Source organism: Pseudomonas machongensis (assembly GCF_034961125.1).
Classification (GTDB): Bacteria; Pseudomonadota; Gammaproteobacteria; order Pseudomonadales; family Pseudomonadaceae; genus Aquipseudomonas; species Aquipseudomonas machongensis.
The window spans coordinates 1-44008 of sequence record NZ_JAYFUI010000185.1 but is presented as its reverse complement, the minus strand read 5'-3'; the positions used below and the strand labels follow the sequence as shown (position 1 = coordinate 44008).

The following is a 44008-nucleotide window of genomic DNA, read 5'->3' as shown; positions in this document are numbered from 1 at the left end:
CAAATATGATGATCGAAATATTACGCATGTAATATTTTCTGGCAAGCGAAATCGCGTACCGCTGATCGGGCACCTGGAAGATTAAGGAGGTAGAAAAACAAAAGGCCCATTCAATAATCGAATGAGCCTTTGAAGTCCCGTAAAACACGGGTAAAAATGGCGTCCCCTAGGGGACTCGAACCCCTGTTACCGCCGTGAAAGGGCGGTGTCCTAGGCCACTAGACGAAGGGGACGTAACCTTCGTGCCGATTCATTTTCACGAACCGTGGCAGATTGGTGGAGCTAAGCGGGATCGAACCGCTGACCTCCTGCATGCCATGCAGGCGCTCTCCCAGCTGAGCTATAGCCCCGAAACAAAACAAAAAGCTCACTCAACAGTCGAATGAGCCTTTCAACCCCGCAAAACGCGGGAAGAAATGGCGTCCCCTAGGGGACTCGAACCCCTGTTACCGCCGTGAAAGGGCGGTGTCCTAGGCCACTAGACGAAGGGGACGTAACCTTCGTGCCGATTCATTTTCACGAACCGTGGCAGATTGGTGGAGCTAAGCGGGATCGAACCGCTGACCTCCTGCATGCCATGCAGGCGCTCTCCCAGCTGAGCTATAGCCCCGAAACAAAACAAAAAGCTCACTCAACAGTCGAATGAGCCTTTCAACCCCGCAAAACGCGGGAAGAAATGGCGTCCCCTAGGGGACTCGAACCCCTGTTACCGCCGTGAAAGGGCGGTGTCCTAGGCCACTAGACGAAGGGGACGTAACCTTCGTGCCGATCCGTTTTCACGAACCGCGGCAAAATTGGTGGAGCTAAGCGGGATCGAACCGCTGACCTCCTGCATGCCATGCAGGCGCTCTCCCAGCTGAGCTATAGCCCCGGATTTCTAGCCTCTCGGCCCAGCGACATCATGAAATATCGCTTGTGCAATACTGGCGTCCCCTAGGGGACTCGAACCCCTGTTACCGCCGTGAAAGGGCGGTGTCCTAGGCCACTAGACGAAGGGGACGAACCTTCTTACCTTCAAGACCTGGTTGCTGGACCAGTCTTGCTTCACGACCTTGATCACGAAGCGGAATTTGGTGGAGCTAAGCGGGATCGAACCGCTGACCTCCTGCATGCCATGCAGGCGCTCTCCCAGCTGAGCTATAGCCCCACAATGTCGCTTTGAACTGAATCACCGGCTGGGTGCCTGGTGCTTCATTTTCGTTCATCGCTGTGGACGGGGCGCATATTAAGATCGGATTGCAGCACTGTCAAACGAATTCGTGAAAATATCAAAAATTTTTTTCACAGATAACAATCACTTACCGCCCTGCCCTGCTCTCGGCGATTGCCAGGTCCTGTGGCAGCGGGCAAGCCCACTGCCACAGGGGCGTGAGATAAGCCAATCAGGCGATATTCGCCAGCAGCTTTTCCCACTCCTTGTTCTCTTTCTTCGACACGCCGCCCAGCAGTTCCAGCGCCTGGCGCAGACGGTAGCGGGTCAGGTCGGGGCCGAGAATCTCCATGGCATCGAGCACCGACACCGAGCTGGCCTGCCCCGAAATTGCGGCGAACATCAGCGGCATGGCGTCACGCAGCTTCAGCTCCAGGGCCTCGACCACCGCCTGGATGCAGCCGGTAATACGCTCCTTTTCCCACTGCCGCAGGCTTTCGAGCTTCCACAAGATCAACTGCATGACCTGACGCACCTGATCGGGCGACAGTTTCTTGTGCTCGAACAGCTTGGCATCGAGCTTGAGTGCGCCCTCGAAGAAGAACCCGCCCAGTGGCGCGATCTGGCTGAAGGTTTCGACACGACCCTGTACATGCGGTGCGATCTTCATCATGTAGTCGCTGTTGAACGCCCACTTCTGCACGCGCGCAGCGAACTCCTCGACCGGCAGGTCGCGCAGCCACTGGCCATTGAGCCAGGACAGCTTCTCGATGTCGAAGATCGGCCCGCCAAGGGAAATACGCGACAGGTCAAAATGCTCGACCATTTCTGCCAGGGAGAACTTCTCGCGCTCGTCCGGCATCGACCAGCCCATGCGCCCCAGGTAGTTGAGCATGGCTTCAGGCATGAAGCCCATACGCTCGTAGAACGTGACCGAGGTCGGATTCTTGCGCTTGGACAGCTTGGATTTGTCCGGGTTACGCAGCAGCGGCATGTAGCACAGCTTGGGTTGCTCCCAGCCAAAATACTCGTAGAGCTTGATCAGCTTCGGCGCCGACGGCAGCCACTCCTCGCCTCGCAAGACGTGGGTGATGCCCATCAGGTGGTCATCGACCACGTTGGCGAGGAAGTACGTCGGCAGGCCATCGTTCTTCATCAGAACCTGCATGTCCATGCGGTCCCACGGAATCTCGACGTCGCCACGCAGCATGTCCGGCACCACACAGATACCTTCGCTCGGCACTTTCATGCGAATCACGTGGGGCTCGCCAGCGGCCAGTCGACGCTGCACTTCCTCGGCGCTCATTTTCAATGCGCGGCCGTCATAGCGCGGTGTTTCGCCACGGGCCATCTGTTCGGCACGCATCTGATCCAGCTCTTCGGCGGTGCAGAAGCAATAGAACGCATGGCCGGCATCGACCAGTTGCTTGGCGTACTTGGCGTAGATCTCGCCGCGCTCGCTCTGGCGGTACGGGCCGTGCGGGCCGCCAACGTCCGGACCTTCATTCCATTCGATACCGAGCCAGCGCAGGGCATCGAAAATCTGCTGTTCCGACTCGCGGGTCGAACGCAACTGATCGGTGTCTTCGATGCGCAGGATGAACTCGCCGCCGTGCTGCTTGGCAAAGCAGTAGTTGAACAGGGCGATGTAAGCAGTGCCGACGTGGGGGTCGCCAGTGGGCGATGGCGCGATACGCGTGCGAACGGTGGTCATGGACAGTCTCGGACGAAAGATGAAACAAAGGCGGGATGTTAGCAGGGTGCGGGCATCGGGCTCCAGCAATGGCGCTATCGTCACTTGTGACGGTGCATTGCCGAGCTGTTAAATTTGCTTACATTTCTGGAACGATAGTCCCTATGCCTGCTCAACTCAAACGCCGCCTGCTGATCTTTCTCACCTTGGTGGTGCTGGTCGCCCTCGCCTTTCTCGCCCACTGGTATTTCAAGGGGCGTTTCTACGAAAGCACCGACAATGCCTATGTGCAGGGTGAGATCACTCGCATTTCCAGCCAGCTGGGTGCGCGGGTCGACGAGGTGCTGGTAGAGGACAATCAACACGTCACGCAAGGCGATCTGCTGGTCCGCCTGGAGGTCGCCGACTTCCAGCTGGCGGTCGAGCGTGCCCGCGCGGCACTGGCTACGCGTGAAGCCGAACGCGTCCAGGCGCAAAGCCGACTGACCCAGCAAGACAGCTTGATCGCCGCCGGCCGAGCCCAGGTGGCCGCCAACCAGGCCACCCTTGATCGCTCGCGCCTGGACCTCAATCGTGCCGAAGCCCTGCGCAAACCTGGGTTCGTCTCGGAGGAACGAGTCACCACCCTGTCTGCGGAAAACCACGTCGCCCGCTCCCAAGTCGACAAAGCCCAGGCCGACCTGCAGAGCCAGCGCCAGCAGATCGACGCATTGACGGCCGAACTCAAGCGCCTTGATGCGCAAATTGCCAACGCCCGCGCAGACCTGGCACAGGCAGAACTCAACCTTACCCGCTGTGAAATCCACGCCCCCATCAGTGGCACCATCGGCCAGCGCAGCGCACGCAATGGCCAGGTGGTGCAGGCCGGCGCCTATCTGCTATCGATCGTCCCGGACGAAGACATCTGGGTGCAGGCCAACTTCAAGGAAACCCAGATCGGCTACATGCATCGGGGCCTGCGTGCCGAACTGATCTTCGACAGCTATCCCGACACCCCGATCGAAGGCCGTGTCGACAGCCTGTTCGCTGCATCCGGGGCGCAATTCAGCCTGCTGCCACCAGACAATGCCACCGGCAACTTCACCAAGGTGGTGCAACGCATTCCGGTCAAGCTGACCTTTGCAGCCAATAACCCCTTGCACGGTCGCATTCGCCCAGGCATGTCGGTAACCGCCACCGTCGACCTGCGCAACAGCGCCGATCAGGCAGAGCGCGGCGAAACTCACGATGGCCGGTGACCAACTGCTGCGACCGACTGCGGAGCCTAGCCAGCGCGACTGGATTGCGGTGATGAGCGTGATGCTCGGTGCATTCATGGCCGTGCTGGACATTCAGATCACCAACTCCTCGCTCAAGGATATCCAGGGGGCGCTGTCTGCCACCTTGGAAGAGGGCTCGTGGATCTCGACCTCCTATCTCGTGGCGGAAATCATCATGATTCCGCTGACCGCCTGGCTTGTGCAGTTACTATCCGCGAGGCGCCTGGCGGTGTGGGTCTCGCTTGGTTTTCTGGCGTCCTCGCTGTTGTGCTCGATGGCCTGGAACCTCGAAAGCATGATCGTGTTTCGCGCTCTCCAGGGCTTTACCGGCGGCGCACTGATTCCGCTGGCCTTCACCCTGACCCTGATCAAGCTGCCCGAACACCATCGAGCCAAGGGCATGGCGATGTTCGCCATGACCGCGACCTTCGCCCCCTCCATCGGTCCGACCCTGGGCGGTTGGCTCACCGAAAACTGGGGGTGGGAATACATCTTCTACATCAACATCCCGCCGGGGCTGGTGATGATCGCAGGGCTGCTCTACGGGCTGGAGAAGAAAGAAGCGCACTGGGAGCTGCTCAAAAGCACCGACTACGCCGGCATCGTCACCCTGGGGGTCGGCCTGGGCTGCCTGCAAGTCTTTCTGGAAGAAGGCCATCGCAAGGACTGGCTGGAGTCGAGCCTTATTGTCGGCCTGGGTACCGTGGCCCTGCTCTGCCTGATCACCTTCGTCATCCTCCAGCTTTCGCGGGCCAACCCCCTGATCAACCTGCGCATCCTCGGCAACCGCAACTTCGGCCTGTCGAGCATCGCCAGCCTGGGGATGGGTGTTGGGCTTTATGGTTCGATCTATCTGCTGCCGCTGTACCTTGCGCAGATCCAGGGCTACAACGCCCTGCAGATCGGCGAGGTGATCATGTGGATGGGAATTCCACAGCTGTTCCTGATTCCGCTGGTGCCGCAACTGATGAAGGTGATTGCGCCCAAGTTGCTCTGTGCACTGGGCTTTTGCCTGTTCGGGGCTGCCAGCTTCGGCTCGGGAGTGCTCAACCCGGACTTCGCAGGGCCACAGTTCAACCATATCCAGATCATTCGCGCACTCGGGCAGCCCATGATCATGGTCACCATCTCGCTGATCGCCACGGCTTACATTCAGCCCCAGGATGCGGGCTCGGCTTCGAGCCTGTTCAACATCCTGCGCAACCTGGGCGGCGCCATTGGTATTGCCTTGCTGGCCACCTTGCTGGATGCAAGGACCAAGGTGTATTTCGACTACCTGCGCGAATCAGTGGTGCCAAGCAACCCGCAAGTGGCGGAGCGGCTGGCCCAGTTGGCCGAGCGACTGGGCAGTGACAGCGCGGCACTGGGGCGCTTGAGCGAAATCACCCACCAGCAGGCATTGATCATGGCCTACAACGATGCCTTCCATCTGGTAGGGATCGGTTTGGCGGTCAGCATGGTGGCGGTCTTGCTGACACGCAAACTGCCGCAGGGGCTGAAGGCCGGCGAGGCACACTGACCCTGTAACCCGGCCATTTCTGCGCCGACGAGTGCACTCAGCTGGCGATCAGGCGCTCACGCAGTTGCCCGATCTCGTCGCGCAACTGGGCGGCGGCCTCGAACTCCAGGTCGCGCGCCAGCTGGAACATCTTCTCTTCCAGCACCTTGATGCGCTTGGTGATCTCGCCAGGAGTGGCGAGCTCTGCCTCGTAGCGCGCAGCCTCCTCCGCAGCCTTGGCCATGCCCTTGCGCTTCTTGCTGCGCGCACCGGGCACCGTGGCGCCTTCCAGGATATCGGTGATGTCCTTGACCACCCCCTTGGGCACGATGCCATTCGCCTCGTTGAACGCCACCTGCTTGGCCCGACGCCGCTCGGTCTCGTCGATCGCCCGCTGCATGGAGCCTGTCACCTGGTCAGCATAGAGAATCGCCTTGCCGTTGAGGTTGCGCGCAGCGCGACCAATGGTCTGGATCAGCGAACGCTCCGAACGCAGGAAGCCTTCCTTGTCGGCATCGAGAATGGCCACCAGCGACACCTCCGGCATGTCCAACCCCTCACGCAACAGGTTGATGCCCACCAGTACATCAAAGGTACCCAGACGCAGGTCTCGGATGATCTCCACCCGCTCCACGGTGTCAATGTCCGAGTGCAGGTAACGCACACGCACATCATGGTCTGCGAGGTAGTCGGTAAGGTCCTCGGCCATGCGCTTGGTCAGGGTCGTCGCCAGCACCCGTTCCCCCACCGCCACGCGCTTGCCGATTTCCGACAGCAGGTCATCCACCTGAGTGAGGGCTGGACGCACCTCTACCTGAGGATCGACCAGGCCGGTTGGCCGCACCACTTGCTCGACCACACGCCCGGCATGCTCTGCCTCGTAAGGGCCAGGCGTCGCCGAGACGAAGATGGTCTGCGGGCTGACTGACTCCCACTCGTCGAAGCGCATCGGCCGGTTATCCAGCGCCGATGGCAGGCGGAAGCCATACTCCACCAGTGTCTCTTTGCGAGAACGGTCGCCCTTGTACATGGCGCCGACCTGAGGAACGCTGACGTGTGACTCATCGATCACCAGCAACGCGTCGGCAGGAAGATAATCGTAGAGCGTCGGCGGCGGGGCGCCAGCCGGGCGACCGGACAGATAGCGCGAGTAGTTTTCGATACCGTTGCAATAACCCAGCTCGAGAATCATCTCCAGGTCGAAGCGCGTACGCTGCTCCAGACGCTGGGCCTCTACCAGCTTGTTGGCCTTGTTGAGGTACTCCAGCCGCTCGCCGAGCTCCTCCTTGATGCCGTCCACCGCCTCGAGCAGGGTCTCGCGCGGGGTCACATAGTGGCTCTTGGGGTAGAAAGTGAAACGCGGCAGCTTGCGGATCACTTCGCCGGTCAAGGGGTCGAAGGCGGCGATGTTCTCCACCTCGTCGTCGAACAGCTCGATACGGATGGCCTCAAGGTCCGATTCGGCCGGAAAGATGTCGATCACATCACCACGCACCCGGAAGGTGGCACGGGCGAAGTCCATCTCGTTGCGGGTGTACTGCAGGTCGGCCAGCCGGCGCAGCAGTGCGCGCTGGTCGAGCTTGTCGCCGCGATCGACGTGCAGCACCATCTTCAGGTAGGTTTCCGGGCTGCCCAGGCCATAGATACACGACACCGTGGTGACGATGATCGCGTCGCGCCGCTCCAGCAATGCCTTGGTCGCCGACAGGCGCATCTGCTCGATGTGGTCGTTGATCGAGGCATCCTTCTCGATGAAGGTGTCCGACGACGGGACGTAGGCTTCCGGCTGGTAGTAGTCGTAGTAGGAGACGAAGTACTCCACCGCGTTGTGCGGGAAGAAGGCCTTGAACTCGCCATACAGCTGGGCAGCCAGCGTCTTGTTCGGCGCCAGCACCATGGTCGGGCGCTGGACCTGTTGAATGACATTGGCGATGCTGAAGGTCTTGCCGGAGCCGGTCACCCCGAGCAGGGTCTGGTGCGACAGGCCCGCTTCGATACCCTCGACCATCAGGCGAATGGCTTCAGGCTGGTCGCCGGCCGGCTGGAATCGGGTGACGAGCTGGAACTCGGACATGACGGACCTCTTGGATGTCGCAGCAACTGTAAATTTAGCCAGTAGTCTATACGCAAAAAGACGCGCCGGGGTGGCCTTTGCCGCCGCAGATGTGAACGCTCATTGCGGTGGACAAGGCAATTCGACCAATGGTCGAAAAATATTTGCGCAAAGCGCCTGAAAACCTGTGCCAGAGTGTCGCAGTGACCGATCGGTATCACTATACTGACTCCCCGTTTGCACCGCTTCAGTGCACTGGGCTGGAGGGTGCATTTCCTATCACTCTCCTATTCAGAGCCAAGGTAACAATGAGCCTGTTTTCCGCTGTCGAGCTGGCACCCCGCGACCCCATCCTGGGCCTCAACGAAGCATTCAACGCTGACCCACGTACCGACAAGGTCAATCTGGGCGTTGGCGTCTATTGCAATGAGGAAGGCCGCATCCCGCTGCTGCGCGCGGTGATCGAAGCCGAAACCCAGCGTGTCGCCCAACATGCCTCCCGCGGCTACCTGCCGATCGACGGTATCGCTGCCTACGACCAGGCCGTACAAAAACTGCTGTTCGGCGCTGAATCAGCACTGCTGGCTGAAGGCCGCGTAGTGACCGTGCAGGCTGTCGGCGGTACCGGCGCCCTCAAGATCGGTGCCGACTTCCTCAAGCGCCTTTCGCCGAACGCGGTAGTCGCCATCAGCGATCCGAGCTGGGAAAACCATCGCGCCCTGTTCGAGACTGCAGGCTTCCCAGTACAGAACTACCGCTATTACGACGCACCGAGCAACGACGTCAACCGTGCCGGCATGCTCGAAGACCTGAACACGCTGCCCTCGGGCTCGATCGTCGTCCTGCACGCCTGCTGCCATAACCCGACCGGTGTCGATCTGTCGCTCGACGACTGGAAGAACGTACTGGAAGTGGTCAAGGCAAAAGGCCACGTGCCATTCCTCGACATGGCCTACCAGGGCTTCGGCGAAGGCATCGGCGAAGATGCCTTCGCCGTACGCCTGTTCGCCGAGTCGGGCCTGGAGTTCTTTGTCTCCAGCTCGTTCTCCAAATCGTTCTCGCTGTATGGCGAGCGCGTCGGCGCGCTGTCGATCGTCACCGCTTCGAAAGACGAGAGCACGCGCGTGCTGTCGCAGGTCAAGCGCGTGATTCGCACCACCTACTCCAACCCGCCGACTCACGGTGCAACCATCGTCGCCACCGTGCTCAACAGCCCGGAACTGCGTCAGATGTGGGAAGCCGAACTGGGCGAAATGCGTGAACGCATCCACGGCATGCGCAAACAGATGGTCTCGCTCCTGGCCGAGTACGGTGCCAACCGCGACTTCAGCTTCGTCGGTCGCCAAGTCGGCATGTTCTCCTACTCGGGCCTGACTGTGGAACAGGTCGCGCGCCTGAAGAGCGAATTCGGCATCTACGCGCTGGACACCGGTCGCATCGCTGTGGCGGCACTGAACCAAAGCAACATCCACGTGGTCACCAAGGCCATCGTCGAAGTGCTGTAACTGCTTGATTTGCCAGGGGGCAGCTTGACTTCCCCTTGGCATTCAGTAAGATACGCGCAGATTCCGCGATAGCTCAGTCGGTAGAGCAAATGACTGTTAATCATTGGGTCCCTGGTTCGAGTCCAGGTCGCGGAGCCAGACAATGAAAAACCTCCAGATGCGCAAGCACTGGAGGTTTTTTGTTTTCCGGGATCAGAAAGATCGTCGCAAGATGCGCTCAGTGGTCGCGCCCGATGGGGTAGAACACCCCGCCACTCCAAACTCCCAACCACTCCTCGCCATCGATCACGCGTGGCACCGCAAGCTCCACCATCTGGTAGAACACATTGCGGTGGATGAGCGCTTCGAGGTTGCTGCGCATCAGCAGGTAAGGCGATGGCTCATGCGTTGTCGGATCGGTCTCTACCCGAATGGGGTGATCAGGACCGGCTTCGACCTGATCTTCGACATTGCTGGTGAATCGCAGGACCTGCTGCTTACCACTGCCCTCCACTTCCAGGCTGACCGCCACGAACGGCGCATCATCGACACGAATGCCGACCTTCTCCACAGGCGTTACCAGGAAATAGTCATCACCGTCGCGACGAATGATGGTAGAGAACAAGCGCACCATCGGCTTGCGCCCGATCGGCGTCCCCAGGTAGTACCAGGTGCCGTCGCGGGCGATGCGCATGTCGATGTCGCCGCAGAAATCGGGATTCCACAGATGCACGGGAGGCAGCCCCTTCTCCTTGGGTATCTGCGCCAGAAGATCGTTGGCCTTGCCCGTACCTGTCATCACCCGTTCCTTACCGACTCATTCCCAGGAGGCTACGAGCGTACTCGCGCATGGGTGCCGCGAGCAAATCCTGCGGCGTGTTGTCGTGGAACGTCAACAAACCGCCACGGCTCTTGATGCGTGCGGTATCGATCAAATAGCGCGTGCTGGTTTCGATCAGCATCATCTGCACCACACCCGTGTCCCAACCGAGGCGATCCACTGCCTGCTCGTCGTACCATTCGTCGCCATTACCAATGCGGTCATCGGTGCGAGCGAAACGGGTATAGAGCACGTAATGGGCTCCGACCGAACGCGCCTCGGCCATCGCGTCCTCCAACCCCAACGGCGCCTTGGCGCGACGCACCAGCGGGAAGTACTCGACGAAGCTCTTGAATGCTTCTTCGGCAACGGCATTCTGCTGCGGCACCGGCCCTTTCCCAGGCGGCACGAAGGCGCCTTGACCAATGAAGATGAACGAATCAGGCTGCAGCCGAACCGACAGGGTTCGGGCGGTATCGCTGTGATCGAGCAGACCGGCGTCGCTCATCTGATAGCGAACACCTTCGCCCATGTCGCTGACTTTCATGCAGCCGCTCAACGCCATCAGCGCCAGCAGCAAGACCAGGCTACGCATCTTTCCTCCAGTGACCGGTGACGAAAAACCGGCGAATAGCCGCCAGATGCAGCTTTTGCGCCAGCTCAGCCGCCGATCACCTTCATCACTGTCACACCCCCCGAGAACGCCAGCTCCTGCTTGTCCGCCAGAGCCTTGACCAGCAGCCGCTGAATCACTGGAAGTGCCTGGTGACGCGGCTTGTCGAGCAGATCGCCGATAAAGTGGCGATTGCTCGAAGACAGGCAGCCATGCAGCCAGCCAGTAGAGGACAGACGCAAGCGCGAGCAGGCCCGGCAAAACGGCACGCTCTCGTTGGCAATCACACCAAAGTAACCTTGGCCGGGAATCTGGTAGCGCAGGGCCGTTGCATCCAAAGCCGCTGGCGCCTGCTGGAAGTGATGATGATCGCCGATCAATGCCAGCAATTGCTCGAGACTGACGAACTGACGCAGGAATGCATTCGAATCAAGTGCCAGGTGACCCATGCGCATCAACTCGATGAAACGCAGTTCATAGCCTCTTGCCAGGCAGTAGTCGAGCAGCGGCACCACCTGATCGAGATTGTGCCCGCGCATCGGCACCATGTTGACCTTGATGCGCATACCCGCCGCACTCGCCTCCTCCATGCCCCTCAGCACGCTGGCCAGGTCGCCGCCCCGAGCGATGCTGCGAAATGCGGTTGGGTCGAGGGTATCGAGCGAGACATTGAGCCGGTCGATACCCGCTGCACGCAACATCGCAAGCTTGCGACTGAGCAACTGACCGTTGGTGGTCAAGGCGATATCCTTGAGCCCCAAGCCACCGATAACCTTCAGGAACGGCTCCAGGCGGGGGCTGATCAATGGTTCGCCACCGGTGATGCGCAGACGCTCGATACCTGCGGCATCGACCAGAAGAGCCACCCCGCGCGCCAGTGCATCGGCGGAAAGCTCATCCTGCGCCGCCACCAGGCGCTTGCCATCGGGCACACAGTAACTGCACGCATAGTTGCAGGCAGCTGTCAGGCTGACGCGCAGGTTGCGAAAACGCCTGCCTTGACGATCGACGATCATGGGTGACTCCGGCATGAGAAAAGCGAGCCGGCAAAACTTGACTCAAAGATCAGGTTTTTGCAAGCCCTGTCGCCGAAGCAGAAGTGACTGGCGGAGCCTGTCCGTCATGGACAACGCTCCGCAGGGGTCTTCAGGTGGCCGGTTCCGGGTCGCGCTTGCGCTTGTTGCCCATGCGCACGCCGATGTCCATCAGGAACTGGAAGAAACCTTCCTGATCCTCGAGAACGTTGCTCCAGAACGGCGAGTGATACAGCGCTACGGCGCCATGCACCAACGCCCAGGCAGCACAGTAGTGGAAGTATGGCGGCACATCCTCGAGCTTGCCTTCACTGATACGGCCCTTGATCAGCTGGGTCAGGCGCTCGAAATTGGAGGCGCGAATACGGTGCAGTTCCTCGACCATCTCCGGCACCTGATTACCCTTGACCACCTTCTCCTCGAGACGGTCGAACAAGCGGTAGCGCTGGGGATCGCGCATGCGGAACTCGAAGTAGGCTCGCGACAGGGCTTCTTTGTCGCGATCGACGTCGTCCGAATGCAACAGCGCGTTCAAATCACGCTCGTAGTCGAGCATCAGGCGCAGGTAGATCTCCGCCTTGGACTTGAAGTGCTTGTAGATCGTGCCTTTGCCGATACCGACCGCGTCGGCGATCATCTCGACGGTGACACTGTCTTCACCCTGTTCGAGAAACAGCTTGAGCGCCGTGTCGAGGATTTCTTGCTCGCGGCGACGAAACTCACGGACCTTACGAGGTTCTTTCTGCATAAGAAGGACTGGATGACAATCGAAGCGGATTATTATGCCTAACTTGCAGCAAATTGCACGGATCATCCAACCATATCTGTGTTTCATGATGAGTTCGAGTGCAAACCGGGTCTGTCCGGCCTGAATCCCATGGATGCGTCCGTTACCCCACGCACGGCTGCCGCTCGTCTACAGCCGAAGCGGCGGAGCTCGCCAGACTCACCAGGCTCATCGAACGCTGTACGCAGTCGAGAAGCCGCGCACGATCTACACACTCTCCAGACTTTTCACCGCAGATCTATACAAATAGGTACGTAATAGCAGCAAACTCATCTGATTTCTGCTGGCTGCCATACCCTGATGGCCCATTGATTGTCAGGTGTATTCCAAATCTGTTTAAAAAACGACCAACTGACGCTGGCAGTGCGAGGATACTCGCCAATACTTGAAGTGTTGGCGCGGCGCATCCCCCCAAGTGGCGCGCCGATAAAGGTGCCCAGGGACCGCGTACCTTTGTTTTACTCCTAATGGTCTTAACCCGGATTCCTCCCCCAGAATCCGGGTTTTTTTTGCCCGCCTTGCTTTAGCTTCAGGCGACGCGTGCCAAGGGGAACAGGCGCTTGAAGTTGGCGGTCGTCTGCTCGGCCAACTGCGCGTAGCTCACCCCTCGCAACGATGCGACGTACTCGGCGACTTCACGCACGTACTGCGGCAGGTTCGGCTTGCCGCGATACGGGATGGGCGCCAGGTATGGCGAGTCGGTCTCTACCAGCAGCCGGTCGACAGGCACCTGGCGTGCGACCTCGCGCAGGGCTTCGGCATTGCGGAAGGTGACGATTCCGGAGAGCGAGATGTAGTACCCCAGATCGAGTGCAGCCTTGGCCATGTCCCAGTCTTCTGTAAAGCAGTGCAACACGCCCGCCTGCGGCAGACTGGCCTCGCGCAGCAGCGCCAGGGTGTCGGCCCGCGCCGCACGGGTGTGAACGATCACCGGCTTGCCTGTCTGCCGAGACGCCTCCAGGTGCAGGCGGAAAGACGCCTGCTGCAACTCGGCGGCCTCAGGCTCGTAGTGATAGTCCAATCCGGTTTCGCCAATGGCCACCACGTGCGGGTGAGCCAGCTCGCGCAACAACCATTCCAGCGCAGGCGTCTCCCCCGGAGCCAGGTCAAGCGGGTGCACGCCTACCGAACAGTCGACGTCGGCGTACTGCTCGCTCAGGGCCTTGACCGCCCCGGCGTTCTCGGCGCTTACGCCGATGCACAGAAAATGCCCGACCCCACGCTCGCGGGCCGCCTGCAGGGCGGCGTCGAGCGAGCCCGCATGGGCGCTCAGGTCAAGTCGGTCGAGGTGGCAATGGGAATCTACGAGCATGGAATGAGAGCACACATGAAAATGAACGATGGGGAATCAGCGCGTGGCCAGCATCTGCAGCCAATGGGCCAACAGGGCTTCGAGCAGCAGCACGCGATTGAGGTTGGCCTTGCCCTGCACTTTCTGGCGCTGCTCGAGAATCCAGGCCTGGACCTCGAGCACCCTGCCCTGCCGGCTCTTCTGCGCAAGGTATTGTATGACCTTGCGCATGTCGGCCAAGCCTAGCCCGTCTTCGTCCTGGGTCAACTGGTAGCGCAGGATCAGGTGCGACCAGTCGCAGAACCAGTCGAACAGCAACAGCAGCGGCACGTTGTTCCAGGCCTCGGCCAACTGGCTGGGCGATTGCTGCTGCTTGATCAACTTCTTCACCCCCTCGGTGACCAGTGCCCGTTGCTCGCGCACACCCTGGGACTGCAAGTTGACAGCCATCAGTGGAGACCCTGCCGCCAGGGTCAGCAGTTCGTCACGCTCGACCTGATCGAGCTCCGGTAGCGCCGTCGCCAGCCAGGCCTGACTCTGCGCAAGCGTCGGCTGCGCACAGGCGACTTGCTGGCAACGGCTCTTGATCGTTGGCAACAAACGGCTGGGCTGATGGCTCACCAGCAGCAGCACGGTATCGCCCGAAGGCTCTTCGAGACTCTTGAGCAAAGCGTTGGAGGCGTTGACGTTCATCGCTTCGACCGGCTCGATCAGTACCACCTTGCGCCCGCCCAGCTGCGCAGTCTGCACCACGAACGAAACCAGATCCCGCACCTGGTCGACCTTGATAGGCTTGTCGGCCTCTTCGGGTTCCAGCACGAAGTTATCGGGGTGGCTGCCAGCCTTGAGCAACAAGCACGACTTGCATTGCCCGCAGGCATCCACCCCTTGCGGCTGCTGGCACAACAGGCGAGCCATCAGGCGCTCGGCCATGGCGCGCTTGCCGATACCCTGCGGCCCGTGCAACAGGTAGGCATGGGCATGCTGGCTGCGCCCGGCCAACTGCTGCCAGAGCGCTTGCTGCCAGGGGTAGGCCTCAGCCACGGCAACGCTCCAGGATACCTGGCAGCAATGCGTCGATGGCGCGCTGCACCGCCTCAAGCGGCTGCCCGGCATCCAGCAGGCTGTAGCGCTGTGGCGCCTGGGCTGCGCGCTGCAGGTAAGCCTGACGCACCGCCTCGAAGAATGCCTGGCCCTCCTGCTCGAAGCGGTCCAGACGACCGCGGGCGGCAGCACGGGCAAGACCGACTTCCACGGGCAGATCGAAGACCAGGGTCAGGTCCGGGCGCAGCTTGCCCTGAACGAAGTCTTCCAGCACCGCGATGCGCTCCACGGGCAGGCCACGCCCCCCGCCCTGATAGGCGTAGGTGGCATCGGTGAAACGGTCGCAGAGCACCACGGCGCCCCGCGCCAGTGCTGGGCGGATGACCTCGGCCAGGTGCTGGGCTCGCGCAGCGAACATCAACAGGAGCTCGGTGTCGACTGCCATGGTTTCGTCGCTGGGAGCGAGCAGCAACTCGCGGATACGCTCGGCCAGCGGCGTACCGCCAGGCTCGCGGGTCATGACCACATCCACGCCGTGTTCACGCAGGCGCGCGGCCAGGTACTCGCGATTGGTGCTCTTGCCCGCGCCTTCGGGGCCTTCCAGAGTGATGAACAAACCGCTCACGGGCATTCCTTACTGTTTTTCGGTGGGCGCCGGCGCTTGTGCGGGCGCGGGCTCTTCGGCGGACTGGGTTGGCGCGCCTTCAAGGGCTTCGCCGGACCGAGGCGCGGCTTCAGTTGGCGGCTCGGCGTCCGGTGCCTGATCGGCCGTGCCCTGCGGGGCTTGTGGCGCCGGGCTGGAACGGTAGTCGGCACGGCGCTTGAGCTGGTATTCGCGCACAGCCGTATTGTGGTCGTCCAGGTCATCGGAGAAGACGTGGCTGCCATCGCCACGCGCGACGAAATACAGGCTGGTACCGTCTGACGGATTCAGCGCGGCGTGAATCGCTTCGCGCCCGACCATGGCAATCGGTGTCGGCGGCAGGCCGGTCATGGTGTATGTGTTGTAGGGTGTCGGTGCACGCAGGTCGGCACGCGTGATCTTGCCGTTATAGCGCTCCCCCATGCCGTAGATAACCGTAGGATCGGTCTGCAACATCATGCCCAAGCGAAGGCGACGCACAAATACGCCTGCGATCTGCCCTCGCTCCTGAGGAATACCGGTTTCCTTCTCCACCAGCGAGGCCATGATCAGCGCCTGGTAGGGATCACGGTATGGCAAATCGGTCATCCGATCCGCCCACTCCTTGGCCAGCACCTCCTCAAGGCGCATGTAGGCTTGCTGCAACAGTTCGACATCGGTCATGCCGCGCACGAAGCGATAGGTGTCCGGGAAGAAACGCCCCTCAGGGAAAACACCGGTATGCCCAAGCTTGTCCATCACCTCAGTGTCGGAGAGCCCGTCGAGGGTGTGCTTGATCTTTTCATGCCTGGCCACGGCCGTGCGCACCTGGCGGAAGGTCCACCCCTCGACCAGGGTGAGGTTGTACTGCACCACATCGCCACGGCGCCAGGCGTCGAACAGGGCTTCGACGGTCATTCCGGGCGTCAGGCGGTACTCACCCGTATGCAGTGCGGTGCCAGCCATATTGAAACGCCAGTAAAGACGCAACCAGAAGGCATCGTCGAGCAGCCCCTCGCTCTGCATGCGGTAGAACATGCGGTTGGGGTTGGTGCCATTGGGCACATCAAGCAGGCGCTCTTCGGTGACATGCAGCGGCTGCTCCAGGACCGAGTTAACCTTCCAGGCCGACCAGCCTACGGCCAGGCCGGCAAGGATCAGGCCCATTTCCAGCAGCAGCAGGATTTTGCGTCTCACGAATCAGGTATCCAGTAACGTACGGGCAACGGCCTGCAGTTTACGGGTGAGCGGCCCGGCCGGCCAGTCGAGGTTGAGCGCAGCGACAGTACGCACGGGCCAAATTCCATACACGCTGTTGCAGACGAACACCTCGTCGGCCGCCTCCAGATCGGCTTGCACAAGGTCGCCGGTCCGGACTTCGATACCCAGCGCCGGGGCTTCGTCCAGCAGCGCAGCGCGCATGACGCCTGCCACGCCGCAGCGGCTCAGGTCGGCAGTCAGCAGCACGCCGTCGCGGACCAGGAACAGATTACTGTAGACCCCTTCGATCAGGTGCCCCTGCACGTCACGCATCAGACCCTCGGCACAGGCAGAGTCTTGCCATTCGGCGCGAGCCATTACCTGCTCCAGGCGATTGAGGTGCTTGAGCCCGGCCAGCAGCGGTTGCTGCGCAAGACGGGTCTGGCAGTCGAACAGTCCGATGCCTTGCTCGGCGTTGCCCGCAGGATAAGCTGGCCTTGGACCGCCCTGGAGAATGCGTCGGGTCAAGGCTTCGGAAGCGGGCGCATAGCCGCGCTGGCTATCACCACGAGTGACGATCAGTTTGGCTACGCCTTCACCGAGCTGGCTGGCGTAGCGCAGCAACTCGTCGCGAACAAGCGCAAGATCGATATCGATCGCCAGCCGCTGGCAACCCAGCGCGAGACGTTCGAGATGTCGCGACAGCAGGCTGGGCCTGCCGCCGCGCACGGCGATAGTCTCGAACAGACCATCGCCATAGGCCAGGCCGCGGTTCTGCAGGTTGACTGCAGTCGCCGGCTGGCCGTCGATCCAGCTGTGCATCAATCGGCGAACCGGCGGAATACCAGCGAACCGTTGGTACCGCCAAAGCCGAAGGAGTTGGACAGCACGACATCGATCGGCATGCTGCGCGCCTGGTGCGGCACGAAGTCCAGATCGCAACCTTCGTCGGGCTCGTCCAGGTTGATGGTCGGCGGCGCCATCTGGCTGTTGATCGCCAACACACTGAAGATCGCCTCTACCGCACCGGCAGCCCCCAGCAGATGGCCGGTCATCGACTTGGTCGAGCTGACGGCCAGCTTGTAGGCGTGCTCGCCGAAGACACGCTTGATGGCCGCCACTTCGGCGATATCGCCAGCAGGAGTCGAGGTGCCGTGGGCGTTGATGTAGCTGACCTCTTCAGGCTTCACACCCGCATCACGCAGGGCGTTGACCATGCAGCGTGCAGCGCCGTCGCCGGTATCCGGTGGCGATGTCATGTGGAACGCGTCGCCGCTCATGCCGAAACCGACCAGCTCGGCATAGATGGTCGCACCACGTGCCTTGGCATGCTCGAGCTCCTCCAGCACCAGGGCGCCGGCACCATCGGACAACACAAAGCCATCACGCCCCTTGTCCCACGGACGGCTGGCACGGGACGGCTCGTCATTGCGAGTCGAAAGCGCCCGCGAGGCGCCGAAACCGCCCATGCCCAAGCCGCACGCCGCCATTTCCGCACCGCCGGCGATCATCACGTCGGCCTCGCCATAGGCGATATTGCGCGCAGCCATGCCGATACAGTGGGTACCGGTGGTGCACGCAGTGGAAATAGCGTAGTTGGGCCCCTGCAGCCCGAGGTGGATCGACAGGAAGCCGGAGATCATGTTGATGATCGAGCCGGGGACGAAGAATGGCGAAATCCGGCGCGGCCCTTGCTCGTGCAGGGTTCGGCTGGTGTCTTCGATATTGGTCAAGCCACCGATGCCCGACCCCATGGCCACGCCGATACGCTCGCGGTTGGCGTCGGTCACTTCCAGGCCAGCATTGCGCACCGCCTGGAAACCGGCCGCCAGGCCGTACTGGATGAACAGGTCAAGCTTGCGAGCTTCCTTGGCCGACAGGTACTGCTCGACCTCAAAGCCCTTCACCGAGCCGCCAAAACGGGTGGAGTAGGCACTCAGGTCCGTGTGTTCGATCGGACCGATGCCACTGCGGCCAGCCAGAATGCCCTGCCAGGTGCTTGGTACATCAGTACCCAGTGGCGACAGCATACCCATACCGGTGACCACGACGCGTCTACGCGACACAGCACTCTCCTTTTCTAATAACAGAGTCTCTTGCGATTGCATTCAGCATGGCCGAATGAAATGGCAACAGGCTCTCGATTGCCCGGTGAATGACGCCAATGGCTCGCAAAGAAAAAACCGCACGCCGGCAAAGGCAGTGCGGTTTTTCCCGACAAGAAGCGTCGACTGAAACGTCTTAGGCCTTGTGGCTGTTGACGTAGTCGATTGCAGCTTGAACGGTAGTGATCTTCTCGGCTTCTTCGTCAGGGATTTCGGTCTCGAATTCCTCTTCCAGAGCCATCACCAGCTCAACGGTGTCAAGCGAATCGGCACCCAGGTCATCAACGAAGGAAGATTCGTTCTTGACTTCCTCTTCCTTGACGCCCAGTTGCTCGGCGACGATTTTCTTGACGCGTTCTTCGATGGTGCTCATACCTAGTTTTCACTCCTAATGGACATATGTCATGCAGCTGGCCGGTGACCAAGTTTATAGGAAGACGCCTGCTTTTCAAGCGTAACGCGCCTTCACGAGAGACACCCGGCCTGCCACCTGGAATCTGGTTGCAGCTTTATAACGGATTTTAGGCTTGCAGTATGACTGTTTTTTTAAGCAATCCGTCACATTGAGTTGCTGATGTTACATGTACATCCCGCCGTTCACCGGCACGGTAGCGCCTGTGACATAGGCTGCGCCGTCGGATGCCAGGAAGGAAACCACTTTCGCGATCTCCTCGGCCTGACCCAGGCGGCCCAGCGGAATCTGGGTCTGCAGCGCTTCACGCTGCGCTTCGGGCAGCTCGCGGGTCATGTCGGTATCGATGAAGCCCGGGGTGACCGAGTTTACAGTGATACCGCGCGAGCCCACCTCACGCGCCAGGGCACGGCTGAAACCTTCGAGGCCCGCCTTGGCAGCGGCGTAGTTGGCCTGGCCGGCGTTACCCATGGCCCCGACGACCGAACCGATGCTGATGATACGACCCCAGCGCGCCTTGGTCATGCCGCGCAGCACGCCCTTGGACAGACGGTAGAGGCTGTTGAGGTTGGTGTCGATGACATCGAACCATTCTTCATCTTTCATGCGCAGCATCAGGTTGTCGCGGGTGATGCCGGCATTGTTGACCAGGATCGCCGGAGCACCGAACTGCTCGGTGATCGCGGCCAGCACGGCACTCACGGACTCTTCGCTGGTGACATTGAGCTCAAGACCGGTACCGGTGATACCGTGCTCCTTGAGGGTCTCGGCGATACGCTGGGCACCCGAAGCGGAAGTGGCGGTACCGATTACGGTAGCGCCCTGGCGGCCCAGTTCCAGGGCGATGGCCTGGCCGATACCACGGCTGGCGCCGGTGACCAGTGCAACTTTACCTTGCAGGCTCATGCAAGTTTCTCCAGATATCAGGCCAGCGCCGCGCGGGTGGCGGCGACGGCGTCAGGGGTATTGAGGTTGTAGGTGGTAACGCCATCGGCGCAACGCTTGTTCAGGCCAGCCAGGACCTTGCCCGGGCCGCACTCGACCAGATTGACCGCACCGCTGGCCGCCAGGGTCTGCACACACTCCACCCAACGTACCGGCTGGTACAGCTGCGCCAACAGGTCGCGCTTGAGTGCGTCGAGATCGGCGGCGATGGCGGCGGTGACGTTCTGCACTACCGGAATCTGCGGCGCCTTCCACTCGATGGCGTTGACCGCTTCAGCGAAACGCTCGGCAGCCGGCTTCATCAGCGCACAATGCGACGGCACGCTGACCGCCAGTGGCAGCGCACGCTTGGCGCCCTTGGCCTTGCACAGCTCGATCGCACGATCGACCGCCGCCTTGTTACCGGCGATGACGACCTGGCCCGGGGAGTTGAAGTTGACCGCACTGACCACTTCATCCTCGGCAGCCTCGGCGCAGATGGCTACCACATCAGCATCATCCAGGCCGAGAATCGCAGCCATGGCACCGTGACCTGCAGGCACGGCTTCCTGCATCAGCTGGCCACGGCGCTCGACCAGGCGAACGGCGTCCTTGAGCGACAGGCTACCGGCAGCGACCAGGGCACTGTACTCACCCAGGCTGTGACCAGAGACCAGAGCAGGTTGCGCACCACCCTCCTCCAGCCACAGACGCCAAAGGGCAATCGAGGCCGTCAGGATCGCCGGCTGGGTCTTGTCGGTTTGATTGAGTTGTTCTTCCGGACCTTCCTGGACCAGCTTCCACAGGTCGTAGCCCAGAGCCTCGGAAGCCTCCTTGAAGGTCTCGACGATTACCGGCTTTTCAGCGCCGAGCTCGGCGAGCATGCCCAGCGACTGGGAGCCTTGACCAGGAAAGACGAATGCGAGGGATGCAGACATTGAACAAGCCCTTATGATCTTGTCGTCGGATAGGGTGCGCCCCACCAATGGCGAGGCGCGGAATCTGAAAACTTGGATGGAAACGCAGACCAAGCGGTCACATTTAACCACTTCATCGCCAATATGCCTAAAGCAACAGGTCTTCGAGACGACCGTGCAGCCGCTGCGGCAGGTTTTCCTGGATTTCGATCAGCGCACGCTGGATCGCACTCTGCAGGCCTTGCACGCCCGCCGAGCCATGACTCTTGATGACGATACCCTGCAAACCGAGAAAGCTTGCGCCATTATGTCGCGCCGGCGCCAGGTCGGCCTGCAGGCGTCTGAGCAACGGCATTGCCAGCGCCCCGGCCGTACGGGAAAACAGTCCACCCTTGAACAGTGCTTCTATGCGCGCCCCGATCATGCTCGCCAGCCCTTCGCTGGACTTGAGCAGGATGTTGCCGACAAAGCCGTCACACACCACCACGTCGGCCTCGCCGCGATACAGGCCATCGCCTTCGACAAAACCGATGTAGTTCAACCCACGGGCATTGTGCAACAGACTGGCCGCCAGTTTGACCTGCTGGTTGCCCTTGATGTCTTCGGTACCGACGTTGAGCAGCGCCACGCGCGGTCGCTGGATCCCCAGCGCCTGAGCCGCCACCGACCCCATCACGGCGAACTGGTAGAGGTTCTCGGCACTGCAATCGACATTGGCCCCCAGGTCGAGCAACTGACAATAGCCAGCCTGGGTCGGAATCGCCGCCACCATGGCGGGGCGATCGATGCCCGGCAGCGTCTTGAGGACAAAGCGCGACAGCGCCATCAGCGCCCCGGTGTTCCCGGCGCTCACACAGGCCTGCGCCTTGCCGTCACGCACCAGCTCGAGGGCGACGCGCATCGACGAATCAGGCTTGCCGCGCAACGCCTGCGAAGGCCGCTCGTCCATGCCCACCACCTCGCTCGCCGCGACGATTTGCAGGCGCGCACGATCGGCAGCTGCAAGGCCACTGACAAGTTCTTCAAGGAGAGAGGGTTGACCGACGAGGGTCAAGTGCAGCGAGGGGGTAGCCGAAAGGCAGGCAATGCTAGCCTGGACAATGCTGCGGGGACCGAAGTCCCCGCCCATTGCGTCGATCGCGATGATCTGAGCGGACAAGGATTACTCGTCAGCGCCCTTGTCGATCACTTTGCGACCACGGTATACGCCTTCTGGCGAAACGTGGTGGCGCAGGTGTACTTCACCGGTGCTCTTCTCTACGGACAGCGCGTTTTCCGACAGGGCGTCGTGCGAACGGCGCATGTCACGGGCAGAGCGGGATTTTTTGTTCTGCTGAACAGCCATAATTGATTAACTCCTAAACGTTTGGGTCACGCTTTAACTGCGCCAAGACACTGAACGGGTTGGACCGCGATACCTCGTCCTTGCTCGATTCGGGCTCGTCTGCGCCCGCCGGCTGCTGGCATTCTTCCGGATGATGAGCAGGCACGATGGGGAGGGCGAGCAAAAGCTCCTCCTCGATCAGCGCCTGCAGATCCAAAGGATCTTCGCCCAGTTCCAGCACGTCATAGCCTTTCGGCAACGACTGGGTATTCGCACCCTCCTTCACCACGGCATAAGTACATTCGCTGTGGATCGGCAGGGTGACCAGCTCAAGACAACGCTGGCAAACCATTTTGACTTCGACATTCAGATCGCTGTGGATAACCACAACGTGCTGCTCGTCTCGCTCAAAATCGAACTTCGCCTGCACCGTACCGACATTATCGGAAAGCGGGTCGCAGAGTCTTTCCAAATCAGCGAGTTGCAGCGAACCTTGGAGGGTTACGCCACGATCGGCTAATTTGCGCGGGTCAACGTGAGGTGGAATCGGGTCATTCAACATAGGCGCAGCATTCTAGGGATGCCCCCCGCCCCTGTCAAAGGAAATTAGGCGGCATCACGCATGTTAGAATCGGTTCAATTGCGAAGGAGTCTACCATGCTTCCCCTGCTGCTTGCTTCAAGCTCCCCCTACCGGCGCGAATTGCTCCAGCGCCTGCGCCTGCCTTTCACCTGGGCAAGCCCCGATATAGACGAAGGGCGCAATGCCGAGGAGCCGGCCACCGAACTGGTTCGCCGCCTGGCCCGACAAAAAGCCGAAGCCCTGGCGAACAGCCATTCGCAACACCTGATCATCGGCTCGGACCAGGTCGCCGTGCTGGGCGAGCAGATCCTTGGCAAGCCACACACCTTCGAACGCGCGTGCGAGCAATTGCTGGCTGCCAGCGGCCAGCAAGTCACTTTCCTGACCGGCCTCGCCCTGCTCAACAGCAGCACAGGGCAATGCCAGGTCGACTGCATACCGTTCACCGTAACCCTGCGCGAACTGGACCGCGAACGAGTCGAGCGCTACGTGCAGGCAGAGCAACCATTGGACTGCGCAGGGAGCTTCAAGGCGGAGGGATTGGGGGTGACACTGTTCCAGAGCACCCACGGCTGCGATGCGACGAGCCTGATCGGGCTTCCGCTGATTCGCCTGGTAGACATGCTGCACGCAGAAGGTGTGCAGCTACCCTGAAAGACGGGGCTGCCCGGCAGCCCCACTCATGAATCAACGCAGGGATGGCCCCTGGAAGCCCATGTACATGGCCAGACGCTCGGCGACGCTGGCACCGATACGCTTGGAGAAGCGATCGAACGGCGATTCCTGCACCGTGAAGTCCACCAACTCCTTCTCGCCGACAATGTCACGCGCCACATAGCTGGCACTGCCCAGGCCATCGATCAAGCCTAGCGCCTTGGCCTGCTCGCCCGACCAGATCAAACCACTGAACAGCTCGGGATGCTCCTTGTCCTTCAGACGCTCACCTCGCCCCTGCTTCACCATGGCGATGAACTGATTGTGCGTGGTATCCAGCACACCCTGCCAGAACGCTGTCTCTTCAGGTTTTTGCGGCGAGAACGGGTCAAGGAAGGCCTTGTGCTCACCAGAGGTATAGGCACGACGCTCGACCCCAAGCTTCTCCATGGCGCCGACGAAGCCGTAGCCGGCGGCAGTCACACCAATGGATCCGACCAGGCTGGCCTTGTCAGCGTAGATCTCGTCCGCCGCACTGGCGATGTAGTAGGCGCCCGAAGCACCAAGATCAGTGATTACCGCATACAGCTTGATTGCCGGATATTCAGCACGCAGCCGACGAATCTCGTCATATACGTAACCCGCCTGCACCGGGCTGCCGCCCGGACTGTTGATGCGCATCACCACAGCCTTGGTCTTGGCGTCCTTGAACGCCTCGCGCAGGCTCTTGATGATGTTGTCGGCGCTGGCAGCTTCCTGATCGGCGATCACCCCGCGCACTTCCACCAAGGCGGTATGATTGGCACTGCGCGAAGCCGTGCTCTCCATATCCATCAGCGGAGAGAACAGGAACAAGAGACCGAACAGGTAGAGAAAGGTCAGCAGCTTGAAGAAGATCCCCCAGCGCCGCGCACGACGCTGCTCCTGAACACCCGCCAGGAGCGTCTTTTCGAGCAGCTTCCAGCTCTTGCGCTCTTCCTTGTCCTGCGCCGCACCCTCGGACTCAGGGGCTTTCCACTCGTCAGCCATGCTCACCTACCTTGGAGTTGAAGCTGCGCGGGACCAGCCAGCCACTCACGCAACTGTGAAAAATGCTCGACGCACACCTGCGGCCCGAATTCGCTCAGCGCCTGCAGCGACATTGCGCCATACCCCACCGCAACCGAGTGCATGCCTGCATTACTGGCCATCTGCAGATCGAATGCCGAATCTCCGACCATCAGCGCCCTGCCAGGTTCGACCCGGCAATGGGCGAGAATTTCCTCAAGCATCAACGGATGGGGTTTACCGCGGGTTTCATCAGCGGCCCGAGTGATATCGAAATACCCTTCCCAGCCATTGGCCTTGAGCACCCGGTCGAGCCCACGACGCGCCTTGCCGGTGGCCACCGCCAGACGATAGCCCTCGCTACGGAAGGCTTCCAGCGATTCCACCACCCCTTCGAACAGCGGTGAGGGCTGCTGATCCAGCGCCGTGTAGATATCTGCATAGTGCTGGCGAAAAATCTCGAGCTGCCGGGCATCCAGATGCGGATAAAGCACCGAGATCGCCTCGCTCAAGGCCAGGCCGATGATGCCCTTGACCGCAGCGTCGGCAGTGGGAGCCTCGCCGGCACGCTCGGCAGCGGCATTCATCGCTTCGACGATGCGCCCGATGGAGTCGGCAAGGGTGCCATCCCAATCGAAGATCAGCAGCTCGTAGGGTTTGCTCATGACAGGTCAGGTCGCACTCAGGCGCTCCACGGTCTTGGCCCACATCTCGTCCACCGGCGCCTCGAGCTTCAATTCGCCACCGTCCGGCAGGGGCACGGTCAACGCATAAGCGTGGAGGAACAGGCGCTTGCCGCCCAGATCACGAATTTCGCGGGTGAAGTCTTCATCGCCGTACTTGCCGTCACCGGCGATCATGTGCCCGGCATGGAGCGTGTGCACACGGATCTGGTGGGTGCGACCGGTAATCGGACGCGCCTCGACCATCGTGGCGAACTCACCGAAGCGACGCAGCACGCGGAACAGCGTCAACGCTTCCTTGCCCTCTTCGTCTACTTCGACCATGCGCTCGCCAGAGCGCAGGTTGCTTTTCTGCAAGGGCGCATTGACCTGTTTCTTCGACGTTGGCCAGTGCCCACGCACCAACGCCATGTAACGCTTGTCGACGCCATCGCCGCGCAGCGCTGCGTGGAGGTGACGAAGCATGCTGCGTTTCTTGGCGATCATCAGCAGGCCCGAAGTATCGCGGTCCAGCCGGTGCACCAATTCGAGTTCCTTGGCATCCGGACGCAACTGGCGCAGCGCCTCGATCACCCCGAAACTCAGGCCACTGCCACCATGCACGGCAATACCGGCGGGCTTGTTCATCACGATCAGCGCCTTGTCTTCGTAGACGATCGCCGCCTCCAGCCGCTGTAACAACCCCTGCGCCACGGGAGCCGGCTCGTCGCGCTCGGGCAATCGGACAGGCGGCACGCGCACGATGTCACCCGCCTGCAGCTTGTATTCGGGTTTGATGCGCCCCTTGTTCACCCGTACCTCACCCTTGCGCAGGATGCGATAGACCAGGGTCTTGGGCACGCCCTTGAGGGCCGTGATGAGGAAGTTGTCGATGCGTTGGCCGGCAAGTTCCGGCGCGACTTCGATCAGCTGAACGCCGGAAGTCGGGGGATTATTGGTCGTCATTGCTGGATCATAACAATTTTTTATGGAATTGAAGCACTTAATGATTACTGCTATAGTCGCGAACGCCGCCAAAAGCGGTAGGTCAGTACCGCACGGTTTCGAACCGGCCCTGACCAACGCAATTCTCGAGGACGCGAGGCCGTCCGACGGGGTTTTCGCCAGTTTACCGAAATGCCTGGAATCGCCACCAGCGCCGAGCAGAGAAGAACGAAAAAAAACGACAAGTGCGGTGTTTCACCTCCCTCCTGTTCTTTTTCGCATGCCCCTGCCCCGCCTCGTCGCTTCCGTGCAGCGCCTGGCGAATGCTTCGGAAATACCTGCCTTGGACATGAATGGCGCCAGCCCAGAATCTGCGCTGGCGAAAAATGCAACCCGTTGCGGATTCAGCGCGCGGCAGCACCCGAATTATCAGGGATACGTGCAGGGTGGAGATGTACAGCCCGGACCGTACAGCACGGCCGGCCACCGGCCCACTGTAATGGCCCGGCGAGCGGAACCGGTGTTTGCAGATGCCCCAGAGGCGTCCACGGCCCTCGGCTGATTCCTCCTCCTGACTGAGTGCGATAGGCACCGCAGCAAACAGGACGCGTCGTCGCGACAACGGCAGGCTGGGCAACCGGCTGGTGCCGAACGTCGTTGGACACGGGGGTGGCACGCCACCCTTTGCGCACCTTGGCACCGACCATGAGAAGTCGTGTGTGCCGAACGCCGTTTCCGGCAGCCCGGAAACCGACGGTACAACATGAAAAGAATGCTGATTAACGCGACTCAACCCGAAGAGTTGCGTGTAGCCCTGGTGGATGGCCAACGCCTCTACGACCTGGATATCGAGTCCGGCGCGCGTGAGCAGAAAAAGGCCAACATCTACAAAGGCAAGATCACCCGCATCGAACCCAGCCTCGAAGCCGCCTTCGTCGACTTCGGTTCCGAACGTCACGGCTTCCTGCCGCTGAAGGAAATCTCCCGCGAGTATTTCAAGAAGTCGCCTGAAGGTCGGGTGAACATCAAGGAAGTGCTGAGCGAAGGCCAGGAAGTCATCGTCCAGGTCGAGAAAGAAGAACGTGGCAACAAGGGCGCGGCCCTGACCACCTTCATCAGCCTCGCCGGCCGCTACCTGGTCCTGATGCCGAACAACCCACGCGCTGGCGGCATTTCCCGCCGCATCGAAGGCGAAGAGCGCAACGAGCTGCGCGAAGCCCTCAACGGCCTGACCGTTCCCGGCGACATGGGCCTGATCGTGCGCACGGCCGGCCTGGGCCGCAGCAGCGAAGAGATGCAGTGGGACCTCGACTACCTGCTGCAACTGTGGACCGCCATCAAGGAAGCCTCCCAGGATCGCGTCGCGCCCTTCCTGATCTACCAGGAAAGCAACGTCATCATCCGCGCCATTCGCGACTACCTGCGCCAGGACATCGGTGAAGTACTGATCGACAGCATCGATGCTCAGGAAGAAGCCCTGACCTTCATCCGCCAGGTGATGCCGCAGTACGCCAGCAAGGTCAAGCTGTACGAAGACAGCGTCCCGCTGTTCAACCGCTTCCAGATCGAAAGCCAGATCGAGACCGCCTTCCAGCGTGTGGTCGACCTGCCGTCGGGCGGTTCGATCGTCATCGATCCGACCGAAGCCCTGGTCTCCATCGACATCAACTCGGCGCGCGCCACCAAAGGCAGCGACATCGAGGAAACCGCCCTGCAGACCAACCTGGAAGCGGCTGAGGAAATCGCCCGCCAGCTGCGCCTGCGTGACATCGGTGGCCTGATCGTCATCGACTTCATCGACATGACCCCGGCCAAGAACCAGCGCGCCGTCGAGGAACGCGTTCGCGAATGCCTTGAAGCCGACCGCGCCCGCGTCCAGGTCGGCCGCATCTCACGCTTCGGCCTGCTGGAGATGTCTCGCCAGCGCCTGCGTCCGTCGCTGGGCGAAAGCAGCGGCATCGTCTGCCCGCGCTGCTCGGGCACCGGCATCATCCGTGACGTCGAGTCCCTGTCGCTGGCGATCCTGCGCCTGATCGAGGAAGAAGCACTGAAAGACCGTACCGCCGAGGTACGCGCACAGGTGCCGATCCCGGTAGCCGCCTTCCTGCTCAACGAGAAGCGCAACTCGATCACCAAGATCGAACTGCGCACCCGTGCACGCATCATCATCCTGCCGAACGACCACCTGGAAACCCCGCACTTCGAAGTCCAGCGCCTGCGCGACGACAATCCGGACGTGCTGAACAACCAGTCGAGCTACGAAATCGCCACCAGCGAAGCCGAGGAAGCGCCGCAACCAACCGCTACCCGCACCCTGGTTCGCCAGGAAGCTGCAGTGAAGACCGCTCCGGCTCGCACCAACGCCCCTGAGCCTAGCCCGAGCGAAGAAAAACCTGCTGCAACCGCTCCAGCGCCTGTCGCCGCGCCAGAGCCAAGCCTGTTCAAGGGCCTGGTCAAGTCGCTGGTCAGCCTGTTCGCCGGCAAGGAAGAACCCGTCGTCGCTCCCGCCGCCACCCCCGAGAAGCCGACCACCGAGCGCAGCCAGCGCAACGAGGAACGCCGCAACGGCCGTCAGCAGAGCCGCAACCGCAATGGCCGTCGCGATGAAGACCGCAAACCGCGTGAAGAGCGCAGTGAGCGCACCCCACGCGAAGAGCGCCAGCCACGCGAGGAGCGCGCACCTCGTGAAGAACGTGCACCACGCGAAGAACGTGCACCTCGTCAACCACGCGAAGACCGCCGTGGTAATCGTGAAGAACGCGTCCGCGAATTGCGCGAGCCACTGGATACTGCCCCGGCGGCCCGCGAGGAGCGTGCTCCACGCGAAGAGCGCGCACCTCGCGAGGAACGCGTAGCCCGCGAAGAGCGCGCACCCCGTGAGGAACGCGCACCACGCGAAGAACGTGCCCCACGCGAAGAACGTGCCCCACGCGAAGAACGTGCCCCACGCGAAGAACGCGCACCTCGTGAAGAGCGTCCGGCCCGTGAGGAACGCGCACCACGCGAGGAGCGTGAAGAGCGCGCACCACGCGAAGAACGCCAACCACGCCAGCCGCGCGAAGAGCGCCAGCCACGTGCCGCCGAACAGGCTGCCGAGGCGAGCGAGGAGCAACTGCCTAACGAAGAACTGCTGCAGGATGAGCAGGAGGGTGCCGATGGCGAACGCCCTCGCCGCCGCTCCCGTGGCCAGCGTCGCCGCAGCAACCGTCGTGAGCGCCAGCGCAATGCCAATGGTGAACTGATCGACGGCGATGATGAAACCGGCGAAGAGCAGCAGCCACAGCAGCACAAGGCCACTGAGCTGGGTGCCGAACTGGCCGCAGGCCTGGCAGTCACCGCTGCCGTTGCCAGCAGCAATATCAGTGCCGACGCCGAGGCCCAGGCCAACGAGCAGGCCGAGCGCGCCACCGCCACTGTCGTGGAGGCTGACGACCGTGAAGTGGTTCAGCCCGCCGAGCCGGCCGAGGTTGTCGCCAAAGCTGAGGAAGTCGCGATCGCGCCTGTCGTCGAGCAGCCGGTCAATGCGCCTGTGACCGTGGTCGAACCAGGCATCGAGCCTGTCGTCGAAGCGCCTGCACAACCACAGGCCGAAGTGGCCACCAGCGAGCCTGCGCCTGCAGTCGAAGCGCCAGCCACCGAAGCACCGGCCGTGGAAGCGAGCGAAGCGGAGAAGGCACCGGTTGCTGAAACTGCCGTAGAGCAAGCACCCGCTGTCGAAGCCGAAGTGATCGAGCCTGTCGTGGTCGAGCCAGTGGCTGTCGAGGCAGCACCGGTCGTCGCTGAAGCAGCCCCTGCCGAAGAGCCTGCCCCTGCCGTAGCTGAAACTGCTCCGGCCCAAGAGCCGGCTGTAGAAGAAGCGGCCACCATCATGCTGCCGAACGGCCGTGCGCCGAACGACCCACGTGAAGTGCGTCGCCGCAAGCGTGAGGCTGAAGCCGCTGCCGCTGCTGCTGCTGCTGCCCAGGCTGCCGCCGAAGCTGCCCCGGCATTGGAAACCACCGAGGATGAGCACAAACCTCACCACGGTTGATTCCAGCAGCTGAATGAAAAACCCCCGCCAGTGCGAACTGGCGGGGGTTTTTCTTTATCGCTCAAAACCCAGGAAAGCCGGGCCAGCCTGGTGGTGGCGATCAGTACAGATTTGGCTCCATCTCCAACTCGACGCCAAACCGTTCAAAGATATCCGCCTGGATTCGCTGCGCCAGGGCGTGCAACTGTGCGCCACTTGCCTGGCCGTAATTGACCAGCACCAGCGACTGCAAGCGATGCACACCAGCATCACCCTCACGGTAGCCCTTCCAGCCCGCCTGCTCGATCAGCCAGCCTGCCGCCAGCTTGACCTGCCCCTCAGACTGGGGATAGGCGACCAGACTCGGATAACGCGCGCGAATACTCTCAGCCAACTGCACCGAGACCACCGGGTTCTTGAAGAAGCTGCCAGCATTGCCCAGCTCAGCCGGATCCGGAAGCTTTTCGCGACGAATACTGCAGATGGCATCGCTGATGGCCTGTGCAGTCACTTCCTGCACGCCCTGCTCTTGCAAGCGCTGTCGAACCGGCCCGTAGTCCAGGTGCGCACGCAATGTACGGCTCAGCACGAAACGCACACGCAGGATCAACCAACGGCCCTGGTTGCGCTTGAACACACTGTCGCGATAGGCGAATGCACACTCGTTCAACGTGAAGTCGCGCAGCTGGCCGGTCTCACGGTCCAGAGCGGTCAAGCCTGCGAACACATCCTTGATCTCGACCCCGTACGCACCGACGTTCTGCATCGGTGCCGCCCCGACCGTGCCGGGAATCAGGCTGAGGTTCTCCAGCCCGCACAGGCCCTGCGCCAGGCTCCATTGCACGAACGGATGCCAGGGCTCGCCTGCCTCGGCCTCGATCACGACACGCTCGCCATCGTCACTGAGGATGCGTCGGCCACGACTGGCCACGTGCAGTACCAAGGCATCGACGTCGCGGGTCAGCAGCAGGTTGCTGCCGCCGCCGACCACCAGCACCGGCAACTGCCGTTGCGCAGCCAGTGCCAGAGCCTGGCGGACCTCATCGTCGTCATGGGCCAAAGCGAGGTAGCGCGCCTTGACGTCGATACCGAAGGTGTTGAACGGCTTGAGCGATACACGCTCCTGCCACTGCGCTGTCATAACCGCCCCTTGATTTCCACGACCAGCTCGCGACAGGCCGCTTCGATCAGGTCCAGCACCTGCTCGAAACCTTCGGCACCGCCATAGTAAGGGTCCGGCACCTCATCCAGCATCGCGCCATACCTGCGCAGGAACAGGTCGAGCTCGCCGCGCGCATCGTGCGGGCGTAGCGCCTGCAGGTTACCCAGATTGCTCTTGTCCATGGCCAGGATCAGGTCGTACTCACCGAAGTGAGCGGCCTTGACCTGCTGTGCGCGCTGGCGCGACAAGTCATAACCCCGTACCAGTGCAGCCTTGCAGGTACGGCTGTCGGGCGCCTTGCCCACGTGCCAGTCTCCGGTGCCTGCTGAGGCCACGTGCACGCGCTCTGCAAGCCCTGCAGCCTGCAATTGGTGGCGCAGAACACCCTCGGCGGTGGGTGAACGGCAGATATTGCCCAGGCAGACGAACAATACGCGCATCAGGCCTCCAGCAAGCGCCGTACGCGCTCCAGGTCTTCAGGGGTATCGACACCCACTGCCGGCGCTTCGATGGCATCCTCGACATGGATACGCACGCCATGCCAAAGCGCCCGCAACTGCTCCAGCGCCTCGGTCTGCTCGAGCCAGCACGGGCCCCAACCGACGAAATCCTGCAGGAAGCCGACACGGTAGGCATACATGCCGATATGACGACGATACGGCACCCCTTCCGGCAACAGGTCGCGGCCTTTGGCGAAGGCATCGCGCGCCCATGGCAGCGGCGCACGGCTGAAGGTCAGGGCAAGGCCGTTCTTGTCGCTGACCACCTTGACCGCGTTAGGGTTGAACACGCTTTGCGGCTCATGGATCGGCTCGGCCAGGGTTGCGATACCCGCCTCGGGGTGAGCCGCCAGATTGGCGGCCACTTGGTCGATGATCACCGGCGGAATCAACGGCTCGTCACCCTGCACGTTGACCACGATGGCGTCTGGCGGCAGGCCCAGGTGCGCGACCACCTCGGCCAAACGGTCGGTACCCGACTCATGGTCGGCACGGGTCATCAGCACTTCGGCGCCAAAGGCCTGGCATGCTTCGAGAATGCTGGCATCGTCGGTAGCAATGACTACCCGTGCAGCACCGCTCTTGAGGGCCTGTTCCCAGACATGCTGGATCATTGGCTTGCCGGCGATCGGTAGCAACGGCTTGCCCGGCAGGCGCGTGGAGCGCAGCCTGGCAGGAATCACCACAGTGAAATTCAGGCTCATTTGTCCAGGCGCTCGTCGTCGCTCAGGGTGCGCGCCTCGCTCTCCAGCATGACCGGGATGCCGTCGCGGATCGGATAGGCCAGGCCCGCGCCCTTGCTGATCAGCTCGGTCTTGTCGGCGCTGAGCTTGAGTGGGCTTTTGGTGATCGGGCAGGCCAGGATATCGAGCAGTTTGGTGTCCATGGAGGTTGTCCTTGAGGCCGAAGGCCGGAAAGTGGAAGTGATTCAAGGCAGCAGACGAGCGAGCTGCGCATCGAACCAGGCGACGAAGGATGGTGACGGTTCGGCATCAACGGCCAGGTACCACCAGTCGTCACCTGCAAAGTCACGGCATTTCACCGCGTCCTTTTCAGTCATGACCAATGGCAGCGGTGGCTCGAATGCCAGGCTCTGGGCATCGAACTGCGCATGGTCGGCGAAAGGGTGCGGCACGGGCTGCCAGTTTAGCCCTTGCAGGGTGTTGAAGAAACGTTGCGGGTTGCCAATGCCAGCCACGGCATGCAGGGCCTGACCGGCAGGAAAATGCTCGAGCGGACGACGCTCGCCGGTCCGTAGATTGACCAAAGCACTCGGACGCAGACCGAACGCGAATCCACGCGGCGGATCGACGGTCGCACCGTTGTGCAGCACTGCACCGACATCATCCAGGCGCTCGACCGGCTCACGCAACGGGCCGGCCGGCAGGCATCGGCCGTTGCCGAGACCACGGGCCGCGTCGATCAGCACCAGCTCCAGGTCGCGCGCCAGCCGATAATGCTGCATGCCGTCATCACAGAGAATCAGGTCCAAGGGCTCGCTGACCAACAGCGCTTGCACGGCACGGGATCGGTCAGGGTCGATCATCAGCGGCACGTCGGTGCGCTGCACGATCAGCAAAGGTTCGTCTCCGGCCTGCACAGCGCTCTGGCTGGCCTGGACCCGCCAGGGGAAATGAGGCGGCTTGGCGCCATATCCACGACTGACCACGCCGACCTTCAGCCCCAGGCTTCGGCAATGCTCGATCAGCCAGAGGATCATCGGCGTCTTGCCGGTCCCCCCGACGGTGATATTACCCACCACGATGACCGGCACCGGAGCCCGATAGCTGGCGCTTTCGCCACTGAGGAAGCGCGCACGCTTGCGCGTCACCACCCGCCGGTAAAGGGCCTCGAGCGGGCGCAACAGCCCCAGGGCGGGATGGCCTTGGTACCAGGCCGCGAGCAGGCGATCGGTGAAAGCCATCAGGGCGTCCCCGGAGCCGCCTCGACGGTGGTCATGCGCAGGTGGCTGAAGCCGAGCTTGCCGGCAGCATCCATCGCCGTGATCACCGCCTGATGCGGGGTCTTGCCATCGGCACTGATCGCCAAAGGCAATGTGTTGTCCCCTCCGGACTCCCGCTCAAGGGCCTCGGTCAGGGTGGCCAGGTCGCTCTTGGGCAGCAGGTGGTTGTTCACCGAATACACGCCATCGGCGCTGATCGTCACCTCCACCAGCTTGCCATCCTGCGGAGCGGCCGGTGCGCCGCTGGCGGCCTCGGGCAGTTCGACACGCAGTTGGGTCTCGCGGGTGAACGTGGTGGTGACCACAAAGAACAGCAAGAGCACGAACACCACATCGATCAACGATGCAAGGTTGATGTCGACGTTCTCGCGTTGTCGATTGCGCCGGAACTTCACGCCTTGCCTCCGGCCACCTCGACCTCGCGATCGCCCTGCAGCACCTCGACCAGCTTGATCGCCTCCTGCTCCATGCCAACCACCAGCTCATCGATGCGGCGCAGCAGGAAACGGTGGAAGAATACGGCGGGGATACCAACCATCAGGCCCGCTGCGGTGGTCACCAGCGCCTTGGAAATACCCCCGGCGAGCACCGCGGCGTTGGCAGTCATCTGCGAGCCCATGAACGCACTGAAGATGTCGATCATGCCAAGTACGGTGCCAAGCAGACCGAGCAACGGCGCCATTGCAGCGATGGTGCCCAGCGTGCTGATGTAGCGCTCGAGCTCGTGGATGACCCGGGAGGCGGCCTCCTCGATGCATTCCTTCATGATCTCGCGGCCATGGCGAGAGTTTGCCAGGCCCGCGGCGAGGATCTCGCCCAAGGGGGAGTCGGCGCGCAACGCCTTGAGCTTGTCACTGGTCAGCTGCTTGTCCTTGATCCACATCCATACCTGGCCCAGCAGGTGCGGCGGGGTGACGCGACTGGCACGCAGGGTCCACAGGCGCTCGACGACAATTGCCATGGCTGCGACGGAGCTCAGAATGATCGGCAGCATCATCCAGCCGCCGGACTTGACCAATTCCCACACAGTAAGCATCCCCCCTGAAAAAGGCCGCCACTCTACCATAGGCAGACATGGGGCTCATCTGCCGAAGGTCAGGGGGCTGGCGGGTGACTAGCATATTTCAGGCGTGCACGGCCTAGGAAGGCGGCTCACGCCAGAAGCGCCGCTGCGCACGCAATCCCTCGACCTCTCCGTGCCTGCCCAGTCGCAGGTGCAGCGCCCCTTGCAGGGCCGTGTCATGCACTGCCAGCCCATGCCGCCGATAGCGTTCGATCACCTGCGGGTGCGGGTGACCGAAACCATTGTGTCGCCCACGGGAAATCATCACGCCACGCGGCGCGATGGCGCGGATGAAAGGCTCGGTGGAGGAACTGCGGCTGCCATGATGCGGGGACTGCAGCCAGTCGATACGCGCCGCATCGGCGGACTCCAGCCAGGCACGCTCGGCATCGGCCTCCATGTCGCCAGCCAGCAGCAAGCGCTCACCCTGGGCCTCGACCAGCAGTACACAGGAGCGGTCGTTGCTGTTCTTGCCACTGGGCCAGTGCCACAGCGAGAACATCACGCCATCCCACTCCCAGCGCTCACCACTGCTGCACACCTGTGCGCCCAAGACTGCGGGCAACTCCCGAGCCTCGCCAGCCAGCACCCGCGCCACCGGCAGGCCGCGCTGCACGGCAACAGCGCCGCCGGCGTGGTCGGCATGTGCATGGCTGATCAGCATCAGATCGAGCTGGTTGACACCCAGCCTGCGCAAGGTCGGCAGCACCACGGTCTGCCCAAGGTCACTGGTGCCCATCGCCGGCCCGGCATCGTAGAGCAGGCTGTGATGCCGCGTGCGCAACAGCACCGCCAAGCCTTGGCCAACGTCCAGTTGCCAGACTTCCACCTCTGCGTGCGGCACCTGCTCGCGAGGCGCCCACAGCGCCAGCAGCATCACCGCCCCCAGTCCTCGCAGCGGCACGCCGCGTGGCAGCAAGAACAACAACGCGCCCGCACACACCAGCGTCCACGCCCACAGCGAAAGCGGCGGGGGCGTCCAGGGTGGACGCCATTCGGCCAGCAGGCCGAGCGCGCGAAACATCAGGTCGATCAACCCACCTGCCAGCCACAGCAACGATTCCCCCACCCCTGCCAACGGCAGCGTCGCCGTTCCGAGCAGGGCCAATGGCAACACCGCCAGGCTGATCCAGGGTACTGCCAGGAGATTGACCAACGGCGCGCTGAGGCTGACAGGCAGACCCAGCGCCAGCATCGCGGGCAGCAAACCGATGGCGATCACCCATTGAGCACGACTCCAGGCCTGCCAGGGCCGCCAGCCACCCAGACGCGCGCTGAAGCAGTAGATCAGCACCGCCACCGCCGCGAAAGACAGCCAGAAGCCCGGCATCAGGCTGGCCAGGGGCTCGCACAGCAATACACCGACCAAAGCCAGCAACAAGGGGAAGAACGCCCCCAGATGACGAAAGCGCAGACGCCAGACCAAGACAGTGGCCAGCATCAGGCATGCACGCTGCACCGGCACCTGAAAGCCAGCCAGGGCGCCATAGGCCAAGGCTGCTGCCATCGCCAGGCCGCACGCCCAGGGCAACCACGGTAGCCTCCCTGGCCAGGCACCCAGACGGGCCAGTCCGGCAACCAGCCCATAGATCAGCCCCGCCAGCAAGCCAATGTGCTGCCCCGAAATCACCATCAGGTGCACGGTGCCGGTCGCCTGCAAGGCCTGCCAGTCCTCCCGCGCCAGCCCAGAACCGTCACCGAGCACCAGCGCCGCCAGCACCACCTCCCGCCCTTGGGCGTCCACCGCCAGCAAGCGCTGGCGCAGCCTGTCGCGCCAGCCCCCGCTCGCCGGGGCCAGCATCTCCCCGGCCTTGACCGTTCCTGTGGCACCAATGCGCCGTGCCAGCAGCATTGCCTCACGGTCGGGACCATGGGGATTGAGCAGCCCCTGAGGGCGTCTGAGGTTGACCGCGAGCCGCCAGCGCTCGCCAGTCCGGACCATGGGGCCGTCGAACCAGCTCAGTTGCATCCGGCGGGGTAACTTCGCACGCCGGGACTGTGCCTCGTCCAGCTCGAAACGCACGCTGCGCCCGGACTGCGTCGCCAGCCCCGTCACCCTGCCCTCCAGCCACAGTGTGCGCCCATCGAGCTCGGCGATCAGGCGATCATCAAGGGCCTGCTGCGCCGACCAGCAGGCCCAGCTCAGCCCCAGCAGGAACCACCCTATCGGCCAGACGCGAGTGAACAGGCACATCAGTGCCGACAAGAACAGAAGGAACAGCCATCCGACCGACGGCAAGGCAGGCAAGAGACCCAGGCTCAACAACCCGAGCGCCAGCGCAGACATCCCTGTGCGCATGAAGTAAAGCTCCGCAAGCGTAATCGCCCCGTCAGGCTAGGCCTGTTTGGCCGCCGAGCTCACTCAACAATTGTCACAAACTCTGAACGAGGCTGACGTGGAATCAAGGCATACTCGCCCTATTCGAGCACCGGGAGCCTACATGCCGCGCCGCCTCTTCAAACGCTACATGCCGGATCCGACCAGCATTCGGGAACACAAGTCCTTACGCTTTTTCGGCCGATTGCTGCACGACCCCAACCTCTGGCACCTGAATCGCCATTCGGTCGCTCGGGCCATGGGCGTAGGGTTGTTCGCAGCGCTCATCCCCATCCCCATGCAGATGCTGCTGGCCGCCAGTCTGGCGATACCGGTACGCGGCAACCTGCCCATCGCGGTCAGCCTGGTCTGGCTGACCAACCCGCTGACCATGCCACCGGTGTTCTTCGTCACCTACATGACCGGCGCGTGGCTGATGCAGATTCCTCCGCGAACGCTCCCGGAAGAACTGACTTTCGAATGGATCACCGACCAACTGTCCACCGTCTGGCAGCCTTTCCTGCTCGGCTCGGTGGTGTGCGGCGTGATACTGGGCGTTGCCGCCTACTTCACCACCTTGCTCTACTGGCGCTGGTGGGTCGGCCGGCAGTGGCGCCGGCGCAAGTGCAGGGTGTCATGCACGCATGCCGCGACCACTGACCAGCAGGCGGACGCACAGGGTATAGAGCACCGCGGTAGCCACCAGCATGAAGGTGATCGCCGTACCAATGCTGATATCCGACACCCCTAGAATGCCGTAGCGGAACGAGTTGACCATGTGCAGCACCGGGTTCGCCAGCGACACGGTCTGCCAGAACGGCGGCAGCAGGTTGATGGAGTAGAACACGCCACCCAGGTAGGTCAGCGGTGTCAGAACAAAGGTCGGAATGATCGAGATATCGTCGAAATTACGTGCGAACACGGCATTGACGAACCCCAGCAGCGAGAAGATCGTCGCCGTCAGCAGCACCACAACGATGGTCACACCCAAGTGATGCACCTGCAGGTGGGTGAAGAACATCGACAGGATGGTCACGATCACGCCTACCGCCAGGCCGCGTAACACACCACCGAGGGCGTAGCCGACGAGAATGGTGTGCGGCGAGACCGGTGAGACCATCAACTCTTCGATCGAACGCTGGAACTTGCTGCCGAAGAAGCTCGACACCACGTTGCCGTAGGAGTTGGTGATCACCGACATCATGATCAGCCCCGGCACGATGTACTCCATGTAGGTGAAGCCACCCATGTCGCCGATCTGACGGCCGATCAGGTTACCGAAGATGACGAAGTACAGCACCATGGTGATCGCCGGCGGCAGCAGGGTCTGCGGCCAGATACGCAGAAAGCGTCGAACCTCGCGATAGACGATCGTATTCAGGGCGACCCAGTTGGTGCGCAGTTCCACACTCATACCGCCACCTTCGACAGATTCTTTTCCACCAGGGCCACGAACAACTCCTCGAGTCGGTTGGTCTTGTTACGCAGGCTCTGCACCTCGATGTTCTGCAACGCCAATTGGCCGAACAACGCAGTGATGCCGATATCCTTTTCCACCTGCACTTCCAGCGTGTGCGGCGTGATCAGCCGGCACGGGTAACCTTGCAGCTTCGGCGCCGCGGGCAGGTCCTGCTTGAGGTCGAGGACGAAGGTCTCGACGTGCAGCTTGCCCAGCAACTGGCGCATGCTGGTGTTCTCGACAATGGTGCCGTGGTCGATGATGCCGATGTTGCGGCACAGCTGCTCGGCTTCCTCGAGATAGTGGGTGGTGAGGATGATGGTGATGCCTTTCTGGTTCAGCTCGGTGAGGAAACTCCACATCGAGCGACGCAGTTCGATATCCACGCCAGCCGTCGGCTCGTCGAGGATCAGCAAGCGCGGCTCATGGATCAGCGCACGGGCGATCATCAGGCGACGCTTCATGCCGCCGGACAGCGACCGCGACTGCACGTCGCGCTTGTCCCACAGCCCCAGTTGGGTGAGGTACTGCTCGGCACGCTCCTTGGCCAGCTTCGGCGGGATGCCGTAGTAGCCGGCCTGGGTGACGACGATGTCGAAGGTCTTCTCGAACTGGTTGAAGTTGAACTCCTGGGGCACCACGCCGATGCTGCGCTTGAGCGCGGCTGGCTGGCGGTCCAGGTCGTGGCCGAAGACATTCACCGTGCCGCTGGTCTTGTTCACCAGGGTCGAGAGAATGCCGATGGTGGTGGATTTACCGGCGCCATTGGGGCCGAGCAAGGCAAAGAAGTCACCTTCGGCGACCTCCAGGTCGATGCCCTTGAGGGCCTGAAAGCCGTTGCCGTAGGTCTTGGTCAGCTGTCTTATGGACAGGGCAGAACTCATAGCGGGTCACGTACCGAAGAAAAAGGTTCAGGACACGCCAGGTCAAGTCACTGGCGCAGTGAGTAGTGCGGCCATGGTGCAAGGCCTGACCGCACAAGTACAGTCATGTATATCGATAGTGACTATCGAAACGGGCGGGGTATCCGCTCAGGTCAGCGCCGTCATTACTGCGGCCTTATAGGCCGGACGCGCCTTCAGGCGCTCGTACCAGGCCTGCAGGTTGGGGAGATCGGGACGCTCGATGGGCATCTCGAACCAGGCGTAGGCAAAGCAGCCCAGCGGAATGTCGCCCATGCCGATCTGCTCACCGGAAAGGTAGGGTTGGGTGGCCAGCGTCTTGTCGACGATCGCCAGCAACTCGCCGCACTTTTCCCGCGCAGCGTTGATCGCCGTCCAGTCACGCTCATTCTCCGGGGTACGCAGCATGCCCCAGAACAGCGGGCGGAACGGCGCGGCAAAGGAAGAGGTGGTCCAGTCCATCCACTTGTCCGCCAGGGCACGCTGGCGCGGATCGTCCAGGTACCAGCCCTGCTCGGCACCATATTCAGCGCTCAGGTAGCGCACGATGGTGTTGGACTCCCAGAGGACGAAGTCGCCATCCTCGAGCATCGGCACCAGGCCATTGGGGTTGCGCTCACGGTACTCAGGCTCGTTGACCACACCGAACGCGCCACCGGCGTCGATCGACTCGAACTCCAGCCCCAACTCGTGGGCAATCCACAACGCCTTGCGCACATTGCTCGAGTTCTTGCGACCCCAGATCTTCAGCATGACAACGTCCTTAGTGAGTGCAGAGGGTGGACAGTCTACTCCACAGTGACGCCACCTGTACCAGGGGACAATGCTCTGAAACTCCTGTGGCCACACCCTGTCACTGTTCATAGCGAGCCATCCGGCGCATCGCGTCTAAGCTATCCGGGATGGCTCGAGCCCAAGCTTCCAAGGAGGAAGAACTATGCTGCTGTTGTGGTTGGTGGTGCTGGTGATCGGCGCCGCATATCTCACCCATCGACGTCTGCCACCGCTGCAGATCCTAGGGGCGATCGCCGCCTATGTGCTGTTGATGGGCATCTTCGCCGACGCACCTGGCTGGCTGCTGACCGTGATCTGGCTGGTGCTGGCCGCCAAGGCCGCCCTGCTGATATTGCCGCAGTGGCGGCGCCAGGTGTTCACCGGCCCCGTGTTCAAATGGTTCCAGCGCACCCTGCCACCCATGTCGCAGACCGAGCGCGAAGCGATCGACGCGGGCACTGTATGGTGGGACGGCCAGCTGTTCAGCGGCCAGCCCGACTGGAATACCCTGCTCGACTACCCTGCCCCCACGCTCACCGCAGAAGAACAGGCGTTCATCGATGGCCCCACCGAGGAACTCTGCGCCCTGGTCAGCGACTGGCAGATCGGCCAGGACCTCGACCTGCCACCCGCAGCCTGGGAACACATCAAGCAGCACGGCTTCTTCGCCCTGATCATCCCCAAGGAATACGGCGGCAAGGGCTTCTCCGCCTACGCTCACTCCCAGGTGGCGATGAAACTCGCCACTCGCAGCGGCGACCTGGCTTCGACCGTGATGGTGCCCAACTCGCTCGGCCCGGCCGAACTGCTGCTGCACTATGGCACCGATGAACAGCGTAACCACTACCTGCCGCGCCTGGCCCGTGGCGACGAAATCCCCTGCTTCGCCCTCACAGGCCCACTGGCCGGCTCCGACGCTGGCGCCATGCCTGACACCGGCATCGTCTGCAAGGGGGAATGGAACGGCGAGGAAGTCATCGGCCTTCGCCTGAACTGGGAGAAGCGCTACATCACCCTCGGCCCGGTGGCCACCCTGCTGGGCCTGGCCTTCAAGGCCTACGACCCCGATCACCTGCTGGGCGAACAGGAATCCCTGGGCATCAGCCTGGCACTCATCCCCACCGACACCCCGGGCGTGGAGATCGGCAAGCGCCACCTGCCGCTGGGTGCAGCCTTCATGAATGGCCCGAACAGCGGCAAGGACGTGTTCGTGCCCCTGGACTTCCTCATCGGCGGCAAGGACATGCTCGGCAAGGGCTGGATGATGCTGATGAACTGCCTGTCGGTCGGGCGCTCCATCTCGCTGCCTGCGGTTGGCACAGGCGCTGCCAAGTACACCAGCCTGGTCACCGGCCAGTACGCCCGCGTCCGCGAGCAGTTCAACGTGCCGCTGTCCGCCTTCGAGGGCATCCAGGAATCGCTGGCACGAATCGGTGGCAACGCCTGGCTGATGGACAGCGCCCGCCTGCTCACCGCCAAGGCAGTGGACCTGGGCGAGAAGCCCTCGGTACTTTCGGCAATCCTCAAGTACCACCTGACCGAACGCGGCCGTGAATGCATCCAGCACGCCATGGACGTACACGGTGGCAAAGGCATCATCATGGGCCCGAACAACTACCTGGGTCGCAATTGGCAGGGCGCGCCGATCTTCATCACCGTCGAGGGCGCCAACATCCTGTCACGCAACCTGATGATCTTCGGACAGGGCGCGATCCGCTGCCACCCCTTCGTCCTCAAGGAAATGGCCCTCGCTGGGCGCGAGGATCGCGAGCAGGCGCTCAACGAGTTCGACGATCTGCTGATGAAGCACATCATGTTCGCCGCCAGCAATGCGGCCAGCACTTTCGTGCTCGGCATCGGACTGGGGCACTTCGAGAAGATGCCGGGCGACGCCCTCAGCCAGGGCTACTTCCGTGCGCTGAACCGTCAGGCGGCCGCATTCGCCTTGCTTGCCGACCTGTCGATGATGCTGCTCGGCGGCGCGCTGAAGCGGCGCGAACGCCTGAGCGCGCGCCTGGGGGATGTCCTCAGCTACCTGTACCTGTCATCCGCAGCGCTCAAGCGCTATCACGACCTCGGCTCACCCGAGCACATGCAACCTCTGCTGCGCTGGGCGCTGGAAGAAAGCCTGGGGCAGGCCGAAAAGGCCCTCGACCGGCTGCTCGACAACTTCCCCAATCGCTTCATCGGCTGTGCGTTGCGGGTTCTGGTCTTCCCGTTCGGTCGCCGCCACACCGGGCCAAGCGATGAACTGGATAAAGAAGTCGCTGAACTGATCGGCCGACGCAAGGGTGATCCGGCACTGGAGGAACTGCTGGCGGGCTGCTTCCGCCCTGACGGCGAAGGTGATCCGGTAGCCGCCCTGCAGACAGCTTGCGACCTGCTGGACGAGGTGGCGCCACTGCACAAGGCGCTGCACCAGGGGCTCAAGGAGGGTAAGGTGCATCCCGCGCCGGGCCAGTCGGACATCGAAGCCGCCGTGCAGGCCGGCGTGCTGCAGGCTGATGAAGGCGAGAGACTCCAGGCAGCCGAAGCCGCGCGCCGGACAGTGATCGATGTGGATGCTTTCGACAAGGCGCAACTGCTGCCCGCGGAGGGCAAGGTGCGCTGAGCACCTTCAGTCAGACAGATCCCCGGCCCCTGGCGGGCCGGCGGTCAAGGCAGTACGAGCGGCTGCGCCTGCCCCTGAGGGGCAAAACCTGCGTATACTCCGGCCCCCGTTTCAACACCAGAGGATCGCCCCAATGGCCAACCCCCACCTGGAGTACCACCTGCAACTGCTCCAACACCTGCGCACCATCCTGGTGGCCCTGGGCGACGCCGAGCAAGTGCCGGAAGAAAGCCACGCCCTGTTCCTCGAACGCTTCGACGAACTGCTGACCCTGCTGCCCCAGAACCCACTGGAAAGCCAGTACCTGGGTCAGGACCTGATCTGCCAGGTGATCACGCGCTACCCGCAGATCGCTCATCTGGTTCCGCGTGACCTGCTGTGGTTCTTCGGCGGCGACTGCCTGCACTACATGCCCGATGAAGAACTCGAGCTGTACCAGACGCTGGAAGAGCGTCGCTACGAGGCCGAGCAGAATGAAGAGCCCTTCGACTGGAACCTGGAGAAGCAGTTGCTGAGCGCACCCGACCAGGGCGAGCGCCACTGAGCAAAAAAGGCCACGGGCATTACAAATGTCCGTGGCCCCATGGCTGCGATGTTTTTGAAGGCAAAAAAAACGCCACTTCGATGAAGTGGCGTTTTCAAATGGAGCGGGAAACGAGACTCGAACTCGCGACCCCGACCTTGGCAAGGTCGTGCTCTACCAACTGAGCTATTCCCGCAATGTGAAGCAAAACCGCATGTGGCGTGAATGGCCTGAACCTTTCACTGCCGCTGCACCGTCAATGGACGCCACAGTTCTAAAACTGGAGCGGGAAACGAGACTCGAACTCGCGACCCCGACCTTGGCAAGGTCGTGCTCTACCAACTGAGCTATTCCCGCATTGGCGTCCCCTAGGGGACTCGAACCCCTGTTACCGCCGTGAAAGGGCGGTGTCCTAGGCCACTAGACGAAGGGGACACACTACAACTTCACTGCCTGCTGCGTTTGGCTGTGTGCTTTACGCTGCAAGTGGCGCGCATTCTATGGATGCCTCGACAAGCCGTCAACCCCTTTGTGGAAATTTATTTAAATCAACGACTTCCGCCCCTGTACATAGGTCGCGCATGATGCGCCCGGGGATTGGCGTT

At 62.1% G+C, this 44008-nt stretch carries 41 protein-coding genes and 12 tRNA genes; 10 read left to right on the top strand and 43 right to left on the bottom strand.

From position 1 onward, the window contains the following. Positions 1 to 157 precede the first annotated feature (157 nt). From VA602_RS18015 to gltX, 9 genes are all read right to left on the bottom strand, one after another. Positions 158 to 233 (bottom strand) — tRNA-Glu (locus VA602_RS18015). Positions 234 to 274: 41 nt separating this feature from the next. After that, positions 275 to 350: transfer RNA gene (locus VA602_RS18010), tRNA-Ala, on the bottom strand. 67 nt (positions 351 to 417) lie between these two features. Then, positions 418 to 493: transfer RNA gene (locus VA602_RS18005), tRNA-Glu, on the bottom strand. 41 nt (positions 494 to 534) lie between these two features. Next, positions 535 to 610: transfer RNA gene (locus VA602_RS18000), tRNA-Ala, on the bottom strand. 67 nt (positions 611 to 677) lie between these two features. After that, positions 678 to 753: transfer RNA gene (locus tag VA602_RS17995), tRNA-Glu, on the bottom strand. A 42-nt stretch (positions 754 to 795) separates the two neighbouring features. Beyond that, positions 796 to 871 (bottom strand) — tRNA-Ala (locus tag VA602_RS17990). A 53-nt stretch (positions 872 to 924) separates the two neighbouring features. Then, a tRNA-Glu gene (locus VA602_RS17985) sits at positions 925 to 1000 on the bottom strand. 71 nt (positions 1001 to 1071) lie between these two features. Then, a tRNA-Ala gene (locus VA602_RS17980) sits at positions 1072 to 1147 on the bottom strand. Between the two features lie 235 nt (positions 1148 to 1382). Further along, positions 1383 to 2864 carry a glutamate--tRNA ligase gene (gene gltX, locus VA602_RS17975; RefSeq protein WP_054893088.1) on the bottom strand — a complete coding sequence of 494 codons (1482 nt, stop codon included), beginning with the start codon at positions 2862 to 2864 and terminating at the stop codon, positions 1383 to 1385. A gap of 143 nt (positions 2865 to 3007) precedes the next feature. On the opposite strand from gltX, the gene VA602_RS17970 reads away from it, so the two are divergent. Further along, on the top strand, positions 3008 to 4081 hold the full coding sequence (locus tag VA602_RS17970; RefSeq protein WP_323453859.1) for an HlyD family secretion protein: 1074 nt from the start codon (positions 3008 to 3010) through the stop codon (positions 4079 to 4081). A gap of 49 nt (positions 4082 to 4130) precedes the next feature. Continuing rightward, complete coding sequence (locus VA602_RS17965; protein WP_176717847.1) at positions 4131 to 5621, top strand: MDR family MFS transporter; 1491 nt, start codon at positions 4131 to 4133, stop codon at positions 5619 to 5621. A gap of 37 nt (positions 5622 to 5658) precedes the next feature. Here VA602_RS17965 and uvrB read toward each other — a convergent pair whose 3' ends face one another. Continuing rightward, on the bottom strand, positions 5659 to 7674 hold the full coding sequence (gene uvrB, locus VA602_RS17960; protein ID WP_054893085.1) for an excinuclease ABC subunit UvrB: 2016 nt from the start codon (positions 7672 to 7674) through the stop codon (positions 5659 to 5661). Here uvrB and VA602_RS17955 point away from each other — a divergent pair. The 3 genes from VA602_RS17955 to VA602_RS17945 all read left to right on the top strand — a co-directional run bounded on the left by VA602_RS17955 (position 7673) and on the right by VA602_RS17945 (position 9296). Continuing rightward, positions 7673 to 7834 carry a hypothetical protein gene (locus tag VA602_RS17955; RefSeq protein ID WP_156343750.1) on the top strand — a complete coding sequence of 54 codons (162 nt, stop codon included), beginning with the start codon at positions 7673 to 7675 and terminating at the stop codon, positions 7832 to 7834. The genes uvrB and VA602_RS17955 overlap by 2 nt on opposite strands. A 127-nt stretch (positions 7835 to 7961) precedes the next feature. Continuing rightward, positions 7962 to 9158: an amino acid aminotransferase gene (locus tag VA602_RS17950; protein WP_323453858.1), complete on the top strand. Its 1197-nt coding sequence runs from the start codon at positions 7962 to 7964 to the stop codon at positions 9156 to 9158. A 62-nt stretch (positions 9159 to 9220) separates the two neighbouring features. After that, positions 9221 to 9296: transfer RNA gene (locus VA602_RS17945), tRNA-Asn, on the top strand. 79 nt (positions 9297 to 9375) lie between these two features. Here the strand turns inward: VA602_RS17945 and VA602_RS17940 are convergent. From VA602_RS17940 to VA602_RS17865, 16 genes are all read right to left on the bottom strand, one after another. Continuing rightward, the gene (locus VA602_RS17940; protein ID WP_323453857.1) at positions 9376 to 9936 is read right to left on the bottom strand and encodes a DUF1285 domain-containing protein; all 561 of its coding nucleotides are present in this window, start codon (positions 9934 to 9936) and stop codon (positions 9376 to 9378) included. Between the two features lie 10 nt (positions 9937 to 9946). Continuing rightward, on the bottom strand, positions 9947 to 10552 hold the full coding sequence (locus tag VA602_RS17935) for a DUF4823 domain-containing protein (RefSeq protein WP_323453856.1): 606 nt from the start codon (positions 10550 to 10552) through the stop codon (positions 9947 to 9949). Between the two features lie 65 nt (positions 10553 to 10617). Further along, positions 10618 to 11586, bottom strand: coding sequence for a GTP 3',8-cyclase MoaA (locus VA602_RS17930; protein ID WP_323453855.1), 969 nt, complete (start codon positions 11584 to 11586; stop codon positions 10618 to 10620). Positions 11587 to 11716: 130 nt separating this feature from the next. Then, the gene (locus tag VA602_RS17925) at positions 11717 to 12352 is read right to left on the bottom strand and encodes a TetR/AcrR family transcriptional regulator (RefSeq protein WP_054893080.1); all 636 of its coding nucleotides are present in this window, start codon (positions 12350 to 12352) and stop codon (positions 11717 to 11719) included. 568 nt (positions 12353 to 12920) lie between these two features. After that, entirely contained in the window at positions 12921 to 13703 is a 783-nt protein-coding gene (locus VA602_RS17920) for a TatD family hydrolase (protein ID WP_063543837.1), read from the bottom strand. Positions 13704 to 13739: 36 nt separating this feature from the next. Beyond that, positions 13740 to 14726: a DNA polymerase III subunit delta' gene (locus VA602_RS17915; RefSeq protein ID WP_065861192.1), complete on the bottom strand. Its 987-nt coding sequence runs from the start codon at positions 14724 to 14726 to the stop codon at positions 13740 to 13742. Further along, on the bottom strand, positions 14719 to 15351 hold the full coding sequence (gene tmk, locus VA602_RS17910; protein WP_323453854.1) for a dTMP kinase: 633 nt from the start codon (positions 15349 to 15351) through the stop codon (positions 14719 to 14721). The genes VA602_RS17915 and tmk overlap by 8 nt, the downstream gene beginning before the upstream one ends. A gap of 9 nt (positions 15352 to 15360) precedes the next feature. Then, positions 15361 to 16545: an endolytic transglycosylase MltG gene (mltG, locus tag VA602_RS17905; protein ID WP_065861194.1), complete on the bottom strand. Its 1185-nt coding sequence runs from the start codon at positions 16543 to 16545 to the stop codon at positions 15361 to 15363. 3 nt (positions 16546 to 16548) lie between these two features. Beyond that, positions 16549 to 17370 carry an aminodeoxychorismate lyase gene (gene pabC / locus VA602_RS17900; protein WP_323453853.1) on the bottom strand — a complete coding sequence of 274 codons (822 nt, stop codon included), beginning with the start codon at positions 17368 to 17370 and terminating at the stop codon, positions 16549 to 16551. Next, entirely contained in the window at positions 17370 to 18614 is a 1245-nt protein-coding gene (gene fabF / locus VA602_RS17895) for a beta-ketoacyl-ACP synthase II (protein WP_054893074.1), read from the bottom strand. Before fabF ends, pabC begins: the two co-directional genes overlap by 1 nt. 175 nt (positions 18615 to 18789) lie before the next feature. After that, positions 18790 to 19026, bottom strand: coding sequence for an acyl carrier protein (acpP, locus tag VA602_RS17890; RefSeq protein ID WP_054893073.1), 237 nt, complete (start codon positions 19024 to 19026; stop codon positions 18790 to 18792). Between the two features lie 204 nt (positions 19027 to 19230). Beyond that, the gene (fabG, locus tag VA602_RS17885) at positions 19231 to 19971 is read right to left on the bottom strand and encodes a 3-oxoacyl-ACP reductase FabG (protein WP_054925392.1); all 741 of its coding nucleotides are present in this window, start codon (positions 19969 to 19971) and stop codon (positions 19231 to 19233) included. Between the two features lie 17 nt (positions 19972 to 19988). Beyond that, a complete protein-coding gene (fabD, locus tag VA602_RS17880; protein WP_112897752.1) occupies positions 19989 to 20927 on the bottom strand; it encodes an ACP S-malonyltransferase in 939 nt (312 codons plus the stop codon). A 127-nt stretch (positions 20928 to 21054) separates the two neighbouring features. Continuing rightward, on the bottom strand, positions 21055 to 22065 hold the full coding sequence (gene plsX, locus VA602_RS17875) for a phosphate acyltransferase PlsX (protein ID WP_323453852.1): 1011 nt from the start codon (positions 22063 to 22065) through the stop codon (positions 21055 to 21057). A 3-nt stretch (positions 22066 to 22068) separates the two neighbouring features. Beyond that, entirely contained in the window at positions 22069 to 22251 is a 183-nt protein-coding gene (gene rpmF / locus VA602_RS17870) for a 50S ribosomal protein L32 (protein ID WP_008096416.1), read from the bottom strand. Positions 22252 to 22264: 13 nt separating this feature from the next. Further along, on the bottom strand, positions 22265 to 22792 hold the full coding sequence (locus tag VA602_RS17865; RefSeq protein WP_081255215.1) for a YceD family protein: 528 nt from the start codon (positions 22790 to 22792) through the stop codon (positions 22265 to 22267). A gap of 95 nt (positions 22793 to 22887) precedes the next feature. Here VA602_RS17865 and VA602_RS17860 point away from each other — a divergent pair, with 95 nt between their 5' ends. Beyond that, complete coding sequence (locus VA602_RS17860; protein ID WP_125930432.1) at positions 22888 to 23466, top strand: Maf family protein; 579 nt, start codon at positions 22888 to 22890, stop codon at positions 23464 to 23466. A 33-nt stretch (positions 23467 to 23499) separates the two neighbouring features. On the opposite strand, the gene VA602_RS17855 is transcribed toward VA602_RS17860, so the two are convergent. The 3 genes from VA602_RS17855 to rluC are packed head-to-tail and all read right to left on the bottom strand — an operon-like array spanning position 23500 to position 26141. Then, a complete protein-coding gene (locus VA602_RS17855) occupies positions 23500 to 24495 on the bottom strand; it encodes a S49 family peptidase (RefSeq protein ID WP_054893067.1) in 996 nt (331 codons plus the stop codon). A gap of 2 nt (positions 24496 to 24497) precedes the next feature. Continuing rightward, a complete protein-coding gene (locus VA602_RS17850; RefSeq protein WP_323453851.1) occupies positions 24498 to 25178 on the bottom strand; it encodes an HAD family hydrolase in 681 nt (226 codons plus the stop codon). A gap of 6 nt (positions 25179 to 25184) precedes the next feature. Further along, positions 25185 to 26141: a 23S rRNA pseudouridine(955/2504/2580) synthase RluC gene (gene rluC / locus VA602_RS17845; RefSeq protein ID WP_323453850.1), complete on the bottom strand. Its 957-nt coding sequence runs from the start codon at positions 26139 to 26141 to the stop codon at positions 25185 to 25187. 742 nt (positions 26142 to 26883) lie between these two features. Here rluC and rne point away from each other — a divergent pair. Then, complete coding sequence (gene rne, locus VA602_RS17840) at positions 26884 to 30150, top strand: ribonuclease E (RefSeq protein WP_323453849.1); 3267 nt, start codon at positions 26884 to 26886, stop codon at positions 30148 to 30150. A 100-nt stretch (positions 30151 to 30250) separates the two neighbouring features. Here the strand turns inward: rne and murB are convergent, their stop codons facing one another. The 8 genes from murB to VA602_RS17800 form a co-directional block, all read right to left on the bottom strand. Then, on the bottom strand, positions 30251 to 31270 hold the full coding sequence (gene murB, locus VA602_RS17835; protein WP_323453848.1) for a UDP-N-acetylmuramate dehydrogenase: 1020 nt from the start codon (positions 31268 to 31270) through the stop codon (positions 30251 to 30253). Next, positions 31267 to 31731 carry a low molecular weight protein-tyrosine-phosphatase gene (locus tag VA602_RS17830; protein ID WP_323453847.1) on the bottom strand — a complete coding sequence of 155 codons (465 nt, stop codon included), beginning with the start codon at positions 31729 to 31731 and terminating at the stop codon, positions 31267 to 31269. Before VA602_RS17830 ends, murB begins: the two co-directional genes overlap by 4 nt. Beyond that, positions 31731 to 32495, bottom strand: coding sequence for a 3-deoxy-manno-octulosonate cytidylyltransferase (gene kdsB, locus VA602_RS17825; RefSeq protein ID WP_054893061.1), 765 nt, complete (start codon positions 32493 to 32495; stop codon positions 31731 to 31733). Before kdsB ends, VA602_RS17830 begins: the two co-directional genes overlap by 1 nt. Then, complete coding sequence (locus tag VA602_RS17820; protein WP_054893060.1) at positions 32492 to 32677, bottom strand: Trm112 family protein; 186 nt, start codon at positions 32675 to 32677, stop codon at positions 32492 to 32494. The genes kdsB and VA602_RS17820 overlap by 4 nt, the downstream gene beginning before the upstream one ends. A 42-nt stretch (positions 32678 to 32719) precedes the next feature. Beyond that, positions 32720 to 33715: a tetraacyldisaccharide 4'-kinase gene (gene lpxK, locus VA602_RS17815; RefSeq protein ID WP_323453846.1), complete on the bottom strand. Its 996-nt coding sequence runs from the start codon at positions 33713 to 33715 to the stop codon at positions 32720 to 32722. Next, positions 33715 to 34149, bottom strand: a complete 435-nt coding sequence (locus tag VA602_RS17810; protein ID WP_054893058.1) for an ExbD/TolR family protein — start codon at positions 34147 to 34149, stop codon at positions 33715 to 33717. Before VA602_RS17810 ends, lpxK begins: the two co-directional genes overlap by 1 nt. Further along, positions 34146 to 34781, bottom strand: coding sequence for a MotA/TolQ/ExbB proton channel family protein (locus VA602_RS17805; protein WP_054893125.1), 636 nt, complete (start codon positions 34779 to 34781; stop codon positions 34146 to 34148). The genes VA602_RS17810 and VA602_RS17805 overlap by 4 nt, the downstream gene beginning before the upstream one ends. A gap of 112 nt (positions 34782 to 34893) precedes the next feature. Then, a complete protein-coding gene (locus tag VA602_RS17800) occupies positions 34894 to 37116 on the bottom strand; it encodes a DNA internalization-related competence protein ComEC/Rec2 (RefSeq protein WP_323453845.1) in 2223 nt (740 codons plus the stop codon). Positions 37117 to 37258: 142 nt separating this feature from the next. Between VA602_RS17800 and VA602_RS17795 the strand changes: the two genes are divergently transcribed. Continuing rightward, positions 37259 to 37885, top strand: coding sequence for a DUF2062 domain-containing protein (locus VA602_RS17795; RefSeq protein WP_151924181.1), 627 nt, complete (start codon positions 37259 to 37261; stop codon positions 37883 to 37885). Here the strand turns inward: VA602_RS17795 and VA602_RS17790 are convergent. The 3 genes from VA602_RS17790 to VA602_RS17780 all read right to left on the bottom strand — a co-directional run bounded on the left by VA602_RS17790 (position 37769) and on the right by VA602_RS17780 (position 40248). Then, the gene (locus tag VA602_RS17790) at positions 37769 to 38548 is read right to left on the bottom strand and encodes an ABC transporter permease (RefSeq protein WP_054893055.1); all 780 of its coding nucleotides are present in this window, start codon (positions 38546 to 38548) and stop codon (positions 37769 to 37771) included. The two genes, VA602_RS17795 and VA602_RS17790, sit on opposite strands and share 117 nt — an antisense overlap. After that, positions 38545 to 39477, bottom strand: coding sequence for an ABC transporter ATP-binding protein (locus VA602_RS17785; protein ID WP_063543816.1), 933 nt, complete (start codon positions 39475 to 39477; stop codon positions 38545 to 38547). Before VA602_RS17785 ends, VA602_RS17790 begins: the two co-directional genes overlap by 4 nt. A gap of 147 nt (positions 39478 to 39624) precedes the next feature. Beyond that, on the bottom strand, positions 39625 to 40248 hold the full coding sequence (locus VA602_RS17780; protein WP_063543814.1) for a glutathione S-transferase: 624 nt from the start codon (positions 40246 to 40248) through the stop codon (positions 39625 to 39627). A gap of 184 nt (positions 40249 to 40432) precedes the next feature. Between VA602_RS17780 and VA602_RS17775 the strand changes: the two genes are divergently transcribed. Further along, positions 40433 to 42880, top strand: a complete 2448-nt coding sequence (locus tag VA602_RS17775) for an acyl-CoA dehydrogenase (protein WP_323453844.1) — start codon at positions 40433 to 40435, stop codon at positions 42878 to 42880. Positions 42881 to 43013: 133 nt separating this feature from the next. Next, positions 43014 to 43424 carry a PA2817 family protein gene (locus VA602_RS17770; RefSeq protein ID WP_054893051.1) on the top strand — a complete coding sequence of 137 codons (411 nt, stop codon included), beginning with the start codon at positions 43014 to 43016 and terminating at the stop codon, positions 43422 to 43424. A gap of 99 nt (positions 43425 to 43523) precedes the next feature. Here VA602_RS17770 and VA602_RS17765 read toward each other — a convergent pair. From VA602_RS17765 to VA602_RS17755, 3 genes are all read right to left on the bottom strand, one after another. Further along, a tRNA-Gly gene (locus tag VA602_RS17765) sits at positions 43524 to 43599 on the bottom strand. A gap of 85 nt (positions 43600 to 43684) precedes the next feature. Next, a tRNA-Gly gene (locus tag VA602_RS17760) sits at positions 43685 to 43760 on the bottom strand. 2 nt (positions 43761 to 43762) lie between these two features. Continuing rightward, positions 43763 to 43838 (bottom strand) — tRNA-Glu (locus tag VA602_RS17755). Between the last annotated feature and the right edge of the window lie 170 nt (positions 43839 to 44008).

Bases quoted from the DNA above. Each gene is read 5' to 3' on its own strand.
- VA602_RS17820 (WP_054893060.1), bottom strand. From the start codon at position 32,677: ATGGACACCAAACTGCTCGATATCCTGGCCTGCCCGATCACCAAAAGC.
- murB (WP_323453848.1), bottom strand. From the start codon at position 31,270: ATGACAGCGCAGTGGCAGGAGCGTGTATCGCTCAAGCCGTTCAACACC.
- VA602_RS17780 (WP_063543814.1), bottom strand. From the start codon at position 40,248: ATGCTGAAGATCTGGGGTCGCAAGAACTCGAGCAATGTGCGCAAGGCG.
- VA602_RS17920 (WP_063543837.1), bottom strand. From the start codon at position 13,703: ATGCTCGTAGATTCCCATTGCCACCTCGACCGACTTGACCTGAGCGCC.
- uvrB (WP_054893085.1), bottom strand. From the start codon at position 7,674: ATGTCCGAGTTCCAGCTCGTCACCCGATTCCAGCCGGCCGGCGACCAG.
- VA602_RS17925 (WP_054893080.1), bottom strand. From the start codon at position 12,352: ATGCAGAAAGAACCTCGTAAGGTCCGTGAGTTTCGTCGCCGCGAGCAA.
- VA602_RS17865 (WP_081255215.1), bottom strand. From the start codon at position 22,792: ATGTTGAATGACCCGATTCCACCTCACGTTGACCCGCGCAAATTAGCC.
- VA602_RS17855 (WP_054893067.1), bottom strand. From the start codon at position 24,495: ATGGCTGACGAGTGGAAAGCCCCTGAGTCCGAGGGTGCGGCGCAGGAC.
- fabG (WP_054925392.1), bottom strand. From the start codon at position 19,971: ATGAGCCTGCAAGGTAAAGTTGCACTGGTCACCGGCGCCAGCCGTGGT.
- VA602_RS17860 (WP_125930432.1), top strand. From the start codon at position 22,888: ATGCTTCCCCTGCTGCTTGCTTCAAGCTCCCCCTACCGGCGCGAATTG.
- acpP (WP_054893073.1), bottom strand. From the start codon at position 19,026: ATGAGCACCATCGAAGAACGCGTCAAGAAAATCGTCGCCGAGCAACTG.
- lpxK (WP_323453846.1), bottom strand. From the start codon at position 33,715: ATGGCTTTCACCGATCGCCTGCTCGCGGCCTGGTACCAAGGCCATCCC.
- rluC (WP_323453850.1), bottom strand. From the start codon at position 26,141: ATGACGACCAATAATCCCCCGACTTCCGGCGTTCAGCTGATCGAAGTC.
- VA602_RS17785 (WP_063543816.1), bottom strand. From the start codon at position 39,477: ATGAGTTCTGCCCTGTCCATAAGACAGCTGACCAAGACCTACGGCAAC.
- kdsB (WP_054893061.1), bottom strand. From the start codon at position 32,495: ATGAGCCTGAATTTCACTGTGGTGATTCCTGCCAGGCTGCGCTCCACG.
- VA602_RS17800 (WP_323453845.1), bottom strand. From the start codon at position 37,116: ATGCGCACAGGGATGTCTGCGCTGGCGCTCGGGTTGTTGAGCCTGGGT.
- VA602_RS17830 (WP_323453847.1), bottom strand. From the start codon at position 31,731: ATGCGCGTATTGTTCGTCTGCCTGGGCAATATCTGCCGTTCACCCACC.
- VA602_RS17940 (WP_323453857.1), bottom strand. From the start codon at position 9,936: ATGACAGGTACGGGCAAGGCCAACGATCTTCTGGCGCAGATACCCAAG.
- VA602_RS17970 (WP_323453859.1), top strand. From the start codon at position 3,008: ATGCCTGCTCAACTCAAACGCCGCCTGCTGATCTTTCTCACCTTGGTG.
- pabC (WP_323453853.1), bottom strand. From the start codon at position 17,370: ATGCACAGCTGGATCGACGGCCAGCCGGCGACTGCAGTCAACCTGCAG.
- VA602_RS17790 (WP_054893055.1), bottom strand. From the start codon at position 38,548: ATGAGTGTGGAACTGCGCACCAACTGGGTCGCCCTGAATACGATCGTC.
- VA602_RS17955 (WP_156343750.1), top strand. From the start codon at position 7,673: ATGACGGACCTCTTGGATGTCGCAGCAACTGTAAATTTAGCCAGTAGT.
- VA602_RS17935 (WP_323453856.1), bottom strand. From the start codon at position 10,552: ATGCGTAGCCTGGTCTTGCTGCTGGCGCTGATGGCGTTGAGCGGCTGC.
- VA602_RS17775 (WP_323453844.1), top strand. From the start codon at position 40,433: ATGCTGCTGTTGTGGTTGGTGGTGCTGGTGATCGGCGCCGCATATCTC.
- VA602_RS17795 (WP_151924181.1), top strand. From the start codon at position 37,259: ATGCCGCGCCGCCTCTTCAAACGCTACATGCCGGATCCGACCAGCATT.
- VA602_RS17950 (WP_323453858.1), top strand. From the start codon at position 7,962: ATGAGCCTGTTTTCCGCTGTCGAGCTGGCACCCCGCGACCCCATCCTG.
- rpmF (WP_008096416.1), bottom strand. From the start codon at position 22,251: ATGGCTGTTCAGCAGAACAAAAAATCCCGCTCTGCCCGTGACATGCGC.
- rne (WP_323453849.1), top strand. From the start codon at position 26,884: ATGAAAAGAATGCTGATTAACGCGACTCAACCCGAAGAGTTGCGTGTA.
- VA602_RS17770 (WP_054893051.1), top strand. From the start codon at position 43,014: ATGGCCAACCCCCACCTGGAGTACCACCTGCAACTGCTCCAACACCTG.
- VA602_RS17930 (WP_323453855.1), bottom strand. From the start codon at position 11,586: ATGATCGTCGATCGTCAAGGCAGGCGTTTTCGCAACCTGCGCGTCAGC.
- gltX (WP_054893088.1), bottom strand. From the start codon at position 2,864: ATGACCACCGTTCGCACGCGTATCGCGCCATCGCCCACTGGCGACCCC.
- VA602_RS17850 (WP_323453851.1), bottom strand. From the start codon at position 25,178: ATGAGCAAACCCTACGAGCTGCTGATCTTCGATTGGGATGGCACCCTT.
- fabD (WP_112897752.1), bottom strand. From the start codon at position 20,927: ATGTCTGCATCCCTCGCATTCGTCTTTCCTGGTCAAGGCTCCCAGTCG.